The 55,281-nt window shown below is 57.5% G+C and carries 63 protein-coding genes, 4 tRNA genes and 2 rRNA genes (2 of these 69 running past the window's edge); 3 read left to right on the top strand and 66 right to left on the bottom strand.

What is annotated here, in order from left to right:
- The 5 genes in view from ACKPCU_RS04520 to ACKPCU_RS04500 are tightly spaced (at most 10 nt apart) and all read right to left on the bottom strand, a layout consistent with a single transcriptional unit that may run on beyond the window.
- Window positions 1–224 carry the beginning of an energy transducer TonB gene (locus tag ACKPCU_RS04520; RefSeq protein WP_321351738.1) on the bottom strand. It extends 469 nt beyond the left edge of the window, so the window shows 224 of its 693 coding nt (coding positions 1–224); its start codon is at window positions 222–224; its stop codon lies off the left edge, out of view.
- Window positions 224–634 (bottom strand): ExbD/TolR family protein, encoded by a 411-nt coding sequence (locus ACKPCU_RS04515; RefSeq protein WP_321350210.1) that lies wholly within the window; start codon window positions 632–634, stop codon window positions 224–226. Before ACKPCU_RS04515 ends, ACKPCU_RS04520 begins: the two co-directional genes overlap by 1 nt.
- A gap of 10 nt (window positions 635–644) precedes the next feature.
- Window positions 645–1,160: a MotA/TolQ/ExbB proton channel family protein gene (locus tag ACKPCU_RS04510; protein WP_321350208.1), complete on the bottom strand. Its 516-nt coding sequence runs from the start codon at window positions 1,158–1,160 to the stop codon at window positions 645–647.
- A complete protein-coding gene (locus tag ACKPCU_RS04505; RefSeq protein WP_321350206.1) occupies window positions 1,153–2,493 on the bottom strand; it encodes a MotA/TolQ/ExbB proton channel family protein in 1,341 nt (446 codons plus the stop codon). The genes ACKPCU_RS04510 and ACKPCU_RS04505 overlap by 8 nt, the downstream gene beginning before the upstream one ends.
- Window positions 2,490–3,251: a DUF3450 domain-containing protein gene (locus ACKPCU_RS04500; protein ID WP_321350204.1), complete on the bottom strand. Its 762-nt coding sequence runs from the start codon at window positions 3,249–3,251 to the stop codon at window positions 2,490–2,492. The genes ACKPCU_RS04505 and ACKPCU_RS04500 overlap by 4 nt, the downstream gene beginning before the upstream one ends.
- Window positions 3,252–3,443: 192 nt before the next feature.
- Between ACKPCU_RS04500 and ACKPCU_RS04495 the strand changes: the two genes are divergently transcribed.
- Entirely contained in the window at window positions 3,444–4,136 is a 693-nt protein-coding gene (locus ACKPCU_RS04495; RefSeq protein ID WP_321351736.1) for an OmpW/AlkL family protein, read from the top strand.
- Between the two features lie 66 nt (window positions 4,137–4,202).
- Here the strand turns inward: ACKPCU_RS04495 and ACKPCU_RS04490 are convergent, their stop codons facing one another.
- The 4 genes from ACKPCU_RS04490 to ACKPCU_RS04475 form a co-directional block, all read right to left on the bottom strand.
- Window positions 4,203–5,072: a sugar nucleotide-binding protein gene (locus tag ACKPCU_RS04490; RefSeq protein ID WP_321350202.1), complete on the bottom strand. Its 870-nt coding sequence runs from the start codon at window positions 5,070–5,072 to the stop codon at window positions 4,203–4,205.
- 207 nt (window positions 5,073–5,279) lie between these two features.
- Complete coding sequence (locus ACKPCU_RS04485) at window positions 5,280–5,957, bottom strand: histidine phosphatase family protein (protein ID WP_321350200.1); 678 nt, start codon at window positions 5,955–5,957, stop codon at window positions 5,280–5,282.
- A 134-nt stretch (window positions 5,958–6,091) separates the two neighbouring features.
- Window positions 6,092–6,580: a single-stranded DNA-binding protein gene (gene ssb, locus ACKPCU_RS04480; protein ID WP_104739458.1), complete on the bottom strand. Its 489-nt coding sequence runs from the start codon at window positions 6,578–6,580 to the stop codon at window positions 6,092–6,094.
- A gap of 26 nt (window positions 6,581–6,606) precedes the next feature.
- Window positions 6,607–7,977, bottom strand: coding sequence for an MFS transporter (locus ACKPCU_RS04475; protein WP_321350198.1), 1,371 nt, complete (start codon window positions 7,975–7,977; stop codon window positions 6,607–6,609).
- Between the two features lie 151 nt (window positions 7,978–8,128).
- Here ACKPCU_RS04475 and uvrA point away from each other — a divergent pair, with 151 nt between their 5' ends.
- Window positions 8,129–10,960 carry an excinuclease ABC subunit UvrA gene (gene uvrA, locus ACKPCU_RS04470; protein ID WP_104739457.1) on the top strand — a complete coding sequence of 944 codons (2,832 nt, stop codon included), beginning with the start codon at window positions 8,129–8,131 and terminating at the stop codon, window positions 10,958–10,960.
- A 2-nt stretch (window positions 10,961–10,962) separates the two neighbouring features.
- Here uvrA and ACKPCU_RS04465 read toward each other — a convergent pair whose 3' ends face one another.
- The 51 genes from ACKPCU_RS04465 to ACKPCU_RS04215 all read right to left on the bottom strand — a co-directional run bounded on the left by ACKPCU_RS04465 (window position 10,963) and on the right by ACKPCU_RS04215 (window position 47,721).
- A complete protein-coding gene (locus tag ACKPCU_RS04465) occupies window positions 10,963–11,460 on the bottom strand; it encodes a methyl-accepting chemotaxis protein (protein ID WP_321350195.1) in 498 nt (165 codons plus the stop codon).
- Window positions 11,405–12,922 (bottom strand): methyl-accepting chemotaxis protein, encoded by a 1,518-nt coding sequence (locus tag ACKPCU_RS04460; protein WP_321350193.1) that lies wholly within the window; start codon window positions 12,920–12,922, stop codon window positions 11,405–11,407. Before ACKPCU_RS04460 ends, ACKPCU_RS04465 begins: the two co-directional genes overlap by 56 nt.
- A 230-nt stretch (window positions 12,923–13,152) precedes the next feature.
- Window positions 13,153–13,533: a 50S ribosomal protein L17 gene (gene rplQ / locus ACKPCU_RS04455; protein WP_321350191.1), complete on the bottom strand. Its 381-nt coding sequence runs from the start codon at window positions 13,531–13,533 to the stop codon at window positions 13,153–13,155.
- 26 nt (window positions 13,534–13,559) lie between these two features.
- Window positions 13,560–14,561 (bottom strand): DNA-directed RNA polymerase subunit alpha, encoded by a 1,002-nt coding sequence (locus tag ACKPCU_RS04450; RefSeq protein WP_104739454.1) that lies wholly within the window; start codon window positions 14,559–14,561, stop codon window positions 13,560–13,562.
- Between the two features lie 27 nt (window positions 14,562–14,588).
- Window positions 14,589–15,209 carry a 30S ribosomal protein S4 gene (gene rpsD, locus ACKPCU_RS04445; protein ID WP_104739453.1) on the bottom strand — a complete coding sequence of 207 codons (621 nt, stop codon included), beginning with the start codon at window positions 15,207–15,209 and terminating at the stop codon, window positions 14,589–14,591.
- A 15-nt stretch (window positions 15,210–15,224) separates the two neighbouring features.
- The gene (rpsK, locus tag ACKPCU_RS04440) at window positions 15,225–15,614 is read right to left on the bottom strand and encodes a 30S ribosomal protein S11 (RefSeq protein ID WP_083728622.1); all 390 of its coding nucleotides are present in this window, start codon (window positions 15,612–15,614) and stop codon (window positions 15,225–15,227) included.
- Between the two features lie 20 nt (window positions 15,615–15,634).
- Window positions 15,635–15,991, bottom strand: coding sequence for a 30S ribosomal protein S13 (gene rpsM / locus ACKPCU_RS04435; RefSeq protein ID WP_104739452.1), 357 nt, complete (start codon window positions 15,989–15,991; stop codon window positions 15,635–15,637).
- Between the two features lie 160 nt (window positions 15,992–16,151).
- On the bottom strand, window positions 16,152–16,268 hold the full coding sequence (gene rpmJ, locus ACKPCU_RS04430; RefSeq protein WP_088277373.1) for a 50S ribosomal protein L36: 117 nt from the start codon (window positions 16,266–16,268) through the stop codon (window positions 16,152–16,154).
- Window positions 16,269–16,292: 24 nt separating this feature from the next.
- Window positions 16,293–17,621 carry a preprotein translocase subunit SecY gene (gene secY, locus ACKPCU_RS04425; RefSeq protein WP_104739451.1) on the bottom strand — a complete coding sequence of 443 codons (1,329 nt, stop codon included), beginning with the start codon at window positions 17,619–17,621 and terminating at the stop codon, window positions 16,293–16,295.
- On the bottom strand, window positions 17,622–18,056 hold the full coding sequence (rplO, locus tag ACKPCU_RS04420; RefSeq protein WP_088277369.1) for a 50S ribosomal protein L15: 435 nt from the start codon (window positions 18,054–18,056) through the stop codon (window positions 17,622–17,624).
- A gap of 3 nt (window positions 18,057–18,059) precedes the next feature.
- Window positions 18,060–18,242 (bottom strand): 50S ribosomal protein L30, encoded by a 183-nt coding sequence (gene rpmD, locus ACKPCU_RS04415; RefSeq protein WP_088277367.1) that lies wholly within the window; start codon window positions 18,240–18,242, stop codon window positions 18,060–18,062.
- A 6-nt stretch (window positions 18,243–18,248) separates the two neighbouring features.
- The gene (gene rpsE, locus ACKPCU_RS04410; protein WP_083728626.1) at window positions 18,249–18,752 is read right to left on the bottom strand and encodes a 30S ribosomal protein S5; all 504 of its coding nucleotides are present in this window, start codon (window positions 18,750–18,752) and stop codon (window positions 18,249–18,251) included.
- A gap of 10 nt (window positions 18,753–18,762) precedes the next feature.
- Window positions 18,763–19,113, bottom strand: a complete 351-nt coding sequence (gene rplR / locus ACKPCU_RS04405) for a 50S ribosomal protein L18 (protein WP_104739450.1) — start codon at window positions 19,111–19,113, stop codon at window positions 18,763–18,765.
- Between the two features lie 10 nt (window positions 19,114–19,123).
- Window positions 19,124–19,654: a 50S ribosomal protein L6 gene (gene rplF / locus ACKPCU_RS04400; protein WP_104739449.1), complete on the bottom strand. Its 531-nt coding sequence runs from the start codon at window positions 19,652–19,654 to the stop codon at window positions 19,124–19,126.
- A gap of 12 nt (window positions 19,655–19,666) precedes the next feature.
- A complete protein-coding gene (rpsH, locus tag ACKPCU_RS04395) occupies window positions 19,667–20,059 on the bottom strand; it encodes a 30S ribosomal protein S8 (RefSeq protein ID WP_104739448.1) in 393 nt (130 codons plus the stop codon).
- A 39-nt stretch (window positions 20,060–20,098) separates the two neighbouring features.
- Window positions 20,099–20,404, bottom strand: a complete 306-nt coding sequence (gene rpsN, locus ACKPCU_RS04390) for a 30S ribosomal protein S14 (RefSeq protein ID WP_088277359.1) — start codon at window positions 20,402–20,404, stop codon at window positions 20,099–20,101.
- Window positions 20,405–20,415: 11 nt separating this feature from the next.
- Window positions 20,416–20,952 carry a 50S ribosomal protein L5 gene (gene rplE, locus ACKPCU_RS04385; protein WP_088277357.1) on the bottom strand — a complete coding sequence of 179 codons (537 nt, stop codon included), beginning with the start codon at window positions 20,950–20,952 and terminating at the stop codon, window positions 20,416–20,418.
- A 17-nt stretch (window positions 20,953–20,969) separates the two neighbouring features.
- On the bottom strand, window positions 20,970–21,284 hold the full coding sequence (gene rplX, locus ACKPCU_RS04380) for a 50S ribosomal protein L24 (RefSeq protein ID WP_088277355.1): 315 nt from the start codon (window positions 21,282–21,284) through the stop codon (window positions 20,970–20,972).
- An 11-nt stretch (window positions 21,285–21,295) separates the two neighbouring features.
- Window positions 21,296–21,664, bottom strand: coding sequence for a 50S ribosomal protein L14 (gene rplN, locus ACKPCU_RS04375; RefSeq protein ID WP_321350180.1), 369 nt, complete (start codon window positions 21,662–21,664; stop codon window positions 21,296–21,298).
- A gap of 42 nt (window positions 21,665–21,706) precedes the next feature.
- A complete protein-coding gene (rpsQ, locus tag ACKPCU_RS04370) occupies window positions 21,707–21,970 on the bottom strand; it encodes a 30S ribosomal protein S17 (protein ID WP_321350178.1) in 264 nt (87 codons plus the stop codon).
- A gap of 2 nt (window positions 21,971–21,972) precedes the next feature.
- Complete coding sequence (gene rpmC / locus ACKPCU_RS04365) at window positions 21,973–22,164, bottom strand: 50S ribosomal protein L29 (RefSeq protein WP_321350177.1); 192 nt, start codon at window positions 22,162–22,164, stop codon at window positions 21,973–21,975.
- Window positions 22,164–22,577, bottom strand: coding sequence for a 50S ribosomal protein L16 (gene rplP, locus ACKPCU_RS04360; protein ID WP_088277349.1), 414 nt, complete (start codon window positions 22,575–22,577; stop codon window positions 22,164–22,166). The genes rpmC and rplP overlap by 1 nt, the downstream gene beginning before the upstream one ends.
- 11 nt (window positions 22,578–22,588) lie before the next feature.
- Window positions 22,589–23,269, bottom strand: coding sequence for a 30S ribosomal protein S3 (gene rpsC, locus ACKPCU_RS04355; protein ID WP_104739445.1), 681 nt, complete (start codon window positions 23,267–23,269; stop codon window positions 22,589–22,591).
- An 11-nt stretch (window positions 23,270–23,280) separates the two neighbouring features.
- The gene (rplV, locus tag ACKPCU_RS04350) at window positions 23,281–23,613 is read right to left on the bottom strand and encodes a 50S ribosomal protein L22 (RefSeq protein WP_065335991.1); all 333 of its coding nucleotides are present in this window, start codon (window positions 23,611–23,613) and stop codon (window positions 23,281–23,283) included.
- A gap of 11 nt (window positions 23,614–23,624) precedes the next feature.
- The gene (rpsS, locus tag ACKPCU_RS04345) at window positions 23,625–23,900 is read right to left on the bottom strand and encodes a 30S ribosomal protein S19 (protein WP_104739444.1); all 276 of its coding nucleotides are present in this window, start codon (window positions 23,898–23,900) and stop codon (window positions 23,625–23,627) included.
- 17 nt (window positions 23,901–23,917) lie between these two features.
- The gene (gene rplB / locus ACKPCU_RS04340; protein ID WP_088277341.1) at window positions 23,918–24,742 is read right to left on the bottom strand and encodes a 50S ribosomal protein L2; all 825 of its coding nucleotides are present in this window, start codon (window positions 24,740–24,742) and stop codon (window positions 23,918–23,920) included.
- Window positions 24,743–24,756: 14 nt separating this feature from the next.
- Entirely contained in the window at window positions 24,757–25,053 is a 297-nt protein-coding gene (gene rplW / locus ACKPCU_RS04335; RefSeq protein WP_104739443.1) for a 50S ribosomal protein L23, read from the bottom strand.
- Window positions 25,050–25,652, bottom strand: coding sequence for a 50S ribosomal protein L4 (gene rplD / locus ACKPCU_RS04330; RefSeq protein ID WP_104739442.1), 603 nt, complete (start codon window positions 25,650–25,652; stop codon window positions 25,050–25,052). The genes rplW and rplD overlap by 4 nt, the downstream gene beginning before the upstream one ends.
- Before the next feature lie 12 nt (window positions 25,653–25,664).
- Window positions 25,665–26,303, bottom strand: a complete 639-nt coding sequence (rplC, locus tag ACKPCU_RS04325; RefSeq protein WP_104739441.1) for a 50S ribosomal protein L3 — start codon at window positions 26,301–26,303, stop codon at window positions 25,665–25,667.
- Window positions 26,304–26,394: 91 nt separating this feature from the next.
- Window positions 26,395–26,706: a 30S ribosomal protein S10 gene (gene rpsJ / locus ACKPCU_RS04320; protein WP_044501102.1), complete on the bottom strand. Its 312-nt coding sequence runs from the start codon at window positions 26,704–26,706 to the stop codon at window positions 26,395–26,397.
- A gap of 153 nt (window positions 26,707–26,859) precedes the next feature.
- Window positions 26,860–28,053 carry an elongation factor Tu gene (gene tuf / locus ACKPCU_RS04315; RefSeq protein ID WP_321350145.1) on the bottom strand — a complete coding sequence of 398 codons (1,194 nt, stop codon included), beginning with the start codon at window positions 28,051–28,053 and terminating at the stop codon, window positions 26,860–26,862.
- Between the two features lie 34 nt (window positions 28,054–28,087).
- On the bottom strand, window positions 28,088–30,190 hold the full coding sequence (gene fusA / locus ACKPCU_RS04310) for an elongation factor G (RefSeq protein WP_321350164.1): 2,103 nt from the start codon (window positions 30,188–30,190) through the stop codon (window positions 28,088–28,090).
- Window positions 30,191–30,208: 18 nt separating this feature from the next.
- Window positions 30,209–30,682 carry a 30S ribosomal protein S7 gene (gene rpsG, locus ACKPCU_RS04305; RefSeq protein ID WP_104739873.1) on the bottom strand — a complete coding sequence of 158 codons (474 nt, stop codon included), beginning with the start codon at window positions 30,680–30,682 and terminating at the stop codon, window positions 30,209–30,211.
- Window positions 30,683–30,777: 95 nt separating this feature from the next.
- Complete coding sequence (gene rpsL, locus ACKPCU_RS04300) at window positions 30,778–31,149, bottom strand: 30S ribosomal protein S12 (RefSeq protein WP_080048726.1); 372 nt, start codon at window positions 31,147–31,149, stop codon at window positions 30,778–30,780.
- 143 nt (window positions 31,150–31,292) lie between these two features.
- Entirely contained in the window at window positions 31,293–35,492 is a 4,200-nt protein-coding gene (gene rpoC / locus ACKPCU_RS04295) for a DNA-directed RNA polymerase subunit beta' (protein WP_104739872.1), read from the bottom strand.
- A 64-nt stretch (window positions 35,493–35,556) separates the two neighbouring features.
- Window positions 35,557–39,627 (bottom strand): DNA-directed RNA polymerase subunit beta, encoded by a 4,071-nt coding sequence (gene rpoB, locus ACKPCU_RS04290; RefSeq protein WP_321350152.1) that lies wholly within the window; start codon window positions 39,625–39,627, stop codon window positions 35,557–35,559.
- 215 nt (window positions 39,628–39,842) lie between these two features.
- On the bottom strand, window positions 39,843–40,214 hold the full coding sequence (rplL, locus tag ACKPCU_RS04285) for a 50S ribosomal protein L7/L12 (RefSeq protein ID WP_104739870.1): 372 nt from the start codon (window positions 40,212–40,214) through the stop codon (window positions 39,843–39,845).
- A gap of 72 nt (window positions 40,215–40,286) precedes the next feature.
- Window positions 40,287–40,787 (bottom strand): 50S ribosomal protein L10, encoded by a 501-nt coding sequence (rplJ, locus tag ACKPCU_RS04280; RefSeq protein ID WP_104739869.1) that lies wholly within the window; start codon window positions 40,785–40,787, stop codon window positions 40,287–40,289.
- Window positions 40,788–41,000: 213 nt separating this feature from the next.
- Entirely contained in the window at window positions 41,001–41,696 is a 696-nt protein-coding gene (rplA, locus tag ACKPCU_RS04275; protein ID WP_104739868.1) for a 50S ribosomal protein L1, read from the bottom strand.
- The gene (gene rplK, locus ACKPCU_RS04270; RefSeq protein WP_104739867.1) at window positions 41,696–42,127 is read right to left on the bottom strand and encodes a 50S ribosomal protein L11; all 432 of its coding nucleotides are present in this window, start codon (window positions 42,125–42,127) and stop codon (window positions 41,696–41,698) included. The genes rplA and rplK overlap by 1 nt, the downstream gene beginning before the upstream one ends.
- A 118-nt stretch (window positions 42,128–42,245) precedes the next feature.
- Window positions 42,246–42,779 (bottom strand): transcription termination/antitermination protein NusG, encoded by a 534-nt coding sequence (nusG, locus tag ACKPCU_RS04265; RefSeq protein ID WP_088278020.1) that lies wholly within the window; start codon window positions 42,777–42,779, stop codon window positions 42,246–42,248.
- A gap of 9 nt (window positions 42,780–42,788) precedes the next feature.
- Window positions 42,789–43,157, bottom strand: a complete 369-nt coding sequence (secE, locus tag ACKPCU_RS04260; RefSeq protein ID WP_104739866.1) for a preprotein translocase subunit SecE — start codon at window positions 43,155–43,157, stop codon at window positions 42,789–42,791.
- Between the two features lie 38 nt (window positions 43,158–43,195).
- Window positions 43,196–43,271 (bottom strand) — tRNA-Trp (locus tag ACKPCU_RS04255).
- A gap of 56 nt (window positions 43,272–43,327) precedes the next feature.
- Complete coding sequence (tuf, locus tag ACKPCU_RS04250; RefSeq protein WP_321350145.1) at window positions 43,328–44,521, bottom strand: elongation factor Tu; 1,194 nt, start codon at window positions 44,519–44,521, stop codon at window positions 43,328–43,330.
- A gap of 85 nt (window positions 44,522–44,606) precedes the next feature.
- Window positions 44,607–44,682 (bottom strand) — tRNA-Thr (locus ACKPCU_RS04245).
- Between the two features lie 24 nt (window positions 44,683–44,706).
- Window positions 44,707–44,780, bottom strand: a tRNA-Gly gene (locus ACKPCU_RS04240).
- Between the two features lie 24 nt (window positions 44,781–44,804).
- Window positions 44,805–44,889 (bottom strand) — tRNA-Tyr (locus ACKPCU_RS04235).
- A gap of 135 nt (window positions 44,890–45,024) precedes the next feature.
- Window positions 45,025–45,732 (bottom strand): SPOR domain-containing protein, encoded by a 708-nt coding sequence (locus ACKPCU_RS04230; protein ID WP_321350143.1) that lies wholly within the window; start codon window positions 45,730–45,732, stop codon window positions 45,025–45,027.
- A complete protein-coding gene (locus ACKPCU_RS04225; RefSeq protein ID WP_104739922.1) occupies window positions 45,732–46,481 on the bottom strand; it encodes a type III pantothenate kinase in 750 nt (249 codons plus the stop codon). Before ACKPCU_RS04225 ends, ACKPCU_RS04230 begins: the two co-directional genes overlap by 1 nt.
- Window positions 46,471–47,457 (bottom strand): biotin--[acetyl-CoA-carboxylase] ligase, encoded by a 987-nt coding sequence (locus tag ACKPCU_RS04220; RefSeq protein WP_321350140.1) that lies wholly within the window; start codon window positions 47,455–47,457, stop codon window positions 46,471–46,473. Before ACKPCU_RS04220 ends, ACKPCU_RS04225 begins: the two co-directional genes overlap by 11 nt.
- A 63-nt stretch (window positions 47,458–47,520) precedes the next feature.
- Window positions 47,521–47,721 carry a DUF1127 domain-containing protein gene (locus ACKPCU_RS04215; RefSeq protein WP_407651809.1) on the bottom strand — a complete coding sequence of 67 codons (201 nt, stop codon included), beginning with the start codon at window positions 47,719–47,721 and terminating at the stop codon, window positions 47,521–47,523.
- 96 nt (window positions 47,722–47,817) lie between these two features.
- Between ACKPCU_RS04215 and ACKPCU_RS04210 the strand changes: the two genes are divergently transcribed.
- A complete protein-coding gene (locus tag ACKPCU_RS04210) occupies window positions 47,818–48,675 on the top strand; it encodes a LysR substrate-binding domain-containing protein (RefSeq protein WP_321350139.1) in 858 nt (285 codons plus the stop codon).
- Here ACKPCU_RS04210 and ACKPCU_RS04205 read toward each other — a convergent pair.
- The 6 genes from ACKPCU_RS04205 to ACKPCU_RS04180 all read right to left on the bottom strand — a co-directional run.
- Complete coding sequence (locus ACKPCU_RS04205) at window positions 48,672–49,763, bottom strand: sulfate/molybdate ABC transporter ATP-binding protein (protein WP_104739918.1); 1,092 nt, start codon at window positions 49,761–49,763, stop codon at window positions 48,672–48,674. The two genes, ACKPCU_RS04210 and ACKPCU_RS04205, sit on opposite strands and share 4 nt — an antisense overlap.
- A complete protein-coding gene (cysW, locus tag ACKPCU_RS04200; protein ID WP_321350138.1) occupies window positions 49,763–50,626 on the bottom strand; it encodes a sulfate ABC transporter permease subunit CysW in 864 nt (287 codons plus the stop codon). Before cysW ends, ACKPCU_RS04205 begins: the two co-directional genes overlap by 1 nt.
- A 9-nt stretch (window positions 50,627–50,635) precedes the next feature.
- Window positions 50,636–51,499 carry a sulfate/thiosulfate ABC transporter permease CysT gene (gene cysT, locus ACKPCU_RS04195; RefSeq protein ID WP_104739925.1) on the bottom strand — a complete coding sequence of 288 codons (864 nt, stop codon included), beginning with the start codon at window positions 51,497–51,499 and terminating at the stop codon, window positions 50,636–50,638.
- A gap of 9 nt (window positions 51,500–51,508) precedes the next feature.
- Window positions 51,509–52,531, bottom strand: a complete 1,023-nt coding sequence (gene cysP / locus ACKPCU_RS04190; RefSeq protein WP_321350136.1) for a thiosulfate ABC transporter substrate-binding protein CysP — start codon at window positions 52,529–52,531, stop codon at window positions 51,509–51,511.
- A gap of 241 nt (window positions 52,532–52,772) precedes the next feature.
- Window positions 52,773–52,888, bottom strand: a 5S ribosomal RNA gene (gene rrf, locus ACKPCU_RS04185).
- Window positions 52,889–53,025: 137 nt separating this feature from the next.
- A 23S ribosomal RNA gene (locus ACKPCU_RS04180) occupies window positions 53,026–55,281 on the bottom strand (it continues 633 nt past the right edge of the window).

Raw genomic sequence — 55,281 nt, 5'->3', positions numbered from 1 at the left:
GGTGGCTGCACTCGCGGCCGTTGTGGCGGAGTCGGACGCTCCGGCGCCTGCTGTGGCTGGTTACGCTCGCTGGGGGTGTCGGCCACGCTACGGGTAACCCCGATACGCAGCACCTCGCGCTCGGGCTGCTCGACCCGCTCTGGCGGCATAACCAGCGCCAGCATCAGACCGAACAGCGCCAACGCCACCAGCAGGGCCAGAAAAAAACTGCCCAGCAGCCGCATCACGGCCCCGCCGTCGCCGCCAGCGCCACATCCTCGACGCCAGCCAGCTTGGCCTGATCCATCACGCGCACCACCAATCCGGTGCGTGCATCACGATCGGCCTGCACTACAACGGTACTGTCCGGCTGATCGACACGCATACGCTCGACGGCCGCACGTACAGCACGGATATCAACAGCCTTACCATCCATCCAGATCTCACCATCCGCGCTGACAGCAATAAGAATGCTCGCTCGCGGCTTGCTCACCGCGCTGTCAGCACTCGGGCGCAACACGTCGATACCGGCTTCGCGCACAAAGGAACTGGTCACAATAAAGAAGATAAGCATGATAAAGACGATGTCGAGCATCGGCGTCAGATCGATACCCGCTTCCTCGTCGCTACCAGCGTGATGTCTGCGCATGCGCATCGGTGCTCTCCTAATCCTGCTGCAGACGATCGGACAGGCGCTGCAGCGCCCTTCGTGCCTGCTGATCCAGCCGCGCCAGACAAAACAGACCGCTGATCGCGATCACCATACCGGCCATGGTCGGGACTGTCGCGCGCGACACGCCGGCGGCCATCGCCCGCGGGTTGCCATTCCCGCTGAGCGACATCACATCAAACACCTGAATCATGCCGCTGACCGTGCCCAGCAACCCGAGCAGTGGACACAGCGCAATCAGCACCCGTACCAGCGGCATGAAACGCGCCAGCTGCGCCTGCGCCTGCGCCAGCCAGGCAGTACGAATATGGCGTGCAGCACTGCTGCGCCGTTCACCGCGCGCCAGCCAACGCTGCTGCAACGCCTGCGCCTGCTGCGGGAACACCAGCGCGAGATACCACAGTCGCTCCAGCATCAACGTCCACAGCAGCACAGTGGCCCCCAGAATGGTCCACAGCACCCAGCCGCCGCTGTCGAGAAACGCTAGCAGGCGCCAAAGCAGATCAGTCACGCGACTCTCCGCCACCCAGATGCAGCGCGATCAACCCTGCACTCTGCTGCTCCAACAACTGAATCAGCGCCTTACTGCGCGCCGCGACCAGGCTGTGCAGAAACAGCAGCGGAATCGCCGCCAGCAGCCCCAGAACGGTGGTTACCAGCGCCTGCGAAATACCGTCTGCCATCAGCTTCGGGTCGCCACTGCCGTACTGAGTAATCGCCTGAAAGGTCGCAATCATACCGGTCACGGTACCTAACAGCCCGAGCAGCGGCGCAACTGCGGCGAGCAGTTTGATCAACCCCTGCCAGCGCTCCAGCGCCGGCGTTTCGCGCAGAATGGCCTCATCCAGCTTGAGTTCGAGGGTGTCCAGCTCCTCCAGCCGCGGCTTGCTGCCGATCACGCTCAGCACCCGCCCCAGCGGGTTGTCGCTGCGCAGCGCGTTGAGGTCGTCGATCTGACGATCCACACCGCGCTGCACCCGCTGCAGCCAAACCAGTCGTGCCAGCGCCAGCAGTACACCCAACACACCCAGCGCGACAATCACATAGCCAACGATGCCGCCCTGCGACAGCCGGGTCAGCAGATCCGGCGTGCGCTGCAGTTGCGCGATGACCTGTCCACCGGCGGGGTCGACCAAAAGATCGGCAGGTGCCTCACGCGGCGCGAGAAAGTCGCCGACCAGCCCGCTACTGCCCGGCTGGCGAGCGGCCAACTCCAGGCTGTTGCTGTCAGGCTGATAAAGCAGATACCCCGGCTCGGCAAGGGCAACGAAGGGGCCGACCAGCACCACCGGCATCGCGGTGCTGAGGCCCTTGCGATCAACCACAGGCGCACTGATCTGCGCCACCTCGCCACTGGCGGTTATGTCCTGCTGCAACCGATACCAGAACTGCTCCAGCGTCTCAACGCTGGGGATTCTGCTGCTTTGCGCCAGCGCTTCCAGTTCGTCTCGCCGCTCGGGAAAACGACGGTTGAGCTGCGAGTCCTGCCACTGCCCAAGGGTATCACCAGCTCCCTGACGGACGACCCCAAACAGCTCCCCAAGATTGCCGCTGCGCTGCGTCAGCTCTTCTCTCAATGCGGCCAACTGGTCACCCTGAGCTTTGAACTGCGCGTCCAGCTGGTCTGCTCTGGCCTGCGCCCGCGCCAGTCGTGTACGGGCCTGCGCCAGCCGCTGTTGCTGCTGATCACGCTCGCGCAGGAATTGTTGCTCACGCGCCTGCATCGCCGCCTGCTCGGCATTGCGGGTATCACGAATGCTCTGCAGCAGCGCTTCCTTGTTCAGCGTCTGTGCCTGTGCCAGCGGCGCGATCGCACAGATCAGCAGTGGAATAATCCACTTCATGGCGTCACCTCCGCACTGACCACGGGCATCGGCAAGCGCAACAACTGCGGCGTCTGCTCATTGCGGGCAATCGCCATGCCCTGATCCAGCGCCCGCCGGTAGCTGGAGGGCAGCACCTGCCACTGCCCCTGGGCGGTGTCCCAATAACCCTGCTGCTGCCCGTCCAGGCTTTGGTAGAACAGCATCAGCCGACCAACACGCAGGAACTCGACGACCCGTTGTTGCTCGCCTTCGCCCAACGGGCCGCGCCAGGCCTCCAGCGTGCGGCCGTAATCACTCTCGATCTGGTAGGCCTCCAGGACCCGGCGATACAACTCGGCAACGCTGACCTCCGGCTCAACCAGCAACGCTTGCAAACGGGCGATCCGCTCCTCGCGCTCTTCCAGCAGGAAAGGCAGATCCAGTGCAACAAAGGCATCCAACGACTCGATCATGCGCCGAATCAGCGGCACCATCTCGCGCTGGGTGTCGGCAACGCTGTCAATCTGTTGTTGCAGACTGGCGATCTCGGCCGCCTGGGTCTGGACCAACTGCTGCATCCGCTCGCTGTATTCGGTCAGCGCCTCTGCCTGCGTGCTGGCCTGCCGGTATTCGGTGAGCGCCGCGCGGGTAGCATCGTCGAGCAGGTCAATGCGCTGCTGTGCTGCCACCGCTTCGCTGGTCAGCGCCTCGCTCTGCTGCTGCGCCTGCTCCAGCAATTGCTCGGCCTGCAGACTCAATGGCAGCAGCAACAGTACCGTCAGCCATACTGATTTCATCCCTCTCCCCTCAACACGCGCTGGCAGCGCCAGCCAGACATAGGAGCGACATTGTCTTTGCTGCGCCGTCCGCGAGCAACCATGACGACTATGCAATGCTGCGTCAGCCTGCCGCACCCGTTCAGACCGGCAACTTGCTCCAGATCAATAGACCGCTGCAGCCTTGCTCGTAAAGTGACACCTGTCCAACACATTAGGAGACTGAACATGTCCGCTTTTGCATCCCGCCTCGGCCTCGCAGCGCTCTTTGCCCCCGTCCTGCTGGCCGCCTCGGTAACCGCTCAGGCCCACCAGGCAGGCGACATCATCGTCCGTGCCGGTGCCGTTACTGTTGACCCGAAAGAGGATAGCAGCCGCGTCAAGGTTGGCGGTGTAGCCCAGGCCGGCACTGCCGCCACCCTCAATAGCGACACCCAACTGGGTCTGAACCTAGCGTACATGCTATCCGACAACTGGGCTGTTGAAGTGCTGGCTGCCACTCCGTTCGAGCATGACATCGGCACCAAAGGTCTGGGCGGTCTGGAGCTGGGCTCCACCAAACACCTGCCGCCGACTGTCAGCGTGCTGTACTACCCGATGGCCAGCAGCTCCGCCTTCCAACCGTACGCGGGCCTGGGCATCAACTACACTTGGATGTTCGATGACAAGCTGAGCAGCGAAGCAGAAGCCGCAGGTTTCAGCGGCCTGGACCTGGATGACTCCTGGGGCCTGGCAGCACAGCTGGGTATGGATTACATGCTGAGCGACAAGGTAATGCTGAACGCCCAAATCCGCTACATCGACATCGAAACCACTGGCACAACCTACTCAGGCCCGACCAAGGTCTCCGTTGATGTCGACATCGACCCGCTGGTTTACATGGTCGGCCTGGGCTACAAGTTCTAAGCCCTGATCTCGATCTCACTCACGGCTGCACTTCGCCCTGGGATCCTCCGTGATCTCAGGGCTTTTTTAATTAAGCAATTCGGGTAGGCCGATACGCCAGGTGCGTGGTTTGATACCAAAGGTGTAGAGCAGCCGGCGTCCGCTGAGTACCGCATTGCGCGGCTCCAGTGCAGCCGCAGGCTGCGTTTCAAAGGCGACCGGCTCGATGCCGGGCTCACGCTCGATCTGTCCGCAGGAAACTAGCTCCTGCGCCAGCGTCCGGGCAAAGCTGATCCAGCTGGCCATTTCACCGCTGGCGTAATGGTAACAACCGTAGAGTTCAGCGGTGCAATCCAGCTGTTTCAGCGCACTCAACACCACTCGCGCGGCATCCGCCACCGTGGTCGGATTGCCCCGCCACTCCTCTGCCAGCACCACTGTCTGCTCACTGCATAACTGGCTGACCAGGCGCTGCAGCATCCCGCCTTCCGAGGCATCCAGAACCCAGCTGAAACGCAGCAGCAGATGACGGCGACAACGCTGCTCAAGCAGGGTGTCAAGCGCAGCCTGCTGCTCACCATGCAGACCAATCGGCTGCAACGGGTCCTTCTCGGTATAAGGCTGTCCCTTGCTGCCATCAAAGACGCGGGTGTTGGACAGCATGCACAGCAACAGGTCACGCTGACTGCACTCGGCAATCAGTTGTTCCGCGAACCGGGTATGCTGCGCCAGCGCCTCGGCGGCAGGCGCCAGCACTTGAAACTGCTGATGGTAAAAAGACAGATCGACAACCGCATCCGGGCTCAAGTATTCAAGCCAACCAGCGATCTCTTCGGGCTGCCACTGCGCGGGCTCATCATCCAGTGTCAGGAATTCGATATCTTCCACTGCCGCCTGCACGTTCAGTGCGCGTCCAAGGAGTGACGACTTGCCCAGCAGCAACACCCGCATCCGCATGCTTTGATGACCCTTACACCTGATTACCCGAGACAGCCTGTATTGTGCAGGCTCGGGTCGATTACGTCACCTGTCGAGTTAGGGGAAGCACTGACTAATTCCACCCATCCTCTGCGAATTGCACCAGTAAAACCGCCGTTCGCCGTCACGCCTTCATTTGCAGCTGTACTGGCAGCCACAGACCGGCGAACGAAGCGGCAACAAACTTCAGGTATAGGTAATCAGATCACGGTGCTGCAGCCCATCCAGGTGCGGGATGCTGTTGAAGCTGCTCAGCCGCATGTTGTGCTGATTGAAAACACACTGAATGATCCCGGTATTGCGCGTCTGCAGATTCAGCTCAACCATGGTGCGGCTGGGCGCCTCAAGCAGCTGACGCACCAGCATGGCAATCGCTCCGCCGGAACTGACTGCCAGAACCTTGCTGCCCTTGAAGTTTTGCACTATGTGCTCTCGCACGGTGAGGATACGGTCTTCGAAGCTGGCCCAGGTTTCTGGCAGATCGCCCTGCAGCGCCCCTTCCGACCAGAGCACGATGCCCTGCTTCAAGCGCTTGAAGAAATCGGCCACGGAGGGTTTTTCCGGCAATGCCTGCTCCGGGTGCTGGGCGAGAAAGGCGTGCAGAATAGAATGAAAGTCGAACTCGTTCAGCTCGGGAAATACCTGAAAATTGGTGGCCTCGATCCCCATCCCCGCGCAAATCCCCTCCGCGGTTTCACGGTGGCGCACCATATCTCCAGTCAGAATATGGTCAAACTGCAGCTGCTGGGTAGCAAAGTACTCGCCCAGCATACGCGCCTGCTGGTGCCCCTTTCCGGAAAGCTGATCGTAGTTGTCGCTGCCAAATGAAGCCTGACCGTGACGAACGAAGTACACCTCTGACATCTTGATACCCTTGTGCTGTAACCCGCAGCCCGGCATCAACAGCGACACAGGAGCTTTCACGAGCCATAAAAAAACCCGGCAGACCGGGGATACCAGGATCCTAGGTCATGCCGGGTCGCGGCGACAGCTACATTCTAGAAAGGAATGTCATCATCAAAGCTGTCGTAATCCGGCGCCGACTGCTGCGGCGCTGCCTGCTGCGGTTGCGCGGCAGCCTGCGGCTGAGCAGCGGGGCGTTGCGGACGGGACTGTCCCATGCCTTGCTCACCACCACCAGCCTGACGGCTGTCCAGCAGCTGCATCTGGCCCCCCATATCAACAACAACCTCGGTGGTGTAACGCTTGACGCCATCCTTTTCCCACTCACGGGTCTGCAGGCGACCTTCGACGTAGAGCTTGGAGCCCTTACGCGCGTACTCGCCAACCACCTCGGCGATACGACCAAAGAACACCACGCGGTGCCATTCGGTACGCTCCTGCATCTGGCCGGTCTGTTTGTCTTTCCAGCTGTCTGAGGTCGCCAGAGTGACGTTGGCGACTGCATTGCCGTTGGGCAGGTAGCGCACTTCCGGATCACCACCGACATTACCGATCAAAATTACCTTGTTGACGCCTCTGGCCATTCCACTCTCCTGATATGCCTGGGTGATCAAACGGGTGCTGCGACCCGGTCCAACGCCTCACGATCCAGCAATTTGCTGTCAACTTTCAAGTAGGCGGCCGCTTCGTCGGCAACAATCACGACGTCGGTCACACCTGCAACAGCAAGCAGGCTGGCGGCCAGGCCGGCGTCCTGCACCCGATCGGGGGACACGGCCAGCCGATAGCTGGTTACGTAAGGCGGTTCGCGCATGGTAACACCAATAGCCAGCCACGACAGCGCCAGCAGCCCGCATCCGACGAATACCCCGCCAAGCCCGAAATGGGCAAACAGCCAGCCGCCAAACATGCCGCCCAGCGCGGCACCGGCAAACTGGCTGGTGGAGTACACCCCCATGGCCGTGCCCTTGCCGCCGGCCGGTGCAATCTTGCTCAACAGCGAGGGCAGCGTCGCCTCCAGCAGATTGAAGCCGACAAAAAAGAGAATGATGCAGGTTACCAGCCAGGGCAGCGAATGCTCAGTCAACCAGAACAGCGGCTGCACCAGGGCCAACAGCGCAACGGCACCGAGCAACACCCGTTTCATCTGACGTTGGCGCTCAGCATAGATGATGAACGGCACCATACCGAAAAACGACAGCAGCAGTGCCGCCAGGTAGACCCACCAGTGCTCTTCCTTGGGCAAACCGGCCTCTCGTGCCAACGCCAGAGGAATAGCCAGAAAGGTTGCCATCAGGATCGCGTGCAAACAGGCAATGCCGTAGTTCAGACGCAACAGTTCGGGGTTACTGATTGCCGGCCAGAGCGCACCGCCAACGATGCCTGCATCCCGGTGACGCTGGGTTTGTTGCGGTGTAGGCACCACCAGCAATACGAGCGCAATGCCAACCAGTGCCAGCACCGATGTGGACATGAACACACCACCCAGCCCGGCCAGCCGCGCCACGACAGGGCCCGCTACCATCGCCACGGCGAACGCGAGGCCAATACTCATGCCGATCATCGCCATGGCCTTGGTCCGATGCTGCTCGCGAGTGGAGTCGGCTACCAGCGCCATGACCGCCGCGGCAATGGCGCCCGCCCCCTGCAAAATACGGCCGGCAATGACCTGCTGAATGCTATCGGCGCCGGCTGCGAGCAAGCCACCGGCAGCAAACAGAAGCAGACCGACAACAATAACCGGCTTGCGTCCGACCCGATCCGACAACATGCCAAAAGGGATTTGCAGAAACGCCTGGGTCAGACCGTAGGCACCAATTGCCATGCCGATCAGCAGCGGGGTGGCACCCTCCAGTTGCTGACCATAGGTGGCCAGCACCGGCAGCACCATGAACAACCCCAGCATGCGGAAGGCAAAGACCAACGCCAGCGATACCGAGGCACGGCGTTCCTGCGGACTCATTGAGTCGACCTGATGCATGACAGCTCCGGGTAAAAGCGCGGATTTTATCACGCCTTTCTAATAACCGGGACGACCATCCGGACAGAGCGTATCGCCCCCCACAACTTTGCCGCCGGGCCTGCGCAGCACGTATACTTGTCTGCTTTGTCGGCTGCGAGGTGAGAGTACTGTGGATACCATCCAGATACGTGGTGCGCGCACGCACAACCTGAAGAACGTCGACCTTGATCTGCCGCGCGACAAGCTAATCGTGATCACTGGCCTGTCCGGCTCCGGCAAATCGTCACTGGCTTTCGATACGCTCTACGCGGAGGGTCAACGCCGCTATGTCGAGTCGCTGTCGGCCTACGCGCGGCAATTTCTGTCGATGATGGAAAAGCCCGATGTAGACCACATCGAAGGCCTCTCCCCGGCAATCTCGATCGAACAGAAGTCCACCTCGCACAACCCGCGCTCCACTGTTGGCACCATCACCGAAATATACGACTACCTGCGCCTGCTGTTCGCCCGCGTCGGCACCCCCATGTGTCCGGACCACAATTTGCCGCTGGCCGCCCAGACCATCAGCCAGATGGTTGACCAGGTTCTGGCTCTACCCGAAGGCAGCAAGCTGATGCTGCTGGCACCGGTCATGCGTGAGCGCAAGGGTGAGCACCTGGCGCTGATCGAGGAACTGCGTGCCCAGGGTTTCGTCCGCGCCCGCATCGACGGCCGCATCCATGAGCTGGACGAAGCGCCGGCACTGGACAAGAAGCGCAAGCACACAATCGAAGTGGTGGTTGACCGCTTCAAGGTCCGCGCGGACCTGCAACAACGGCTGGCCGAGTCATTCGAGACCGCCATCGGGTTGGCGGACGGCATTGCCATTGTCGCCCCCATGGACGGTGAGGATGGTGAAGAAATCACCTTCAGCGCCCGGTTTGCCTGCCCGGAATGCGGCCACTCGATCAGCGAGCTCGAGCCGCGCCTGTTTTCCTTCAACAATCCGGCCGGGGCCTGTCCCGGCTGCGACGGCCTCGGCGTAAAACAGTTCTTTGACGCCCGTCGCCTGGTTAACGGCGAGCTGACCCTTGCCGAAGGCGCTATCCGCGGCTGGGACCGCCGCAACGTCTACTATTTTCAGATGCTCAGCTCACTGGCCGAGCACTACGGTATCGACCTCGACCAACCGTTTGAGAAGCTGCAGGAGCCACACCGCAAGCTGATCCTGAGCGGTACAGGTAAGGACAACGTGCCCTTCCGCTACCTCAACGATCGTGGTGACGTGGTCCGTCGCGAGCACCCCTTCGAAGGCATTCTGCCAAATCTGGAGCGCCGCTACCGCGAAACCGAATCACAGAGCGTACGCGAGGAGCTGGCCAAGTACCTGAGCACCCAGCCGTGCCCGGACTGCCACGGTACCCGTCTGCGCCGCGAGGCCCGCCACGTGATGATTGATGGGCGCAACCTGCCCGGCGTCACCACGCTGCCCGTTGGCAGTGCCGCCGAGTACTTCGAACAGCTCACGCTCGACGGCAGTCGCGGCGAGATTGCGGAGAAAATCCTCAAGGAAATCCGTGCTCGTCTGATGTTTCTGGTCAACGTTGGCCTCGACTATCTGACCCTGGATCGTAGCGCCGACACCCTCTCCGGCGGCGAAGCCCAGCGGATCCGTCTGGCCAGCCAGATCGGCGCGGGCCTGGTGGGCGTGATGTACATCCTCGACGAACCTTCCATCGGCTTGCACCAGCGTGACAACGAGCGGCTACTCGCCACCCTGGTACACCTGCGCGATCTGGGCAACACCGTTATCGTTGTCGAGCATGACGAAGACGCTATTCGCCTTGCCGACTACGTCGTCGATATCGGCCCTGGCGCCGGCGTTCACGGCGGCCAGGTGGTTTCCCATGGCACGCCACAGGAGGTGATGGATGATCCGGCCTCGCTGACCGGCAAGTATCTGTCCGGCAAGGTAAAAATTGCCGTTCCGGCGGAACGCACACCACTGCGCAAGGATTGGCTGCGCCTCAAGGGTGCCTGTGGCAACAACCTGCAGAAGGTCAACCTGGACATACCGGTCGGACTACTGACCTGTGTGACCGGCGTGTCCGGCTCGGGAAAATCGACACTGATAAACAACACCCTGTTCCCGATCACCGCCACAGCCCTGAACGGAGCGACCACACTGGAGACCGCGCCCTATGGCAGCTTCGACGGGCTCCAGCATCTCGACAAGGTTGTCGACATTGACCAAAGCCCGATCGGCCGCACCCCGCGCTCGAACCCGGCAACCTACACCGGCCTGTTCACCCCGATCCGCGAACTGTTCGCCGGCACCCAGGAAGCCCGTTCGCGCGGGTACAAGGCCGGGCGCTTTTCGTTCAACGTCAAGGGCGGGCGCTGCGAGGCCTGTCAGGGCGACGGCCTGATCAAGGTAGAAATGCACTTCCTGCCGGATATCTACGTGCCTTGCGACGTCTGCAAAAGCAAGCGTTACAACCGCGAAACCCTGGAGATCAAATACAAGGGCAAGAACATCCACGAAGTGCTGGAGATGACCATCGAGGAAGCGCGCGAATTCTTCGATCCGGTTCCCGCTCTTGCCCGCAAACTGCAGACCCTGATCGACGTCGGACTTTCCTATATCCGCCTTGGGCAATCCGCCACCACGCTGTCCGGTGGTGAAGCCCAGCGGGTCAAACTAGCCCGCGAACTGTCCAAGCGCGACACCGGCAAGACCCTGTACATTCTGGACGAACCAACCACGGGTCTGCACTTCGCTGATATCCAGCAACTGCTGGACGTGCTGCACCGTCTACGCGATCACGGCAACACCGTGGTGGTTATCGAGCACAACCTCGATGTAATCAAGACCGCCGACTGGATTGTCGACCTGGGCCCGGAGGGCGGCTCGCGCGGTGGCCAGATCATTGCCGCCGGCACACCTGAGCAGATCGCCGCCGAACCGGCGTCACATACCGGCCGCTTCCTAGGACCGCTGCTGGAGCGGGACCGCGCCTGAACCTATAGCTGGAAGTGTGCGACCAGCTCCAGCTGACTGCCCGCCATCAGCTGCAGCCGCTGGCCGCAGTCGCGGGTGTGAGCAGCTGTATCACGGTTTTCACCCATCATATCCTGCAGTTGATGCATATGCTGGTTCACTTCCGCCGTAGTCGTTGCCTGCTGTTCCGCCGCAGTTGCTATCTGAAACGCCAGGCTTTGAACTGAATGCAGTGCCCCATCCAGATCGCCAAGACGGTCAAGCACGCGCTGGGTTTCCTGCTCGAGAGACTGCGCCTGCGATGACGCCTGTTGCATGCGGCCCAATGCCTGCAGCGATGACTGGTCCAGCGCCCCAACGATGGCAACCACCTCTTCAGTCGCAGTCCGGGTGCGCAACGCGAGCTGGCGTACCTCGTCGGCAACCACTGCGAATCCGCGTCCCTGCTCGCCTGCTCGGGCAGCCTCAATCGCTGCGTTGAGCGCAAGCAGATTGGTCTGCTCCGCAATCCCGTTGATCACCTGCAAAACCGCACTGATCTGCCGGCTGTCGTCCGCCAGGGTATGCACCACGGCGTCTGCGCCTCGCAGCCCCCCCGAGCAATTGATCCTGGCGCCCGATCATGTCCTTCAACGTGTTCTGCATCGCGCCGAATACCTCGCGGGCACCGGCAGTGCTTTCGGCGCTAGCGGCTGCGGAGCTGGCAATCTCCTGCACCGTCGCCGACATTTCGTCCACTGCGGTAACCACCATTTCTACCGCCTGCTGCTGTTGCCACAGTCGGGCACTCGTGCGCCCAGCAGCATCAAGAATGTCATCACTGGCGCCCCCTACAGCCTCGCTGGAAGCACGCAGTTGCTGAACCACTTCGCGCCAGGCTGTCGCCATATCATGCAGGGCCTGCAACAGACCGCCCGACCGCACTGGACCACCAGCCGAATGAAGCTCCCCCTGTGCAAGGCTCTTGGCAAGGCCGACCATCTCCACCGGCTCGCCACCCAGCGGGCGCATAACGCTACGGCTGACCAGCAAGGTTGCCAGGATCACCGCAACAACAGTCGCGATCCCCAGCAGCAAAACCTGCCACATCAGGGCACGAACCGGTGCGTATGCCTGGCTGGCATCAACTTCCGCGATCAGCGCCCAACGCTGGCCATCAAACTCAAGCGGTGCGTATGCCTTCAACGCCAGCGCACCATCCAGCCCCGGCTCGCTTACACGTCCCGCCTCTCCCGCCATGGCTCTCGAGACGGCCGCGCCGGCAACAAGCTCGCCGCCGTCTCCGGCGCGAGCAACGCGCATACCTGAAAAGCGAACCGAATCGGACCGCAGCCGCCCATCGCCGCCGACTAGATAGGTCTCCCCCTTTTCGCCCAATCCCTGGCGGGAGTGCATCAACGCGTTCAACGAATCGAGCGGCAGCTCGAGCACCAACAGCGCCTGCAACTGATCCCCCGTCCCGACCGGTGCAATCAGATACTGAGTAGGTTCACCGCTGACCGGGTCGGTAACGAGGTCACTGATATGTATTTGCCGGTCGGACAGCCCCGACGTAACGGCCCGACCCAGGGGCGTAGTCGCCCACTCGGAGCCGGTCAGCAGCGCTTGATAGTCTGCGCCACGCGCGACACTGAAGAACACCAAGCCATCCGGGCTGACAAGCTTCAGATCACGGTACCCATAGGTATCGATAAAATACTCGAATGTCGGCTTGTCATAACTGCTGGCACTGACCAGAGAAACCGCGTCCAGCCCCAGATAGCTGTTACTCAGCGTCCGACTCAAGGTGTCGAGCTGATTGCGGCGCTCATCCCAGCCGGCTTGCAGTTGATGCTGCTTGATACTGGCAACCGCCTGCAACGTATTAAGCGTCTGGTCGCGTAACGCGGCGCTGGCCTGCGAGTACACCGTCGCCGCCATTACCATTACAGGTACCAGCCCGATGATCAGGTAGGTCATTGCCAACTTGAAACGCAGGGACATGATATGCCGCTCCACAAGGATGAACTCTGGGGAACAACAAGCAAAAATCGTGCAACTTTATTTACAGGGCGTAAAACATACTAAACTTCCGACTTTTGCCTGCGCCCTTGCATGAACCTGCTCAGCCGAAGCACCAATAGCGCGCATTCGGAGCTCTCGTGGTGCAATGAGCGACGAACTGCAGGCACAAAAAAACCGGCCTGAGCCGGTTTTTTTGTAGAGTCTGATACTTACTCTTCAGCTGCTGCCGCTTCAGGGCGGTCAACCAGCTCAACGTAAGCCATCGGGGCTGCATCGCCAGCGCGGAAACCGCACTTGAGGATGCGAACGTAGCCGCCCGGGCGGGTTGCATAACGCTTGCCCAGATCGTTGAACAGTTTGCCGACCGCAGACTTGCTGCGAGTACGGTCAAATGCCAGACGACGGTTGGCAACGGTGTCTTCCTTGGCCAGGGTGATCAGCGGCTCGGCAACGCGACGCAGCTCCTTGGCTTTCGGCAGAGTAGTTTTGATCAGTTCGTTCTCGAACAGCGACACTGCCATGTTCTGGAACATGGCCTTACGGTGTGCGCTGGTCCGACTCAGGTGACGACCACTTTTACGATGACGCATCTCTCAATTCCTCGGTGTCGAGACGATCAGGCCGAAACCTTATCGTCCTTCTTCAAGCTTGCAGGCGGCCAGTTGTCCAGACGCATACCCAGAGACAGACCACGAGAGGCCAGAACGTCTTTGATCTCGGTCAGAGACTTCTTGCCCAGGTTCGGGGTCTTCAGCAGCTCTACTTCGGTACGCTGGATCAGATCGCCAATGTAATAGATATTTTCAGCCTTCAGGCAGTTGGCCGAACGGACAGTCAGCTCAAGATCATCCACCGGGCGCAGCAGGATGGGGTCGATCTCATCTTCCTGCTGCTCTACCACCGGCTCCTGGTCGCCCTTCAGATCAACGAAGGCAGCCAGTTGCTGCTGGAGAATGGTTGCAGCGCGACGAATCGCCTCTTCCGGATCCAGGGTGCCGTTGGTCTCGAGATCGATGACCAGCTTATCCAGGTTGGTACGCTGCTCGACACGCGCACTCTCTACCACGTACGCAACGCGGCGTACGGGAGTGTAAGTGGCGTCCAGCTGCAACCGACCGATAGAGCGCGTCTCGTCCTCATCGGACTGGCGCGCGTCGGCCGGCTCATAACCACGACCACGAGCTACGGTGAGCTTCATGTTCAGTTCGCCATTGTCGGACAGCGTGGCGATCACGTGTTCCGGGTTGACGATTTCGACTTCGTGGTCCAGCTGAATGTCGGCGGCAGTAACAACACCCGGGCCTTTCTTGGAAAGGTTCAGGGTTACCTGATCGCGACCGTGCATATTGATCGCCAACCCTTTCAGGTTGAGCAGGATCTCGATGACGTCTTCCTGAACGCCTTCGATGGCGCTGTATTCGTGCAACACGCCGTCGATTTCGGCCTCTACCACGGCACAGCCGGGCATGGACGAGAGCAAAATGCGACGTAGCGCATTGCCCAGGGTGTGACCGAAACCACGCTCCAACGGCTCAAGAGTGATCTTGGCGCGCGTGGGTGAAGTTTCCTGAACGTCAATGTGACGCGGTGTTAGAAACTCGGTAACCGAACTCTGCATGTGGGGCACCTTTATGCTGTCTGTCGCTTACTTGGAGTACAGCTCGACGATCAGGTTTTCGTTGATGTCGGCGTACAGGTCGCTGCGTGCAGGCAGGGCTTTGAAGACACCTTCTTTCTTGCCGGCGTCTACATCTACCCACTCCGCACCACCGCGTTGAGCAGCCTGCTCCAGTGCGCTGTTGATGCGCAGCTGGTTCTTGGCTTTTTCACGGACAGCAACTACGTCACCCGGGGAAACCAGGTAGGACGCGATATTGACAGTCTTGCCATTAACACTGATGGACTTGTGGGATACCAGCTGACGTGCTTCAGCGCGAGTAGCACCGAAACCCATGCGGTAAACAACGTTGTCCAGACGACGCTCGAGCAGTTGCAGCAGGTTCTCACCGGTAGCGCCTTTCAGACGGGCAGCTTCCTTGTAATAGTTGCGGAACTGACGCTCAAGAACGCCATACATACGACGGACTTTCTGCTTCTCGCGCAGCTGAGTACCGTATTCTGAAAGACGACCGCGGCGCTGACCGTGAACACCCGGAGGGGTTTCCAGTTTGCACTTGGAGTCGAGAGCGCGCACGCCGCTTTTCAGGAACAGGTCAGTACCTTCGCGACGAGACAGCTTGCACTTGGGACCAATATAACGAGCCATTTTACCGTCTCCTGATTAAACGCGACGCTTCTTGGGCGGGCGGCAGCCGTTGTGGGGAATAGGGGTGACATCGGTGATGCTGCTGATCTTGTAACCACAAGAATTCAGTGCACGAACTGCCGACTCACGACCTGGGCCGGGGCCTTTAACGCAAACGTCGAGGTTCTTCAGGCCATACTCAAGAGCAGCCTGACCGGCGCGCTCAGCAGCTACCTGGGCAGCGAACGGAGTGCTCTTACGGGAACCACGGAAGCCGGAGCCGCCAGAAGTTGCCCAGCTCAGGGCGTTACCCTGACGGTCAGTGATGGTGATGATGGTGTTATTGAAAGACGCGTGGATGTGGGCGACCCCATCAACGACCGTCTTTTTTACTTTTTTACGTACACGAGCAGCTGGCTTAGCCATATCTGTAGATTCCCTCGCAATTACTTACGGATCGGCTTGCGCGGACCCTTACGGGTGCGGGCATTGGTCTTGGTGCGCTGACCGCGGACCGGCAGGCCACGACGGTGACGCAGGCCACGATAGCAGCCGAGATCCATGAGGCGCTTGACGTTCATATTGATCGCGCGGCGCAGATCGCCTTCAGTGGTGCTCTTGGCGACTTCATTACGCAGGGTATCAATCTGCTCTTCGTTCAGATCCTTGATCTTGACACTGGGCTCAATGCCAGTGGCGGCACAGATCTGTTGTGCCTTGGTCTGACCAATACCAAAGATATAGGTCAGAGAGATAACAGTGTGCTTGTTATCCGGGATGTTGACGCCTGCAATACGGGCCATCCAATTTACTCCGTCTGACAGCTACCTGACTCAACCCAAAGAGGTTGCTCGAAAAAGGGTGCAGTAGGGTAGCGCTAACAAAAACAAAATTCAACCACCTGACCAAAATTTGGCCAGGTGGCGGTTATCCTGAGACGTAGTCTTAATTCAGAACCGGGAATTAACCCTGGCGCTGCTTATGACGGGGCTCAGCACTGCAAATTACACGTACGCAACCGTTGCGACGGATAACCTTGCAGTTACGGCAAAGCTTCTTAACTGATGCTGCAACTTTCATAGCCGACTCCTATAACCCGAATACTCAGCGGAGCATGCCGCTGCCGTAACCCTTCAGGTTAGATTTCTTCAAAAGAGACTCGTACTGCTGAGAAACGAGGTGCGATTGTACTTGGGACATGAAGTCCATAACAACCACTACGACGATCAGCAGCGAAGTCCCACCCAGATAGAAGGGCACATTCGCCGATACCACCAGAAACTGCGGCAGCAAGCAGACCGCGGTCATGTACAGAGCACCGAACAAAGTGAGACGAGTCAGCACGCTATCAATGTAACGAGCCGATTGCTCACCGGGGCGGATACCCGGAATGAACGCACCGGACTTCTTGAGATTTTCCGCAACATCCTTCGGGTTGAACATCAACGCTGTATAGAAGAAGCAGAAGAAGATGATCCCTGCACTAAACAGAATGATATTCAGCGGCTTACCCGGCCCAATAGCCTGAGCCAGAGTCTGCAGCCATTCCATGTTGTCACCCTGGGCAAACCAGGTACCCAGCGACGCCGGGAACAACAGAATACTGCTGGCAAAGATCGCCGGAATCACACCTGCCATGTTGACCTTGAGGGGCAAATGACTGGTCTGAGCGGCAAATACCTTGCGACCTTGCTGACGCTTGGCATAGTTGACCGTAATTCTGCGCTGGCCACGCTCGACGAAAACGACGAACGCGATCATGGCAATGGCCACCAGACCAACACCAATTAGCGCAAAAATGTTGATGGTACCCAAACGGGCACCTTCGAAGGACTGACCAATGGCTGCTGGTAGACCGGCGACAATACCGGCAAAAATCAGCATCGAGATGCCGTTGCCGACACCCCGCTCGGTGATCTGCTCACCAAGCCACATCATGAACATCGCGCCAGCGACAAACGTGGTAACAGCAACAAAATAGAAGCTGAAACCGGTGTCAAACGCAACGCCCTGACTGGCCAGGCCAACGGACATACCGATGGCTTGTACGCATGCCAGCACCAGCGTTAGATAACGCGTGTACTGACTAATCTTCCGGCGTCCGGACTCCCCTTCCTTCTTCAACTGCTCAAGCGACGGCGTTACCGCGGTCATCAGCTGCATGATGATGGATGCAGAGATGTACGGCATGATGCCCAGAGCGAAGATACTCATCCGCTCCAAGGCACCGCCGGAGAACATGTTGAACAGGCTAAGGATCGTCTCTGAATTCTGATTGAACAGATCGGCCAGACGATCAGGGTTTATCCCGGGAACCGGAATATGCGCCCCGATACGGTAAACGATGATCGCGAGGAACAGAAAGCGCAGGCGCCCCCAGAGTTCACTCAAGCCACCTTGATTCATTCCAGAAAGAGCGCCTTGCTTAGCCATTTAGTCCTCGATCTTGCCACCAGCTGCTTCGATCGCTGCACGAGCACCTTTGGTGACGGCCAGACCCTTGACGGTAACCGCTTTGGTTACGTCGCCGGACAGCACGATCTTGGCTCGTACAAACTTGTTGCCAATTACGTTGGCATCTTTCAGCGCCTGCAGGTCGATGACCTCAGCGTCAACTGCGTTCAGTTCGCTAGTGCGAATCTCAGCAGTGACCATAGCCAGTTTGGAAGTGAAGCCAAACTTCGGCAGACGACGGTGCAGCGGCTGCTGACCACCCTCGAAACCGGGGGCAACAGTGCCACCGGAACGCGAGGTCAGACCCTTGTGACCGCGGCCAGCGGTCTTACCCAGACCGCTACCGATACCACGACCGACGCGCAGCTTTTCACGGCGTGCACCCGGTGCGGAACGCAGATCATTCAGTTTCATGTCTTATTCCTCTACCCGAACCATGTAGGAGACCTTGTTGATCATCCCACGAACCGACGGAGTGTCTTCGACTTCGACGGTGTGGCCGATGCGGCGCAGACCCAGACCCTTAACGCAGGCCTGGTGCTTCGGCAGACGACCAGCGACGCTCTTGAACAGAGTCACCTTGATTTTTGCGTTTGCCATGTCCGCTTACCCCGTGATGTCTTCGACGGTCTTGCCGCGCTTGGCCGCTACAGACTCAGGAGACTGCATCGACTTCAGACCCTTGTAGGTAGCCTGAACGACGTTAACCGGGTTGGTGGAACCGTAACACTTGGCCAGTACGTTGTGCACGCCAGCCGCTTCCAGGACGGCGCGCATTGCACCACCGGCGATAACACCAGTACCTTCAGAAGCCGGCTGCATGAACACCTTGGAGGCGCCATGAGCTGCACGAACCGGGTACTGCAGAGTGGTACCGTCCAGATCTACCTGGATCATGTTACGACGAGCCGCTTCCATAGCTTTCTGGATGGCGGCAGGCACTTCACGTGCCTTGCCGCGACCGAAGCCCACGCGACCTTTGCCGTCACCGACAACGGTCAACGCAGTGAAAGCGAAGATACGGCCGCCTTTTACTACTTTGGCAACGCGGTTCACCTGGACCAGCTTCTCGATGTAACCTTCGTCGCGCTTTTGATCGAAATTAGCCATAACTCTACCCTTAGAATTCCAGCCCGCCTTCACGAGCGGCATCGGCCAGCGCTTTTACGCGACCATGGTACTTGAAGCCGGAACGGTCGAAGGCGACCTGAGTTACACCGGCGGCCTTGGCACGCTCAGCAACCAGCTGACCTACCTTCTTGGCTGCTTCCATGTTGCCGGTACTACCAGCACGCAGTTCAGCATCCAGAGTGGAGGCGCTGGCCAGCACTTGGCTGCCATCTGCCGAGATAACCTGCGCGTACATGTGCTGCGAAGAGCGGTGCACGCAGAGACGAACGGCTTCCAGTTCACGCAGCTTCAGGCGCGTACGGCGAGCGCGACGGAGACGAATAACTTTTTTATCGCTCATTTGCTATGCCCTACTTCTTCTTGGCTTCTTTACGACGCACTACCTCATCGGCGTAGCGTACACCCTTGCCCTTATAGGGCTCCGGACGACGGAAATCACGGATTTCCGCTGCTACTTGGCCGACCAGTTGCTTGTCGATGCCTTTGATAATGATGTCAGTCTGGCTGGGGGTTTCAGCAGAAACGCCCTCGGGCAGCTGGTAGTCGATCGGGTGCGAGTAACCCAGAGCCAGGTTCAGAACCTGACCTTTGGCCTGGGCCTTATAACCAACACCGACCAGCTGGAGCTTACGCTCAAAGCCTTGGCTGACGCCGATAACCATGTTGTTGACCAGGGCGCGGGTAGTACCGGCCATAGCCATGTTCGGGCTGCCGGCACGGGCTGCAAAGCGCAGCTCGCCGTCTTCCTGAACAACTTCAACAGTTGGGTGCAGGTTCAGATTCAAGGTGCCTTTAGCGCCCTTGATCGACAGTTCCTGACCGTCCAGTTTTACTTCAACACCCTGCGGCAGCTTGACAGGGTTCTTAGCGACGCGAGACATCGTGACCCCCTATCAGAATACGGTGCAGAGAACTTCGCCGCCGATACCGGCAGCGCGAGCAGCGCGATCAGTCATCACACCTTTATTGGTGGAGACGATGGAAACGCCCAGACCGCCCTTGACCTTCGGAAGTTGGTCAGCGGACTTGTACTGACGCAGGCCGGGACGGCTTACGCGCTTGAGCTCTTCAATTACCGGCTTGCCTTCGAAGTACTTGAGTTCGATAGACAGAGTGGGCTTGACGTCGCCAACTACTTCGTAGCTCGCAACGTAGCCTTCTTCCTTAAGTACCTTGGCGACAGCCACCTTCAGCTTTGCCGAAGGCATGCTGACGCTGGACTTCTCAGCCATCTGGGCATTACGGATACGGGTCAGCATATCTGCCAACGGGTCCTGCATACTCATGGGCTATGTGCTCCTGAAACTGAGTAATAAAAGTCTGGTTTACCAGCTGGCCTTGACCAGGCCGGGCACATCGCCGCGCATTGCTGCTTCACGCAGCTTGATGCGGCTCAGTCCAAACTTGCGGTATACGCCGTGCGGACGACCGGTGACGCGGCAGCGGTTACGCTGACGGACCGGGCTGGAATCGCGCGGCAGTTTCTGCAGGGCAACTTGAGCTGCCCAGCGATCTTCAACGGAAGCGTTAACGTTACCGATGGTGTCCTTGAGAGCTGCACGCTTTGCAGCAAACTTGGCAACCAGGCGGGCGCGCTTGGCTTCGCGGTTCTTCATACTGACTTTTGCCATTGTCCTGACTCCTAGTTACGGAACGGGAAGTTGAACGCGCGCAGCAGCGCACGACCTTCGTCGTCGGTTCGCGCAGTAGTAGTCAAGGTGATGTCCAGACCACGCAGGGCATCGATCTTGTCGTAATCGATTTCCGGGAAAATGATCTGTTCCTTGACGCCCATGCTGTAGTTGCCACGACCGTCAAAGGACTTGGCATTCAGGCCACGGAAGTCACGAACGCGCGGCAGGGAAATCGACAGCAAACGATCCAGGAATTCGTACATCTGCTCGCGGCGCAGGGTCACCTTAACGCCAATCGGCCAGCCGTCACGAATCTTGAAGCCTGCAATGGACTTGCGAGCATAGGTCACGATGCCTTTACGGCCAGTGATCTTCTCGAGGTCAGCCAGTGCGTTTTCGATGACTTTTTTGTCACCAACAGCTTCGCCAAGGCCCATGTTCAGGGTGATCTTGGTGATTTTCGGCACTTCCATCGCGTTCAGACCCAGTTCAGCCTGGAGCTTCGGAGCGATAGTAGTGCGGTAGGTTTCTTTCAATCTCGCCATGGTAAGCACCTAGATTCTCAAGCGTCGACGGCTTTTTGGGTCGACTTGAAAATACGAACCTTCTTACCGTCTTCGACCTTGAAGCCGACGCGATCGGCTTTGTTGGTCTCGGGGTTGAAGATTGCCACGTTGGAGACGTGGATCGGCGCCTCCTTCTCAACAATACCGCCCTGTGCACCAGCCATCGGGTTCGGCTTGGTGTGGCGCTTGATAATGTTGACACCGGAAACCAGCAGGCGGGCATCGTCACCAACTTTCAGGACTTTGCCGCGCTTGCCCTTGTCTTTACCGGCAATGACGATAACGTCGTCGTCGCGTTTGATCTTTTGCATGACCGGGCTCCTTACAGCACTTCGGGCGCGAGGGAAACGATCTTCATGAACTGCTCATTACGCAGTTCACGAGTCACCGGCCCAAAGATGCGGGTACCGATCGGCTCATTCTTGCTGTTGAGCAGAACGGCAGCGTTGCCATCGAAACGGATCAGCGAACCGTCAGTACGGCGTACGCCGTGACGGGTACGCACGATGACCGCGTTGAGCACCTGGCCTTTCTTTACTTTGCCGCGCGGAATCGCTTCCTTCACGGTCACTTTGATGATATCGCCAATGCCGGCGTAGCGACGGTGAGAACCGCCCAGAACCTTGATACACATAACGCGACGTGCACCACTGTTGTCAGCCACATCCAGCATGGATTGAGTCTGAATCATAACTTTCTCCGACCCTTAAATAATCCGCTAAGTTGCGCGGGCTTAAACTTGCGCCGCGCGCTCGTCGATCTGAACCAGGGCCCAGCTCTTGGTTTTGGCCAAGGGGCGGGTCTCACGAATGGTCACCAGATCGCCGATGCGGCATTCGTTGTTCTCATCGTGCGCCTTGAGCTTGGTAGAGCGCTTCACGTACTTACCGTACAGAGGGTGCTTTTCCTGACGCTCGATGAGCACAGTGATGGTTTTATCCATCTTGTTACTGACAACACGGCCAGTAACGGTACGAACTGTTTTGTTCTCGGCCATGATCAGTTACCACCTTTCTGATTGAGCACGGTCTTGACGCGAGCGATGTCGCGCTTTACCTGGTTCAGCAGATGCGATTGACCGAGCTGACCGGTTGCCTTCTGCATGCGCAGGTTGAACTGATCGCGCAGCAGGGTGAGCAGCTGCTCATTCAGCTGCTCAGCAGATTTTTCATGAAGTTCTGTCGCTTTCATTACATCACCGTCCGCTTAACAAAGGTGGTAGCGAGAGGCAGCTTGGCTGCGGCCAGTGCGAATGCTTCGCGGGCCAGCTCTTCGGAAACACCTTCAATCTCGTAAAGGACCTTACCCGGACGAATCTGGGCTACCCAGTACTCGACGTTACCCTTACCTTTACCCATCCGCACCTCGAGAGGCTTCTTGGAGATAGGCTTGTCCGGGAAGACCCGAATCCAGATTTTACCGCCACGCTTAACGTGACGAGTCAGGGCGCGACGAGCCGCTTCGATCTGACGAGCAGTCAGACGACCACGACTTACGGCTTTGAGAGCGAACTCACCGAAGCTCACCTTGCTACCACGATGCGCCAGACCACGGTTGTGGCCGGTCATCTGCTTGCGGAACTTCGTACGCTTAGGTTGTAACATGTGCGTACCCCTTACTTAGCAGCTTTTTTCTTGGCCGCGACGGCTTTGGTTTCTTCCGGGAGACCACCAATGATCTCACCCTTGAAGATCCAAACCTTCACACCGATCACACCGTAGGTGGTGTGGGCTTCAGCTGTCGCGTAGTCAATGTCGGCACGGAGGGTGTGCAGCGGCACACGACCTTCGCGATACCACTCGGTACGGGCGATCTCGGCGCCGCCCAGACGGCCGCTAACCTGGATCTTGATACCCTTGGCACCAATACGCATGGCGTTCTGTACAGCGCGCTTCATGGCACGACGGAACATCACACGACGCTCGAGCTGCTGAGCAACGCTTTGTGCAACCAGGGCACCGTCGAGCTCCGGCTTGCGGATCTCTTCGATGTTGATGTGCACCGGCACGCCCATCTGGCTGGTCAGTTCCTGACGCAGCTTCTCAACGTCCTCACCCTTCTTGCCAATCACGATGCCCGGACGAGCGGTGTGAATGGTAATGCGGGCTGTCTGCGCCGGACGCTGAATATCAACGCGGCTGACAGAGGCACTTTTCAGTTTTTCCTGAATGTACGCACGTACCTTCAGGTCAGTGTTCAGATAGTCCGCATAGTTGCGGCCGTCTGCATACCACACCGAAGTGTGTTGTTTAACGATACCGAGGCGAATGCCTACCGGATGTACTTTCTGACCCATTTGATCGACTCCTACTTGTCAGCAACCTTGACCGTGATGTGGCAAGACCGCTTGATGATGCGATCAGCACGGCCTTTGGCACGTGGCATGATGCGCTTCAGAGAGCGACCTTCGTTGACAAACACGGTGGAGACCTTCAGGTCATCCACGTCTGCGCCATCATTGTGCTCAGCGTTGGCAATAGCCGACTCCAGCACTTTCTTGATGACGGCAGCGGCCTTCTTGTTGCTGAATGCCAGCAGGTTCAGGGCCTCATCCACCTTCTTACCGCGGATCTGGTCGGCGACCAAACGCGCTTTCTGGGCAGAGAGTCGGGCGCCCTTATGAGTAGCGGCTACTTCCATCTTCTAACCCCTTAGCGCTTGGCTTTCTTGTCTGCTACGTGACCACGATAGGTACGCGTAGCAGAGAATTCGCCCAACTTGTGACCGACCATGTCTTCGGTAACGATAACCGGCACATGCTGACGACCGTTGTGTACAGCGATGGTCAGACCGACCATCTGCGGCAGAATCATGGAACGGCGCGACCAGGTCTTGATCGGCTTACGGTCGTTCTTTTCTACTGCCACTTCGACCTTCTTCAACAGGTGAAGATCGATAAAAGGACCTTTCTTCAGAGAACGCGGCACTGTCGTATCCCCTCTAATTACTTGCTGCGGCGACGGACAATCATCTTGTCAGTGCGCTTGTTGGACCGAGTCTTGGCACCCTTAGTCGGGAAGCCCCACGGGGAAACCGGATGACGACCACCGGAGGTACGACCTTCACCACCACCATGCGGGTGATCTACCGGGTTCATGGCAACACCACGAACGGTCGGACGAACACCGCGCCAGCGCTTGGCACCAGCCTTACCCAGCGAGCGCAAACTGTGCTCACCGTTGGACACTTCACCCAGAGTCGCGCGGCATTCGCCAAGGACTTTGCGCATTTCGCCGGAGCGCAGACGAACGGTGACATAGGCACCTTCGCGAGCAACCAGCTGGACAGCGGCACCAGCACTGCGAGCTACCTGAGCGCCTTTACCAGGCTTCAGCTCGATCGCGTGGATAGTGCTACCTACCGGAATGTTGCGCAGCGGCAGAGTGTTACCGGCCTTGATCGGCGCATCGGCACCGGAGACCAGTTGATCGCCAGCAACAACGCCCTTCGGGGCGATGATGTAGCGACGCTCACCGTCGGCATACTTCAGCAGAGCAATATGAGCGGTACGATTCGGATCGTACTCGACGCGCTCTACAACAGCGGGGATACCGTCCTTGTTGCGACGAAAATCCACGATGCGGTAGTGCTGCTTGTGACCGCCCCCACGATGACGCGTGGTGATGCGGCCGTTGTTGTTACGACCACCAGACTTGCCTTGCTTCTCCACCAGAGGCGCGTAAGGAGCACCTTTGTGCAGGTCAGCGTTAACGACCTTAACGACGAAGCGGCGGCCAGCGGAAGTAGGTTTACATTTAACAATAGCCATGATGTACCCCTGTCTTATTCAGCGCTGGCGAAGTCGATGTCTTGACCGGGCTGCAGGCTAACGTACGCCTTCTTCCAGTCATTACGCTTGCCCAGGCCGCGAACGGTTCGCTTGGTCTTGCCTTTTACATTCAAGGTCGAAACAGCCTTGACCTTGACGTTGAACAGCTGCTCAACGGCTTTCTTGATTTCCAGCTTGGTCGCAGTAGTGTCTACTTTGAACACGAACTGGTTCTGGCTGTCAGCCAGCACAGTTGCCTTTTCGGAAACATGCGGGCCAAGCAGTACTTTGAAAATGCGCTCTTGGTTCATCCCAGCATCTCCTCGAACTTCTTAACAGCAGGTACGGTAATCAGCACCTTGTCGTAAGCGATCAGGCTAACCGGGTCGGAACCTTGAACGTCGCGAACGTCGACGTGCGGCAGGTTACGTGCTGCCAGGTACAGGTTCTCATCAACGCCTTCGGTAACGATCAGCACGTTCTGCAGATCGAGATCCTTCAGCTTGCCAGCCAGAGCCTTGGTTTTCGGTGCATCAACAGAGAAGCTCTCGACAACCACCAGGCGATCCAGGCGAACCAGTTCGGACAGGATGGAGCGCATAGCACCGCGATACATCTTGCGGTTCAGCTTCTGCTCGTGATTTTGCGGACGGGCAGCAAAAGTAGTACCACCGGAGCGCCAGATGGGGCTGCGGATAGTACCGGCACGGGCACGGCCGGTGCCTTTCTGACGCCAGGGCTTCTTGCCGCCACCGGAGACGTCGGAACGATTTTTCTGCTGCTTGGTACCCTGACGAGCACCAGCCATGTATGCAACAACGGCCTGGTGAACGAGGGTCTCGTTAAACTCGGTAGCAAAGGTCAGATCGGAAACTTCGATCGCGCTTGCACCAGCTACATTCAGATTCATGGTAACTCCCCCTTAACCCTTGGCCTTGACCGCCGGGCGAACAACGACGTCGCTGCCGGTAGCGCCAGGCACGGAGCCCTTGATGAGCAGCAGATTGCGCTCAGCGTCTACGCGAACGACCTCGAGAGTCTGGACGGTCACCTGTTCGGCACCCATGTGACCAGACATCTTTTTGCCCTTGAATACACGGCCCGGGGTCTGACATTGACCGATGGAACCGGGTACACGGTGGGATACAGAGTTACCGTGAGTTGCGTCCTGGCCGCGGAAATTCCAGCGCTTGATGGTACCGGCAAAGCCTTTACCCTTGGATTGACCAGTTACATCCACCTTCTGACCGGCTTCGAACAGGGCTACAGTGAGCTCTGCCCCAGCTTCATACTGGGAACCGTCTTCGATGCGGAATTCGCAGACCTGGCGACCAGCCGCAGTACTGGCTTTGGCAAAATGCCCAGCCATTGGCTTGGTAACGCGGTTGGCGCGACGCTCACCCACAGTGATCTGAATGGCTTGATAGCCATCAGTCTCCAGGGTCTTAACCTGAGTGACGCGGTTCGGTTCAACTTCTACAACCGTAACCGGAATGGAAACACCATCTTCAGTGAAAATGCGGGTCATACCGCATTTCCGGCCGACTAAACCAATAGTCATTTTGTAAACCTCATGAGTGCACGGGGCTATTACCCGCTATGGCCGCCCAACACAGGGCGTTACACGACCTTTAGCCCCCGTTTTGGGGCTATCAGCCGAGGCTGATCTGAACCTCAACGCCAGCGGCAAGGTCCAGCTTCATCAGCGCATCGACAGTCTTGTCGGTGGGCTGAACGATATCCAGCACCCGCTTATGGGTACGGATTTCGTACTGATCGCGCGCGTCTTTGTTGACGTGCGGAGAAATCAGTACAGTAAAACGCTCTTTGCGCGTCGGCAAAGGGATCGGACCACGCACCTGAGCCCCAGTACGTTTCGCGGTATCCACGATTTCCTGGGTAGACTGATCGATCAGGCGATGGTCAAAAGCCTTCAACCGAATACGAATCTGTTGGTTCTGCATTTGACCAGAAACTCCAAGTAACTGTTTTCAGGCACACCCAACTTCAGGTACGCCTGTCCAAGGGAGGCGCAATTCTACTGATGCGCTTCCCCACTGTCAACCAAAAGACAAAAGCCCCCGCTGAGCGGGGGCTTTTGCTTTTACTTCAGACCATCACTCGATGATCTTGGCTACCACACCGGCACCAACGGTACGACCGCCTTCACGGATCGCAAAGCGCAGACCGTCCTCCATCGCAATCGGCGCGATCAGAGTGACGTCCAGCTTGACGTTGTCGCCAGGCATTACCATTTCAACACCTTCCGGCAGCTCGCAAGAACCAGTCACGTCAGTAGTACGGAAGTAGAACTGCGGACGATAGCCCTTGAAGAACGGAGTGTGACGACCGCCTTCATCTTTACCCAGCACGTACACTTCAGCCTCGAAGCGAGTGTGCGGAGTGATGGTACCCGGCTTGGCCAGAACCTGACCACGCTCAACGTCTTCACGCTTGGTACCACGCAGCAGAACACCAACGTTCTCACCAGCACGACCTTCGTCCAGCAACTTGCGGAACATCTCAACGCCAGTACAGGTGGTCTTGGTGGTTGCCTTGATACCAACGATCTCGACTTCCTCACCAACCTTGATGATGCCACGCTCAACACGACCGGTTACTACAGTACCGCGACCGGAAATGGAGAATACGTCTTCGATCGGCATCAGGAACGGCTTGTCGATCGCACGCTCCGGCTCAGGAATGTAGGCATCCAGAGTCTCAACCAGCTTGCGAACGGCAGTAGTACCGATCTCGTTGTCGTCTTTGCCTTCCAGCGCCATCAGAGCAGAACCGATGATGATCGGAGTGTCGTCGCCCGGGAAGTCGTAGGTGCTCAGCAGGTCGCGAACTTCCATCTCGACCAGCTCCAGCAGCTCTTCATCGTCAACCATGTCGGCCTTGTTCAGGAACACGACAATGTAGGGAACGCCTACCTGACGGGACAGCAGGATGTGCTCGCGAGTTTGCGGCATCGGGCCATCAGCAGCGGAACATACCAGGATCGCACCATCCATCTGGGCAGCACCGGTGATCATGTTCTTCACATAGTCAGCGTGACCAGGGCAGTCAACGTGCGCGTAGTGACGAGTCGGAGAATCGTACTCTACGTGCGAGGTGTTGATGGTGATACCGCGAGCCTTTTCTTCCGGCGCATTGTCGATCTGATCGAAAGCGCGGGCAGAACCGCCATACACTTCTGCACACACGCGGGTCAGCGCAGCAGTCAGAGTGGTTTTACCATGGTCAACGTGACCGATGGTGCCTACGTTCAGGTGCGGTTTACTACGTTCAAACTTTTCTTTTGCCACGGTTGATAACCTCTTTAATTAGCCTAGGTTCAAGTTAGCCTTGCTTCTTGATGATCGCTTCGGCGATGTTCATGGGTGCCTCGGCGTACTTCGAGAACTCCATGGAATAGCTCGCACGCCCCTGGGACATGGAGCGGACATCCGTGGCGTAACCGAACATCTCACCAAGCGGAACCTCAGCGCGGATCACCTTACCGGAAGGAGTATCTTCCATACCCTGTACCAGACCGCGACGACGGTTCAAGTCGCCCATTACGTCACCCATGTAATCCTCAGGGGTGACTACTTCGACTTTCATCATCGGCTCCAACAAAACAGCACCACCCTTCTGAGCCAACTGCTTGGTGGCCATGGAAGCAGCGATCTTGAACGCCATTTCATTAGAGTCGACATCATGGTAGGAACCGTCAAACACGGTTGCCTTCAGGCCAAGCAGCGGATAGCCGGCGAGAACGCCGTTCTGCATCTGCTCCTCGATACCCTTCTGGATGGCCGGGATGTATTCACGAGGAACCACACCACCGACAATTTCGTTGACGAACTCCAGCTTCTCGTCATTACCCTCGGCCGGCTCGAAGCGGACCCAGACGTGACCGTATTGACCCCGACCACCGGACTGACGGACAAACTTGCCCTCAATCTCGCACTTGTTGCGAATCGCTTCGCGGTAGGCGACTTGAGGTTTGCCGATATTCGCCTCAACGCTAAACTCGCGCTTCATGCGATCTACCAAAATATCCAGGTGAAGCTCACCCATACCGGAGATGATGGTTTGCCCGGACTCCTCATCGGTGCGCACACGGAAAGACGGATCTTCCTGAGCCAATTTACCCAGCGCAATCCCCATCTTCTCTTGGTCAGCCTTGGTCTTGGGCTCGACGGCAACAGAGATCACCGGCTCAGGAAACTCCATGCGCTCAAGAATGATAGGCTTGTCCTGCGAGCATAACGTGTCACCCGTAGTGACATCCTTCATGCCAATCAGAGCCGCAATATCGCCAGCACGAACTTCCTTGATCTCTTCACGCGCATTGGCGTGCATTTGCACCATGCGTCCGACGCGCTCCTTTTTACCCTTGACCGAGTTCAGCACCGCATCACCGGAGGTCAACACCCCCGAGTAAACGCGCGCAAAGGTTAAGGTTCCAACGAAAGGATCGGTAGCAATCTTGAAAGCCAATGCCGCAAAGGGTTCATTATCATCCGCATGCCGCTCATCAACCTTTTCTTCGTCATCAGGGTGAACACCCTTGATGGCGACAACCTGATCAGGTGCAGGGAGATAGTCGATGACCGCATCAAGCACAAGGGGCACACCCTTATTCTTGAACGATGAACCACAAACCGCAGGAACAATTTCGCAGGCCAGCGTACGCTGACGCAGACCCGCCTTGATTTCCTCGACGGAAAGCTCACCTTCCTCGAGATACTTATTCATCAGGTCTTCGTTGGCCTCAGCAGCCGCCTCGACCATTTTTTCGCGATACTCGCTGGCGAGATCAAGCAGCTCTTCGGGAATTTCTTCCTCGACAAAGCTCATCCCCTGATCCGCATCATCCCAGCGAATCGCCTTCATCCGCATTAGGTCAATCTGACCGGCGAAGTTTTCTTCCGCACCAATTGCGAGCTGAATCGGCACAGGCGTATGCCCGAGACGCTTCTTGATCTGCTCAACAACACGCAGGAAGTCGGCGCCCTGACGATCCATCTTGTTCACATAGACGATTCGCGGGACGCCGTACTTATTGGCCTGACGCCATACGGTCTCGGACTGCGGCTCGACACCCGACGTACCACAGAACACCACGACAGCTCCATCAAGCACCCGCAGCGAACGCTCGACTTCAATCGTGAAGTCAACGTGGCCGGGGGTATCAATGATGTTGACGCGATGCTTGTCGTACTGCTTCTCGGACCCCTGCCAGAAGGCAGTGGTCGCAGCAGAAGTAATGGTGATACCCCGCTCCTGCTCCTGCGCCATCCAATCCATGGTCGCGGCACCATCATGGACCTCGCCCATTTTATGGTTCACGCCGGTGTAGAAAAGAATCCGCTCCGTGGTTGTGGTTTTGCCCGCATCGACGTGCGCGCAGATACCAATATTACGGTACAGATTGATCGGGGTTGTACGAGCCACATCAGTCTCCTGAGCCGTTTAGAAGCGGTAGTGAGAGAACGCCTTGTTGGCCTCAGCCATACGGTGGACGTCTTCACGCTTCTTGACAGCGGCACCTTTGCCATCAGCAGCATCAGCCAGCTCACCGGCCAGACGCAGAGCCATGGACTTCTCGCCACGCTTACGGGCAGCATCAACCAACCAGCGCATCGCCAGGGCGTTGCGACGGGAGGGACGCACTTCAACCGGAACCTGATAGGTGGCACCACCTACACGGCGAGATTTAACTTCCACGAGCGGAGCGATGGCGTCGAGAGCCTTCTCGAACAGCTCGACCGGATCTTCGGTCTTGGTACGCTCTTTCAGCTTGTCCAGTGCACCGTATACGATACGCTCGGCAGTGGACTTCTTGCCGCTTTCCATTACGTGGTTCATGAATTTCGCGAGAATCTGGCTGCCGTACTTAGGTTCTGGCAGGATCTCACGTTTTGCCGCTACACGACGTCTTGGCATGATAAGCCCTCAAACGGTCTTCAGGTTAGCCCGGGACTGTAACGATCTGGTTACGCCCGACCTTACTCTTATCGACTCGGATAAATGAATTAGGATTACTTCGGACGCTTGGCGCCGTACTTGGAACGACCCTGCTTACGGTCTTTGACACCGGAGGTATCCAGAGAACCGCGAACAGTGTGATAACGCACACCCGGCAAGTCTTTTACACGGCCGCCGCGAATCAGAACGACGCTGTGCTCTTGCAGGTTGTGGCCTTCACCACCGATGTAAGAAGAAACTTCGTAGCCGTTGGTCAGACGAACACGGCAGACTTTACGCAGAGCCGAGTTCGGCTTCTTCGGCGTAGTGGTATACACGCGAGTGCACACACCACGACGCTGCGGGCAGTTCTGCAGCGCGGGTACGTCGCTCTTTTCAGCAACGCGCTTACGCGGCTTGCGAACCAGCTGGTTGATTGTTGCCATCTAGCAAACTCCACTGATGTCGGTAAGACATAGTTAATAAAAAATGGCAGGACGAAGCGCCCCGCCAATTTTAGGGGTACGGAATTCTATAGACCCCGCCCCCTGTCGTCAAGGCGCCCAACCCACGGGGGCTGGGCCTTCCTTTAACCTTCGCTCGAGTTCAGCGCGTCGGACAGAGCCTGCTCGACTTCGCTTGCGCTGACCTTGACCGGCTTGTCTGCCATACGCTGACGCTTGCGCTCGGCGTGATAGGCCAGACCGGTACCGGCCGGAATCAGGCGACCGACGACGACGTTTTCTTTCAGGCCGCGCAGGTGATCGCGCTTGCCGGTGACGGCAGCCTCGGTCAGTACCCGCGTGGTTTCCTGGAAGGAAGCCGCAGAGATAAACGACTCGGTCGACAGCGACGCCTTGGTGATACCCAGCAGAACACGGTCGTACTTGGCCGGGAACTTGTCCTGCGCTACCAGCTCTGCATTCTCTTCCAGCACCTGAGTCAGCTCGACCTGGTCACCTTTGATAAAGCTGGAGTCGCCGGACTCGGTGATCTCGACCTTGCGCAGCATCTGACGAATGGTGACTTCGATGTGCTTGTCGTTGATCTTCACGCCCTGCAGACGGTAAACGTCCTGGATCTCGTTGACGATGTACTTGGCCAGAGCGCTGACACCCAGCAGGCGCAGGATGTCATGCGGGTTGCTCGGACCGTCGGAGATAACTTCACCCTTGGTAACCTGTTCACCCTCGAACACGTTCAGGTGACGCCACTTCGGAATCAGCTCCTCGTACGGATCGCTACCATCGGTCGGGGTAATAACCAGACGACGCTTACCTTTGGTTTCCTTGCCGAAGGAAATCGTACCGCTGATCTCCGCCAGAATGGACGGTTCTTTCGGGCGACGCGCTTCGAACAGGTCAGCAACGCGCGGCAGACCACCGGTGATGTCGCGGGTCTTCGAGGTTTCCTGCGGGATACGAGCAACAACGTCACCCACGTTCACCTTGGCACCGTCGGACAGGTTGACCAGTGCGTTAGCCGGCAGGAAGTACTGCGCCGGCACGTCAGTGCCCGGCAGCAACAGCTCCTTACCATTCTCGTCAACCAACTTCACGGCAGGACGGATGTCTTTACCGGCAGCCGGACGATCTTTTGGATCCATGACCTCAATGTTGGTCAGACCGGTCAGCTCGTCAGCGGTACGCTTGATGGTGATACCTTCGTCCATACCGAAGAAAGCAACGGTACCGGAAATCTCGGTCACGATCGGGTGAGTGTGCGGATCCCACTTGGCGACGATGGCGCCAGCGTCAACCTTGTCACCTTCCTTGACCGAAATAACGGCACCGTAGGGCAGCTTGTAACGCTCACGCTCGCGACCAAACTCGTCGGCAATCGCCAGCTCGCCAGAACGGGAAACCGCAACCAGCGCACCGTCAGCACGCTCAACGTGTTTCAGGTTATGCAGACGGATGGTACCGCCGTTCTTAACCTGAACGCTGTCGGCAGCGGAAGTACGGCTCGCCGCACCACCGATGTGGAACGTACGCATGGTCAGCTGGGTACCCGGCTCACCAATCGACTGAGCAGCGATAACACCAACCGCCTCACCGATGTTGATCAGGTGGCCACGTGCTAGGTCACGGCCGTAGCAAGTAGCACACACACCGTAGTGAGTGTCACAGGTGATCGGCGAACGAACGATTACCTCGTCGACGCTGTTCTTCTCGAGGAACTCAACCCACTGTTCGTCGATCAGGGTGCCTGCTGCAACGATGGTCTCATCGCTGCCCGGCTTGAGAACGTCACGGGCAACCACACGACCCAGTACGCGCTCACCCAGCGGCTCAACAATGTCACCGCCCTCAATGTGCGGAGACATCAGCAGACCCTTGTCGGTGCCGCAGTCAGGCTCGGTGATAACCAGATCCTGAGCAACGTCAACCAGACGGCGGGTCAGGTAACCGGAGTTCGCGGTCTTCAGTGCGGTATCAGCCAGACCCTTACGAGCACCGTGGGTCGAAATGAAGTACTGGAGTACGTTCAGACCTTCACGGAAGTTCGCGGTAATCGGCGTTTCGATGATAGAGCCGTCCGGCTTGGCCATCAGACCACGCATACCTGCCAGCTGACGAATCTGGGCAGCGGAACCCCGCGCACCAGAGTCAGCCATCATGTACATGGAGTTGAACGACTCCTGATCAACCTCTTTGCCTTCGCGATCAAGCACGCGAGTGGTCTTGAGGTTGTCCATCATAGCCTTGGAAATTTCGTCGTTGGCCTTGGACCACAAGTCGATGACCTTGTTGTACTTCTCGCCCTGAGTTACCAGACCGGAAGCGTACTGGTCTTCAATTTCCTTAACTTCTTCGGTGGCCTCATCAATGATGCGTGCCTTTTCGTCAGGAATGACGAAGTCGTTCACGCCAATCGACGCACCAGAGATGGTGGAATAGGCGAAACCGGTATACATCAGCTGGTCAGCGAAGATCACGGTTTCCTTCAAACCCACCACGCGATAGCACTGGTTGATCAGCTTGGAAATCGCTTTTTTCTTCAGCGGCTGATCGACCATTTCGTACGGCAGACCTTTGGGCAGAACCTGGAACAGCAGCGCGCGGCCGACGGTGGTGTCGACGATGCGAGTCTCGGTGGTCCAGCTCTCATCCTTGTGCTTGACGGTTTCGGTGATGCGCACCTTGACCATCGCGTGCAGTTCTACCTGACCACTGCGGTACGCCATCTCAACTTCGTTGACGTTGGAGAAGGCCATGCCTTCGCCCTTGGCGTTGATGCGGGTACGGGTCATGTAGTACAGACCCAGAACCACGTCCTGGGACGGCACGATGATCGGCTCGCCCGACGCCGGCGACAGGATGTTGTTGGTCGACATCATCAGCGCACGCGCTTCCAGCTGAGCCTCAAGGGTCAGCGGAACGTGAACAGCCATCTGGTCACCGTCGAAGTCGGCGTTGTAGGCCGCACAGACCAGCGGATGCAGCTGGATTGCCTTACCTTCGATCAGAACCGGCTCGAACGCCTGGATACCCAGACGGTGCAGAGTCGGCGCACGGTTCAGCAGAACCGGGTGTTCGCGAATGACCTCAGCCAGGATATCCCAGACTTCCGGCAGTTCGCGCTCGACCATCTTCTTGGCAGCCTTGATGGTGGTCGCCAGACCACGGTGCTCCAGCTTGCCGAAGATGAACGGCTTGAACAGTTCCAGCGCCATCTTCTTGGGCAGACCACACTGGTGCAGGCGCAGGGTCGGGCCTACCACGATCACCGAACGACCGGAGTAGTCAACACGCTTGCCGAGCAGGTTCTGACGGAAGCGACCCTGCTTACCCTTGATCATGTCAGCCAGCGACTTCAGCGGACGCTTGTTGGTGCCGGTAATGGCACGACCGCGACGGCCGTTGTCCAGCAGAGCATCAACCGACTCCTGCAGCATGCGCTTTTCGTTGCGCACGATAATGTCAGGAGCAGACAGGTCAAGCAGACGCTTCAGACGGTTGTTACGGTTGATCACGCGGCGGTACAGATCGTTCAGATCGGAGGTCGCAAAGCGGCCACCGTCCAGCGGAACCAGCGGACGCAGGTCCGGCGGCAGCACCGGCAGAACGGTCATGACCATCCACTCCGGCTTGTTACCGGAGCCATCGAATGCTTCCATCAGCTTCAGCCGCTTGGACAGCTTCTTGATCTTGGTCTCTGAAGTGGTTTGCGGAATTTCTTCGCGCAGCTTGCCAATTTCGTGAGCCAGATCCATGGAGCTCAGCAGCTCGTAGACAGCTTCGGCACCCATGCGCGCGTCGAAGTCGTCACCGAACTCTTCCAGTGCTTCGAAATACTGCTCATCGTTCAGCAGCTGCCCCTTATCCAGGGTCGTCATGCCCGGTTCGATCACGACGTAGCTCTCGAAATAGAGCACGCGCTCGATATCACGCAGGGTCATATCCAGCAGCAGGCCGATACGGGACGGCAGCGACTTCAGGAACCAGATGTGAGCAACCGGAGAGGCCAGTTCAATGTGGCCCATGCGCTCGCGACGCACTTTGGCCAATGCGACTTCAACGCCACACTTTTCGCAGATGACGCCGCGATGCTTGAGGCGCTTGTACTTGCCGCACAGGCACTCGTAGTCCTTCACCGGGCCAAAGATCTTGGCGCAGAACAGGCCGTCACGCTCCGGCTTGAAGGTACGGTAGTTAATGGTTTCCGGCTTCTTAACTTCGCCGTAGGACCAGGACCGGATCATCTCCGGGGATGCCAAGCCGATTCGAATGGAATCGAACTCTTCAATCTGTCCCTGGGACTTGAGCAGGTTCAATAAGTCTTTCAAGGCCTATACTCCTCGCAGTGTCTCAAGGGCGGCGCTCGCCGCCCGAGACGTGGGCAGTTGGTGGTTATTCGGATTCCAGTTCGATATCGATACCGAGCGAACGGATTTCCTTGACCAGTACGTTGAAGGACTCGGGCATACCGGCCTCCATGCGGTGGTCTCCGTCCACGATGTTCTTGTACATCTTGGTTCGGCCGTTCACGTCGTCCGACTTCACTGTCAGCATTTCTTGCAGCGTGTAGGCGGCGCCGTATGCTTCCAGAGCCCAGACCTCCATCTCCCCGAAACGCTGACCACCAAACTGCGCCTTACCACCCAGCGGCTGCTGGGTAACCAGACTGTAGGAACCGGTGGAACGTGCGTGCATCTTGTCATCAACCAAGTGGTTGAGCTTGAGCATGTACATATAACCAACGGTCACCGGGCGGTCGAATGCATTACCGGTACGGCCGTCCCACAGGCGCATCTGACCGCTGTCCGGCAGATCGGCAAGACGAAGCATATGCTTGATCTCGCTTTCCGCCGCGCCGTCGAATACCGCGGTAGCCATCGGCACGCCGCCGCGCAGGTTTTTAGCCAACTCGATAATTTCCTGATCGCTCAGGTCATCCAGGCTTTCCTGACGACCGCCCACCTTGTTGTAGACCTCGTCGAGGAACTTGCGCAGATCAGCGATCTTGCGCTGCTCTTCCATCATCCGGTTGATCTTCTCGCCCAACCCCTTGGCCGCGAGGCCGAGGTGAGTTTCGAGGATCTGACCGACGTTCATACGCGACGGAACACCCAGCGGGTTAAGTACGATGTCGACCGGCGTGCCGTTCTCGTCGTGCGGCATATCTTCGATCGGCATGATGACCGAGATAACACCCTTGTTACCGTGACGACCCGCCATCTTGTCACCCGGCTGGATGCGACGCTTGATTGCCAGGTACACCTTGACGATCTTGAGTACGCCCGGCGCCAGGTCATCGCCCTGCTGCAGCTTGCGCTTCTTGTCTTCAAACTTCTCGTCGAGCAGCTTGCGACGATCAACCAGGTAGGCCTGAGCCAGCTCCAGCTGTTCGTTCAGCGCGTCTTCGCTCATACGCAGCTTGAACCACTGACCACGCTCGATACCAGCCAGAATGTCGGCGTTCAGCGCAGTGCCCTTCTTCAGGCCAGCACCACCTTCAACGATCTGACCGTCCAGCGCAGAGGCCAGACGCTCAAAGGTCGCGGTTTCAACGATGCGGAACTCTTCCTGCAGATCCTTGCGGATCTCGTCAAGCTGCTCCTTCTCGATGGCCAGCGCACGCGTGTCGCGCTCCACGCCATCACGGGTGAAGACCTGCACGTCAATGACGGTACCCTTGGTGCCAGTCGGCACGCGCAGGGACGTGTCCTTCACGTCAGACGCTTTCTCACCGAAGATTGCGCGCAGCAGCTTCTCTTCAGGCGTCAGCTGGGTTTCACCTTTAGGTGTTACCTTGCCGACCAGAATGTCGCCCGGGCCTACTTCAGCGCCCACGTAGACAATACCCGCCTCATCCAGCTTGCCGAGTGCTGCTTCACCGACGTTCGGGATGTCAGAGGTAATCTCCTCCGGCCCAAGCTTGGTGTCACGGGACACACAGGTCAGTTCCTGAATGTGGATAGTGGTAAAGCGGTCTTCCTGTACAACGCGCTCGGACACCAGGATGGAGTCCTCGAAGTTGTAACCGTTCCAAGGCATGAACGCGACGCGCATGTTCTGCCCCAGGGCCAGCTCACCCATGTCGACGGAGGAACCGTCAGCCAGGATGTCCTTGCGGGCAACCTTGTCACCTTTCTTCACCAGTGGACGCTGGTTGATGCAGGTGTTCTGGTTGGAACGGGTGTACTTGGTCATCACGTAGATGTCGACGCCCGCTTCACCGGCTTCGACTTCGTCGTCGTTGACGCGGACAACGATACGGCTGGCGTCGACCGAGTCGATCACACCGCCGCGACGTGCGGTCACACAGACACCGGAGTCACGAGCAACGTTGCGCTCCATACCAGTACCGACCAGCGGCTTCTCGGCGCGCAGAGTCGGAACGGCCTGACGCTGCATGTTCGAACCCATGAGTGCGCGGTTGGCGTCGTCGTGCTCGAGGAACGGAATCAGCGAGGCAGCAACGGACACAACCTGACGCGGAGAAACGTCCATCAGGGTGACGTCTTCCGGCGCCTTGACGGTGAATTCGTTCATGTGACGAACTGCAACCAGATCATCTACCAACTTGCCATCAACAACTTTCGCGCTCGCCTGAGCGATGACGTGATCAGCTTCTTCAATAGCAGACAGGAACACGATCTCATCGGTGACCATCGCGTCTTTCACCCGGCGGTACGGGCTTTCCAGGAAGCCGTACTGATTGGTGCGCGCGTAAGTTGCCAGCGAGTTGATCAAACCAATGTTCGGACCTTCAGGGGTCTCGATCGGACATACGCGACCGTAGTGAGTCGGGTGTACGTCGCGGACTTCGAAGCCTGCGCGCTCGCGGGTCAGACCGCCCGGGCCAAGAGCCGATACACGACGCTTGTGGGTAATCTCGGACAGCGGATTGTTCTGATCCATGAACTGGGACAGCTGGCTGGAACCGAAGAATTCCTTAACCGCTGCAGCGACCGGCTTGGCATTGATCAGGTCCTGCGGCATCAGGCCTTCGCTTTCGGCCATGGACAGACGCTCTTTGACCGCGCGCTCAACACGGACCAGACCGACGCGGAACTGGTTTTCGGCCATTTCGCCAACCGAGCGAATGCGGCGGTTACCCAGATGGTCGATATCGTCCACCACGCCCTTGCCGTTACGGATGTCGACCAGGGTCCTGAGCACCTCGACGATGTCTTCCTTGCTCAGGACGCCGGCGCCCTCAATCTCTTCGCGACCGATGCGGCGGTTGAACTTCATGCGACCGACCGCAGAAAGGTCGTAACGATCGCTGCTGAAGAACAGGTTCGCGAACAGGGTCTCGGCAGCATCCTTGGTCGGCGGCTCGCCAGGGCGCATCATGCGGTAGATTTCTACCAGCGCCTCGAGCTGGGTGGTAGTGTTGTCAATACGCAGGGTATCGGACACGAACGGACCGCAGTCGATCTCGTTGGTGTACAGGGTTTCCAGGCGAGCAACCTGCGCCTTGGCCAGCTTGACGACCAGGTCGGCTGTGACCTCGGTGTTGCACTCAACCAGAATCTCGCCAGTCGCCGGGTGAACAACCGGCTTGGCGATGGTGCGGCCAATCAGGTAGTCGAACGGCACTTCCAGGCTGGTGATACCGGCCTTCTCGAGCTGATTGATGTGGCGCGCTGTGATACGGCGACCCTTCTCGACGAGAACCTTGCCCTTGGCATCCTTGATGTCAAAGGTGGCAATCTCACCACGCAGACGCTGCGGCACCAGCTCAAGCATCAGGTTCTCGCCCTGAACCTCGAATACGTTGGTGTCGTAGAACATGTCCAGAATTTCTTCTGTCTGGTAGCCCAGAGCGCGCAACAGAACGCTGGCCGGCAGTTTGCGGCGGCGGTCGATACGAACGAACACACAGTCTTTGGGATCAAACTCAAAGTCCAGCCACGACCCGCGGTAAGGAATCACGCGAGCTGAGTACAGCAGCTTGCCGGAGCTGTGGGTCTTGCCACGGTCGTGGTCGAAGAACACACCCGGACTACGGTGCAGCTGGGAGACGATAACGCGCTCGGTACCATTGATTACGAAGGTACCGTTCTCGGTCATCAGGGGGATCTCCCCCATATAAACTTCCTGCTCCTTGATATCTTTGATGGCCTTGTTTGAGGACTCACGATCAAAGATGATCAGGCGCACTTTAACGCGCAGCGGCACCGCAAAGGTAACCCCGCGCAAAACACATTCCTTGACGTCGAAAGCCGGCTCGCCAAGGCGGTAACCGACATATTCGAGAGCCGCATTACCCGAATAGCTGATAATGGGGAAAACAGATTTGAAGGCCGCGTGCAGACCGATATCACGGACCTGCCCCTGGCCGGCGTCAGTCTGGAGAAACTCCCGATAGGAGTCCAGCTGAATGGCCAACAGGTAGGGCACATCCATCACATGCGGCAGTTTGCCAAAGTCCTTGCGGATACGTTTTTTCTCAGTATATGAGTAAGCCATCAGCGTTCCCCAGCTTGGTCACCTGCTTGATTGGCCTCCCCGCTACGCGGGAAAACCTGAAAATGCGTGCAAGCCCTGAGTCTTGCTCACCCCTTTGGGGGTGCGGGCGTTGTACGCCAGTTCGGCGCGATACAACGGAAAAAGGCCGGTGGCACACAGGCCACCAGCCATCAATCTGATCAGATAGAACCAGATTGTCGACGCAAGGCGCGAGCTTACTTGAGCTCGACCTTGGCGCCTGCTTCTTCCAGAGCTTTCTTGGCAGCTTCGGCTTCTTCCTTGGAAGCAGCTTCCTTGATGGTGCCCGGAGCGCCGTCAACCAGTGCCTTGGCTTCTTTCAGACCCAGGCCGGTCAGTTCACGAACTGCCTTGATGACGTTTACTTTCTTCTCGCCAGCTTCGGTCAGAACAACGTCAAACTCAGTTTGTTCTTCAGCAGCGGCAGCGCCACCAGCAGCCGGACCTGCAGCAACAGCGGCAGCAGCAGATACACCGAACTTCTCTTCCATAGCGGAGATCAGTTCGACAACCTGCATTACGGACATTTCGGATACGGCGTTGATGATATCTTCGTTGGTCAGAGCCATGACTCTAAATTCCTGTATTGGGGACGGCTGAGCCGTCGAAAAAAAGCGTTAAAGAGAAGCTGTAGGCACCTATCAGGCAGCCTCGGCTTCCTTCTGATCGCGGACTGCAGCCAGAGTACGAACGAACTTGCTGGTAGCGCCTTGAATAACGCTCATCAGCTGTGCGATTGCTTCGTCGTAAGTCGGCAGAGAAGCCAGCTTGTCGATTTCACCTGCTGCAAGGAAGTTGCCTTCGAACGCAGCTGCTTTGATCTCGAACTTATCCTGATTCTTCGCGAACTCCTTGAACAGACGAGCAGCAGCGCCCGGATGTTCGTTGGAGAAGGCAATCAGAGTCGGGCCTACGAAAGTCTCGTTCAGGCACTCATAATCAGTGCCTTCGATCGCACGGCGCAGCAGAGTGTTACGTACAACACGTACGTAAACACCAGCTTCGCGTGCTTCCTTGCGCAGACCAGTCATAGCAGCAACGGTCACACCGCGGGCATCAGCCACAACGGCAGACAGCGCACCTTTGGCAGCTTCGTTGACTTCAGCGACGATGGCTTTTTTGTCTTCGAGCTTAATTGCCACGGGTTTTACTCCTGGATTTACCATTGACCACTCTTGCGAGCGGCGTGTTTTGGTGTCTGATCCAGCCTGCACTGAACCGGGAGCACCATCTGCGTAGGTCTAGGGGATCACTCCCGGAATTTAAGGCTCGCGCCACCTACGGTCTTGGACAGCCCCCACAATGCAGGGACCCCAATAAGAAAGGCGCACCGCGCAAGCGGTGCGCCTGATACATCAGATGTTCAGGGAAGCCTGATCGATCTGTACGCCCGGACCCATGGTGGTGCTCAGGGTCACGCGCTTGAGGTAAACACCCTTGGAGGTCGAAGGCTTGGCCTTTTTCAGGTCGGCCAGCAGCGCCTCAACGTTCTCTTTCAGCGCGACGGCGTCAAAGCCGACCTTGCCAACGGAACAATGGATGATGCCGTTCTTGTCGGTACGGTAGCGAACCTGACCAGCCTTGGCATTTTTGACGGCAGTAGCAACGTCGGCAGCAACGGTACCAACCTTCGGGTTCGGCATCAGGCCACGCGGACCGAGAACCTGACCCAACTGGCCGACGACACGCATGGCGTCTGGGGAAGCGATGACAACGTCGTAGTTCAGATCGCCAGCCTTCATTTCGGCCGCCAGATCATCCATACCAACCTTGTCAGCACCCGCTGCAAGCGCAGCTTCAGCATTGGCACCCTGAGTGAACACAGCAACACGGACAGTCTTGCCAGTACCATTAGGCAGCAGAGTAGCGCCACGAACGACCTGGTCAGACTTACGCGGATCAACACCCAGATTGACAGCGACGTCAAAGGATTCAACGAACTTGACGTTGGACACTTCAGCCAGAACAGCTGCTGCTTCTTCAAAGGTGTAAGCCTTGTTGGCCTGTACCTTTTCGGCGATTGCCTTTTGACGCTTGGTCAGCTTAGCCATTACACACCCTCCACGTTAAGGCCCATGCTGCGCGCAGAACCAGCGATGGTGCGCAGTGCAGCTTCCAGATCAGCAGCGGTCAGATCAGCCTCTTTGGCCTTAACGATCTCTTCCAGCTGAGCGCGGGTAACAGTACCCACTTTCTGGCTGTTCGGACGCGGAGAACCGCTCTTCAGGCCAGCGGCCTTCTTCAGCAGAACGGCAGCGGGCGTGCTCTTGGTTTCAAAAGTGAAGCTACGGTCACTGTATACAGTAATAATCACAGGCGTCGGCAGACCCGGCTCAACGCCTTGGGTCTTGGCGTTGAACGCCTTGCAGAATTCCATGATATTTACGCCGTGCTGACCCAGTGCCGGACCTACCGGCGGACTCGGGTTAGCCTGACCGGCTTTGACTTGCAGCTTGATATAAGCCTGAATCTTCTTTGCCATTGTCTTTCTCCGAAGGGTAATAGCGCCTCGCGGCTTCCCGGTTAAAAACAGCCCCTGACATCGACAACAAAGCCCCGCAACACGCCAGGCGCTGCAGGGCTCAGGAAATCAGGAGAGATCAGCCTTTTTCGACCTGACCGAACTCTAGCTCCACTGGTGTGGGGCGGCCAAAAATAAGAACAGCCACCTGAACACGGCTCTTCTCATAGTTAACTTCTTCGACAACTCCATTGAAGTCGGCGAAAGGACCATCAGTAACACGAACAACCTCACCCGGCTCGAACAGAGTCTTGGGTTTCGGCTTGTCAGTGCCATCCGCAACACGACGCAGAATTGCCTCAGCTTCTTTATCGGTAATAGGTGCCGGCTTGTCGGCAGTCCCACCAATAAAACCGAGAACACGCGCAGTATCCTTGACCAAGTGCCAAGTACCTTCATTCATTTCCATTTGAACGAGGACATAGCCCGGAAAGAACTTACGCTCACTCTTGCGCTTCTGACCGTTGCGCATCTCCACCACTTCTTCGGTGGGGACCAGAATCTCGCCGAATTGGTCTTCCATTCCGGCCAGCTTGACGCGCTCTTGCAGAGAGCGCATTACATGCTTTTCGAAGCCCGAATAGGCATGCACTACGTACCAACGCTTAGACACGGAGCACCCTTAACCAATGAACTGAGAGACGATCCAACCCAGCAAGCTGTCCAGCCCCCAGAGAATCAGGGCCATAACCAGAACCACCGCAACCACAATCATGGTTGTCTGCGTAGTTTCCTGCCGAGTAGGCCAAACGACCTTGCGTATTTCGATACGCGCTTCTTTCAGCAGCGACCAGAACGCTTTGCCCTTACTTGTCTGCAGAGCAACAAAGCCCGCAACCAGACCAAGAACAACGAGCGCGATCGCGCGATACAAAACAGGCTCGGCAGAGAAATAGGAATCCCCGAAAACGCCGACGGAGACAATTAAAGCCACAACAACCCACTTGATCACGTCGAAGCGGTTATCGTTAAGCTCTGCCTTAGCACTCATGAATCATCAAGTCCTGTTTTGGAAGCCAGATTAAAATCTGGCAGGCCAGGAGGGAATCGAACCCCCAACCTGCGGTTTTGGAGACCGCCGCTCTGCCAATTGAGCTACTGGCCTGTAATCGCAGTCGAGCCGGCAATACTACCGGCCCGACAGTTCAAGATCAATCGATATTATTCGATGATCTTGGCTACTACACCGGCACCAACGGTACGACCGCCTTCACGGATCGCAAAGCGCAGACCGTCTTCCATCGCAATCGGCGCGATCAGAGTGACGTCCAGCTTGACGTTGTCGCCAGGCATTACCATTTCAACACCTTCCGGCAGCTCGCAAGAACCAGTCACGTCAGTAGTACGGAAGTAGAACTGCGGACGATAGCCCTTGAAGAACGGAGTGTGACGACCACCTTCATCTTTACCCAGCACGTACACTTCAGCTTCGAAGCGAGTGTGCGGAGTGATGGTGCCCGGCTTGGCCAGAACCTGACCACGCTCAACGTCTTCACGCTTGGTACCACGCAGCAGAACACCAACGTTCTCACCAGCACGACCTTCGTCCAGCAACTTGCGGAACATCTCAACGCCAGTACAGGTGGTCTTGGTGGTTGCCTTGATACCAACGATCTCGACTTCCTCACCAACCTTGATGATGCCACGCTCAACACGACCGGTTACTACAGTACCGCGACCGGAAATGGAGAATACGTCTTCGATCGGCATCAGGAACGGCTTGTCGATCGCACGCTCCGGCTCAGGAATGTAGGCATCCAGAGTCTCAACCAGCTTGCGAACGGCAGTAGTACCGATCTCGTTGTCGTCTTTGCCTTCCAGCGCCATCAGAGCAGAACCGATGATGATCGGAGTGTCGTCGCCCGGGAAGTCGTAGGTGCTCAGCAGGTCGCGAACTTCCATCTCGACCAGCTCCAGCAGCTCTTCATCGTCAACCATGTCGGCCTTGTTCAGGAACACGACAATGTAGGGAACGCCTACCTGACGGGACAGCAGGATGTGCTCGCGAGTTTGCGGCATCGGGCCATCAGCAGCGGAACATACCAGGATCGCACCATCCATCTGGGCAGCACCGGTGATCATGTTCTTCACATAGTCAGCGTGACCAGGGCAGTCAACGTGCGCGTAGTGACGAGTCGGAGAATCGTACTCTACGTGCGAGGTGTTGATGGTGATACCGCGAGCCTTTTCTTCCGGCGCATTGTCGATCTGATCGAAAGCGCGGGCAGAACCGCCATACACTTCTGCACACACGCGGGTCAGCGCAGCAGTCAGAGTGGTTTTACCATGGTCAACGTGACCGATGGTGCCTACGTTCAGGTGCGGTTTGCTACGTTCGAACTTCTCTTTAGCCATCGAGAGATCCCCTATTCGTGAGAGCAATGCGCGTGTCACGCGACCATTAAATAAAAGGCAGATATTCGCATATCTGCCTTGATATTGGAGCTCATGAGCGGATTTGAACCGCTGACCTCACCCTTACCAAGGGTGTGCTCTACCAACTGAGCTACATGAGCTTACAAACCATTACATCGTCAGACTGGAGCGGGTAGCGGGAATCGAACCCGCACCATCAGCTTGGAAGGCTGAGGTTCTACCATTGAACTATACCCGCCAAGTAGCCTGACTACGCGAAATCTGGTGGAGGGGGAAGGATTCGAACCTTCGAAGGCTAAGCCGTCAGATTTACAGTCTGATCCCTTTGACCGCTCGGGAACCCCTCCGTAAAAGAGGCGCCATTTTCATCACTTGGCGACCCTCTGTCAACACTTTTTATCAGCAAAAACACTTACTTGAAGATTCTTTTTTGCGGATAGACCAAAAGCCAAAGGCTGTCAGGCCGTGAAGCGGGCGCAATTCTATGGGATGTTGCCCGCGTTGGCAACCGCTGAGCACGCCTGATATTGATGCTGCATATCAGGGAAGTCTTCGCGCAGGCGCAGCAATAGTGCCTGCCCAACCAGCCTGCGTGCCGACGGCGGGACTTCAACGCTAAATTGGCTGCGCAACTTCTCAACCGGCTTGATCTCGACATCGTGGCCATCCGCCTGCAGCTGAGCCTGACGCGCAGCAGCGTAGTCTTCACGACTAAACACTCCGAGGGAGATATTACCGGCGAGCGGCCCTTTAGTTATGACGAAGCTGTCTATGCCCTGCTCCTGCAGCAGCGACAGCTTGGCCAGCGCCCCAGCCGTTCCGCCCGCCACCGGCATCACCAACCAATAGTCACTACTACTGACCAGTTCGTCTTCTATTAAGGAGGCACTGACATCCAGGGCCAGCAGCCGCTGGCGCAACTGCTCCGCCTCGCTACGATCGGCAAACACGCCAAGGCGAATACACAGTGCCGCTGGCGCATCGCCAGGCGCATCAGCACTCGACTCCCGCTCGCCTTCCGTTGATGGCGATGATGAAGCGCCTTCCGACACCTGTGACACCGGTTCCAACTGGGCCGCCTGCGCAGGCATAGCCTCCAGCTCTCGGTCTGGCGCAACCCCTCCAGACTGCAACTGCCAGAGCGCATACAGAATGTTAAGCAGCAGCAGAAAGAGGAATAGCGAGCGCATCAATCGATCTCCATTGGACACGCCAAGGCAAGACCATCAAACACCAGATCATTGATGATATGGCAACTTTGCGGCAGGGCCTCTGCCATTCGCTCAGCATCTCCGCCGGTGAGGATGACGACCATTTCCTCGCCCAATGTCTGTCGCGCAACACGAAGCTGCTCCCGGACGAAACCGACGAGCATCAGATCGCAACCGAACTCCACCGCCTCAGCGGTACTTGCACCCGGCTGCGGCAGCGCCAGATCACCGCGTAACGACTGGTCATAGCGAATCAGGCGAGTGTGTCGCTTAAGACTGCCGCGTAGTAGCTTGCTACCCGGCGCGATATACCCACCCAGGTGCTGACCGGACGCATTGATGAAGTCGACGGTGACGGCAGTCCCCAGATCGATCACGACACAGGCTCGACGACAAAGGTTATAGCCGGCAACAAGTGCCAACCAGCGATCCATGCCCAGCCGGGTAAAGTCTTCATAGCCATTACGCACTCCAGCCAGCTCCTTGGCGCTTCGCGCAAGCACCGGATGGAGCTTCAACCAACTGGTAAGCTGATCCATAACCACCTGGTTTTCTTCGGCGGAACGCACGCTGACCAATCTGCATCCATGAATCTCTCGCTCCTGACCACCAAGCAATCGCTGTAGCTCGACCAAGTCCGGCGCCATATCACGATCACGCACCCGGCCCTGCCGATCCAGCAGGCGCCACTTGATCAGGGTATTGCCGCAGTCCAACTCAAGAAGCATGATTCAACCTCAGACTCACTTCACCACCACTGATTTCAACGTCACCGCTTTCGGTACGTAGCAATAGCGCGCCGCGTGCATTGACCCCGCCATCAATCCCAAGCAACTCGTTACTACCTGAAATAACTTTTACCGCCTTTCCTGCCCAGGCGTTGCGAGCCATCCACTGCTGCCGAAATGGCGCAAACCCCTGCTCATGAAACAACTGCAGTGACGGTGCCAGGCGCTTGAGAAAAGCGGCGATCAGCTCGTTCCGATCAAGCGTTGCGCGCTGCCCCGAGCGATACAGCGAGACCCATGACTGATCGATGGTGGCGGCAGCATCAAGCAATACATTGACACCAACGCCAATCACCACCACCGCCTCCCCTGTCAGGTCGCCGGAAATTTCGAGCAGAATGCCCGCCAGCTTTGCCCCATCCAGCAGGACATCGTTGGGCCACTTGAGCTGGCAGCCTCGGTAGCCAGCATCTTCGAGCGCCTGCACCAGACACAAGCCTACCAACAAGCTAAGCCCCTCCAGTCCCGGCCCGCCAACCGAGACCGGCTCCGCCAAAGAGAGGTAAATGTTCTGCGCGAACGGACTGGCCCATTGCCGTCCACGGCGGCCACGCCCGGCCACCTGCTGCTCAGCCAAGACAATCAACGGGCGTGCCTGACCCGGAGCCTGCACACGCTGAGCCTGCACACGCTGAGCCTGCGCGTTAGTCGAGTCGACCTGCTGATAAACCAGCCATTGCCAGCGACTGGCAAGCTCCTCCGGCAGCCGCGACCGGATCAGTTCGGCATCCAGCAGTCCGGCACCGGGCGGCAACCTGTAGCCCTTGCCGCGCACCCGCTGCAACGGATAGCCGTCGTCCTCAAGCCGCTTCAGCGACTTCCAAACCGCCGCCCGGCTGACGCCCAAGGCCTCACCTAGCGCCTCCCCGGAATGGAAGCGCCCGTCGGCTAGCAATGCAAGTATCTCGCTGAGCATGGTTGGCTGCACCTGTGGCAATGGACGGCACATGATACCGTCGGCAGCCGACCCCCGCTATCCTCAAGGCCTGCGCGACCAGAACGAACGCCGCAACTCCTCGTGCGCATCCGCCCGACTGATGCCGACATCCTTAAGCTCAGCCCCCGTCATAGCTGCCAGCAAGCTGCGCTCATATCGCCAGCGCCGCCAACGGCCAACCAGACGCCAAGCCCTTCCAGCCAACCGACCAACCCGGCTGTTTGCAACAGAATAAGTAAACATCGACACACCTCCAGCTCGCACTGGAGAAATTGTCATCAACGCAATAACATCAATCCAACAAATGATTTTTATGCAAAACATGCAGGAGGCTGATAGTTGGCCAGTTACCCGACCATCGATAGCGAACTACTTCGCACCTTCGTTGCTATCGCCGACCAAGGCGGCTACACCCGAGCGGCCGAGCAGGTCAACCGCACCCAGTCGGCAGTGAGCATGCAGATGAAGCGGCTGGAAGAGGATGTGGTACAACGCAGCCTGTTTCAGCGCAATGGTCGCCAGATGCTGCTTACCGCCGAAGGCGAGCTGCTGCTCGGCTACGCCCGCCGCATACTGAGACTACAAGGCGAGGCGCTCAACAGCCTTCGCGCGCCCCATATGGTCGGCCTTGTGCGCATCGGCACTCCCGATGATTACGTCACCCGTTTTCTACCTGGCGTACTCGCCCGCTTTGCCCAGGCTTTCCCTCTGGTACAGGTGGAGATGCACTGCGAGCCGTCATTTCAGCTACTTCAGCGCCAGGATCTCGACCTGACCATTGTGACCCGGGAGCCGGGAAAGGAAATCGGCCAACTGTTGCGCCAGGAGGAAGTGGTATGGGCTCAAGCGGAAAACGCCATGCTGCACGAGTGCGCCACACTACCCTTGGCGATGTTCAATGCCGACTGTTTCTGCCGCAACTGGGCCTGCAATGCACTCGACACCATGAGCCGTGATTACCGGGTCGCCTACAGCAGCCCAAGCCTCTCGGCCATTTTCGCCGTAGTCGGCGCAGGCTTGGCGGTCACCGCTCAGTTGCGTAGCCTTATCCCCACTGAAATGCGCATCATCGGAAAGGAAGAAGGACTTCCGGACATGCCCATGGCAAGCATCGTCCTGCTGCGCAACCCTCGCAGCAAGTCACCCGTTACCGAGTGCCTTGCTGAGCATATCGCCGACGGCTTCCGCCAGCACTAGCCCCAGTAGAAGGTACTGGGGCTGGTGACATCCGGGCGGAACAAGTGGCCGACGTCCGGTACCGCGAAGCAACGATCACCTCGCTGTGGCTGCCATCCATTGTATTCCGCATGAGTGATGCCGACCTCCCAAAGCTGAGGGGCATCCCAGCCGCAGGGACGCAATTCAAGGCGAACTTCAGCGCCCACCAGACTGATCGATTCAACCTGCAGCGGTAAATTCGCGTGCTCAACCGGATGCAGCTGCAGACGCACCTCGTGGGGCCGCAGATACAGCTGCGCCGCGCCACCAACAACCGCCTCGGGCAGATCAACCCAGGCCTGTCCCTGACTGAGACGCTGACCGGCCAGATCACCAGCGATGACATTCACGTGACCAAGAAAGTCAAACACGAACTGGCTTTCAGGTCGGGCATACAACGCCTGAGGCTGATCGACCTGCTCAATCTGCCCTGCACTCATGACGACGACCCGGTCAGACAACTCCAGCGCCTCTTCCTGATCATGGGTGACGAACACACTGGTGAAATTCAGCTCATCATGCAGATTCCGCAGCCACCGACGCAGATCCTTGCGTACCTTCGCATCCAAAGCACCGAAGGGTTCGTCCAGCAACAATATCTGTGGCTGCATGGCGAGGGCCCGGGCGAGAGCGATTCGTTGTTTTTGCCCACCCGACAGCTGAGCAGGATAACGCTCGGCCAGATGGGACAGCTGCACCATCTCCAGTAGCTCACCAACCCGCTTGCGGATTTCCGGCGCAGAAGGACGCTGACGACGCGGCAACACCTCCAGCCCGAAGGCAACATTCTGAGCAACCGTCATGTGGCGGAACAGCGCATAGTGCTGAAAGACGAACCCGACTTTGCGCTCGCGCACATGCAGACCAGTAACATCATCGCCGTGAAACAGGATACGACCCGCGTTGGCGCTTTCGAGCCCGGCGATAATCCGCAGTAACGTCGTCTTGCCTGAGCCGGACGGCCCCAACAAACCGACCAGTTCGCCGTCTGGAATATCCAGGGAGATGTCGCGTAGCGCACTAAATGCGCCAAAGGATTTATCGATGTTTTCTAGAGTAATACTCATCAGTGTGAATCCACCTGTACCGCCGGCGTCGCCTGCAGGCGAGCCTGACGCCATTCGATCATGCTTTTGACCAACAGCGTCAGCAGCGCTATGCCGGCCAGCAGCGAAGCGCTGGTGAATGCCCCCACTGCGTTGTAGTCTTGATACAGAAGCTCAACATGCAAAGGTAGCGTGTTGGTTTCGCCGCGGATGTTGCCGGAGACGACCGACACCGCGCCAAATTCACCAACTGCACGGGCATTGGTCAATACAACGCCGTATATCAGCGCCCACTGGATGTTTGGCAAGCTAACCCGCCGGAACAGTTGCCAGCCGCTAGCCCCCAACACAACACCCGCTTCTTCCTCCTCGCGCCCCTGTTGCTGCATCAAAGGGATCAGCTCACGCGCGACAAACGGGCATGTCACGAATACAGTGACCATGACAATCCCCGGCCAGGCAAACATCAACTGGATGTCGTAATCCATCAGCCAACCACCGAGCCAGCCGTTGCTGCCATAAAGCAACAGATAGAGCAGACCAGCGACAACCGGCGACACCGCAAAAGGAATGTCAATCAGAGTAATAAGAGCTTTGCGCCCGGGAAACTCGAAACGGGTAACCAGCCACGCCAGGAAGATGCCGAACACCAGATTGATCGGTACCGTCAGCGCGGCGACAAGCAACGTCAGACCAATCGCGCTCAGCGTGTACTCATCCACCAAATTGGCCCAGTAGGTTTCAACGCCGGCGGAAAACGCCTGCACAAAAATAATGGCCAGCGGCACAACCAGCACCAGGCTGACAATCATTAGCGCCAGACTAATCAGTAGCCACTTCACCCACGCCTGGTCTGCGATGCGCAGCCGCGCCTGCTTATGCATATCGACGCCTCACCGACCGTGCAGCCGACGCAGATAGCGCGCCTGCCAGATATTGATGGAAAACAGCAGCACCAATGATGCAATCAACACAACGGAGGCAATCGCACTGGCCGCAGCGTAATCGAACTCCTGCAAGCGGATGAAGATCATCAGACTGGTAATCTCGCTGACGTAGGGCATATTCCCTGCCATGAAAATCACCGCACCAAACTCACCCAAACTACGGGTAAATGACAGTGCAGCGCCGGTCATTAGCGCCGGCCACAGGGCAGGGAAAACAACACGGCGAAACACCGTGAGATCGGAAGCGCCCATGGTCACGGCAGCCTCTTCGTCTTCCGGCGCCAAATCCTCAAGCACCGGCTGAACGGTTCGAACCACAAACGGCAAACTGGTAAAGGCCATTGCAACAATGATCCCCAGTGGCGTAAACGCGACCTTGATGCCCAGCACGGCCAGCAACTGACCGTACCAGCCATTCTCGGCAAACAGCGCTGCGAGGGTAATACCGGCAACAGCGGTGGGGAGAGCAAACGGCAAGTCAATCAACGCATCGATGATGCGCTTGCCCGGAAACTCGTAGCGCACCAGCACCCACGCCAGCAACAGCCCAACAAAGCCGTTGAACAGCGAAGCAAAGAAGGCGGCCCAAAGCGTTACTTTGTAGGAAGCCACCACACGCTCATCTGTGATGACAGCCCAGTACTGTGACCAGGACATGTCCGCTGTTTGTACAATCAGGCCCGTTACCGGCAACAACAACACCAGACTGACGAACAGCAGAGAGATACCCATACTGAGCGCAAACCCAGGCAGCACGCGCTTACCAGGGCTTGCATTGAACAGCGACCAACCACCAGAACGTGGACTCATATTGCTCATTTAGCGGCGCTGCAACTGATCCAGCTTGCCGCCACTGGCAAAGTGAACAGTCATAGCGGTTTCCCAGTCGCCTGTGATCTGCTCAATCGGCAGCAGCTCCAACTCAGGGAAACGATCAGCAAACTCAGCCTTTACTGCCTCATCGTGGACACGGTAATTGAAGCCGGCGATCAGGCGTTGAGCGTCTTCGCTGTAAAGGTATTCCAGATACGCCCTGGCGACATCAGCAGTGCCGTTGCGCTCGACATTGCGATCAATCCAGGTAACCGGAAACTCGGCAAGGAAGCTGACTTTCGGCACCACAACCTGATATTCGCCCGGCGGATACTGAGCAGCAATGTTGTTGACCTCGGACTCGAATGTGAGCAGCACATCACCGATTCCGCGCTCTATAAAGGTAGTGGTCGCTCCGCGTCCGCCGGTATCAAATACCGCGACGTTGCCGAGGAAATGACGGAGAAAGTCATCAATAGCGGCCTGGTCTTCACCGTAGGTCTTCTGCGCGTATCCCAACGCAGCAAGATAAGTGTAGCGACCATTGCCCGACGTCTTAGGGTTAGGCAGGACAGAACTCACGTCATCGCGTACCAGATCATCCCAGTTCTGAATGTTCTTGGGATTCCCCTTTCGGACCAGGAAAGCCATCGTAGAGTAATACGGCGAAGAGGCGTTCGGCAGGCGATCACGCCAGTCAGCAGGAATAAGGTTGCCGCGCTGATGGAGAATATCCACATCAGTAACCTGATTGTAAGTCACGACGTCCGCACGCAAGCCCTGAATAATAGCCTGCGCCTGTTTCGACGAGCCACCGTGAGACTGCTTGATCTCGACAGTCTTGCCACTCTCTTCCTGCCAGTGTTTGGCAAAAAGCTCGTTATACGATGCAAACAGCTCACGGGCGATATCGTACGAAGAGTTGAGAATTTCCTGATCCGCAGCCTGTGCATTTCCCATTCCGAGACTGCCGGAAATAGCGAAGGCAACGGCCAACCGTCTGATCAACTTGCTGGGAGACTGGAACATCGAATCCTCCGAACGCGCCAAGCGCCTGACTGAATAGGGCGACCAGATTACAGGGCAGGAAAACTTAGAACAACAAGCGGTTTAGACGGATTTGCTTATTCCTTCTAACGCTAAGACATAAGCCTTACCGCAACCCAGGTACGCTATCCGACGCACCGCACGACCGGCCAAGGCGGGCCATTTTCCGCCCGCGCAAAGAAAAACACCCCGACCATATCTGATCGGGGTGTTCGGTATAGGCGCTTGACGATGACCTACTCTCACATGGGGAAGCCCCACACTACCATCGGCGATGCATCGTTTCACTTCTGAGTTCGGGATGGGATCAGGTGGTTCCAATGCTCTATAGTCGTCAAGCAATTTGTTGCTGCCCGCTAGGCGTGCAGCTTAAAAAGCTTGGATCTGTGACAGAAGCTAAGGTATTTGCAATCTCGCAAGTTCGCGAAGTTGTTTAAATCTGTTGGCTCGATAACACCAGATTGCTTGGGTGTTATATGGTCAAGCCACACGGGCAATTAGTATTGGTTAGCTCAACGCCTCACAGCGCTTACACACCCAACCTATCAACGTCGTAGTCTTCGACGGCCCTTTAGGGGAGTCAAGCTCCCGGTGAGATCTCATCTTGAGGCAAGTTTCCCGCTTAGATGCTTTCAGCGGTTATCTTTTCCGAACGTAGCTACCCGGCAATGCGTCTGGCGACACAACCGGAACACCAGAGGTTCGTCCAACCCGGTCCTCTCGTACTAAGGTCAGCCCCTCTCAAATCTCAAACGTCCACGGCAGATAGGGACCGAACTGTCTCACGACGTTCTAAACCCAGCTCGCGTACCACTTTAAATGGCGAACAGCCATACCCTTGGGACCGGCTTCAGCCCCAGGATGTGATGAGCCGACATCGAGGTGCCAAACACCGCCGTCGATATGAACTCTTGGGCGGTATCAGCCTGTTATCCCCGGAGTACCTTTTATCCGTTGAGCGATGGCCCTTCCATACAGAACCACCGGATCACTAAGACCTACTTTCGTACCTGCTCGACGTGTTGGTCTCGCAGTCAAGCGCGCTTTTGCCTTTATACTCTACGCACGATTTCCGACCGTGCTGAGCGCACCTTCGTACTCCTCCGTTACTCTTTGGGAGGAGACCGCCCCAGTCAAACTACCCACCATACACTGTCCTCGATCCGGATAACGGACCAGAGTTAGAACCTCAAAGTTGCCAGGGTGGTATTTCAAGGTTGGCTCCACGCAGACTAGCGTCCACGCTTCAAAGCCTCCCACCTATCCTACACAAACAAATTCAAAGTCCAGTGCAAAGCTATAGTAAAGGTTCACGGGGTCTTTCCGTCTAGCCGCGGATACACTGCATCTTCACAGCGATTTCAATTTCACTGAGTCTCGGGTGGAGACAGCGCCGCCATCATTACGCCATTCGTGCAGGTCGGAACTTACCCGACAAGGAATTTCGCTACCTTAGGACCGTTATAGTTACGGCCGCCGTTTACCGGGGCTTCGATCAAGAGCTTCGCCGAAGCTAACCCCATCAATTAACCTTCCGGCACCGGGCAGGCGTCACACCCTATACGTCCACTTTCGTGTTTGCAGAGTGCTATGTTTTTAATAAACAGTTGCAGCGGCCTGGTATCTTCGACCGACGTGGGCTTATGCAGTAAATGCTTCACCCTCATCGGCGCACCTTCTCCCGAAGTTACGGTGCCATTTTGCCTAGTTCCTTCACCCGAGTTCTCTCAAGCGCCTTGGTATTCTCTACCTGACCACCTGTGTCGGTTTGGGGTACGATTTCTAGTTACCTGAAGCTTAGAAGCTTTTCCTGGAAGCATGGCATCAACCACTTCGCGTTCTAAAGAACACTCGTCATCAGCTCTCGGCCTTAGTGACCCGGATTTACCTAAGTCACCAGCCTACAACCTTAAACACGGACAACCAACGCCGTGCTGGCCTAGCCTTCTCCGTCCCTCCATCGCAGTAACTAGAAGTACGGGAATATTAACCCGTTTCCCATCGACTACGCCTTTCGGCCTCGCCTTAGGGGTCGACTCACCCTGCGTCGATTAACGTTGCGCAGGAACCCTTGGTCTTCCGGCGAGGGAGTTTTTCACTCCCTTTGTCGTTACTCATGTCAGCATTCGCACTTCTGATACCTCCAGCCAACTTCTCAATTGACCTTCACAGGCTTACAGAACGCTCCTCTACCGCTCATCTTACGATGAACCCGTAGCTTCGGTGTATGGTTTGAGCCCCGTTACATCTTCCGCGCAGGCCGACTCGACTAGTGAGCTATTACGCTTTCTTTAAAGGATGGCTGCTTCTAAGCCAACCTCCTAGCTGTCTAAGCCTTCCCACATCGTTTCCCACTTAACCATAACTTTGGGACCTTAGCTGACGGTCTGGGTTGTTTCCCTTTTCACGACGGACGTTAGCACCCGCCGTGTGTCTCCCGTGCTGACACTCACTGGTATTCGGAGTTTGCATCGGTTTGGTAAGTCGGGATGACCCCCTAGCCGAAACAGTGCTCTACCCCCAGTGGTGATACACGAGGCGCTACCTAAATAGCTTTCGAGGAGAACCAGCTATCTCCGAGCTTGATTAGCCTTTCACTCCTATCCACAAGTCATCCGCTAACTTTTCAACGGTAGTCGGTTCGGTCCTCCAGTGCCTGTTACGGCACCTTCAACCTGCCCATGGATAGATCGCCCGGTTTCGGGTCTATACCCAGCGACTAAACGCCCTAT

This window comes from Halopseudomonas oceani, assembly GCF_963677335.1.
GTDB lineage: Bacteria > Pseudomonadota > Gammaproteobacteria > Pseudomonadales > Pseudomonadaceae > Halopseudomonas > Halopseudomonas oceani.
The sequence above is the reverse complement of the archived record's forward strand: the minus strand, read 5'-3'. Positions and strand labels throughout refer to the sequence as shown.

Excerpts from the sequence above, each read along its gene's own strand:
- ACKPCU_RS04515 (WP_321350210.1), bottom strand. The coding sequence starts at position 634 with ATGCGCATGCGCAGACATCACGCTGGTAGCGACGAGGAAGCGGGTATC.
- ACKPCU_RS04505 (WP_321350206.1), bottom strand. The coding sequence starts at position 2,493 with ATGAAGTGGATTATTCCACTGCTGATCTGTGCGATCGCGCCGCTGGCA.
- ACKPCU_RS04500 (WP_321350204.1), bottom strand. The coding sequence starts at position 3,251 with ATGAAATCAGTATGGCTGACGGTACTGTTGCTGCTGCCATTGAGTCTG.
- ACKPCU_RS04490 (WP_321350202.1), bottom strand. The coding sequence starts at position 5,072 with ATGCGGATGCGGGTGTTGCTGCTGGGCAAGTCGTCACTCCTTGGACGC.
- ACKPCU_RS04485 (WP_321350200.1), bottom strand. The coding sequence starts at position 5,957 with ATGTCAGAGGTGTACTTCGTTCGTCACGGTCAGGCTTCATTTGGCAGC.
- ssb (WP_104739458.1), bottom strand. The coding sequence starts at position 6,580 with ATGGCCAGAGGCGTCAACAAGGTAATTTTGATCGGTAATGTCGGTGGT.
- ACKPCU_RS04475 (WP_321350198.1), bottom strand. The coding sequence starts at position 7,977 with ATGCATCAGGTCGACTCAATGAGTCCGCAGGAACGCCGTGCCTCGGTA.
- ACKPCU_RS04460 (WP_321350193.1), bottom strand. The coding sequence starts at position 12,922 with ATGTCCCTGCGTTTCAAGTTGGCAATGACCTACCTGATCATCGGGCTG.
- rplQ (WP_321350191.1), bottom strand. The coding sequence starts at position 13,533 with ATGCGTCATCGTAAAAGTGGTCGTCACCTGAGTCGGACCAGCGCACAC.
- ACKPCU_RS04450 (WP_104739454.1), bottom strand. The coding sequence starts at position 14,561 with ATGCAGAGTTCGGTTACCGAGTTTCTAACACCGCGTCACATTGACGTT.
- rpsD (WP_104739453.1), bottom strand. The coding sequence starts at position 15,209 with ATGGCTCGTTATATTGGTCCCAAGTGCAAGCTGTCTCGTCGCGAAGGT.
- rpsK (WP_083728622.1), bottom strand. The coding sequence starts at position 15,614 with ATGGCTAAGCCAGCTGCTCGTGTACGTAAAAAAGTAAAAAAGACGGTC.
- rpsM (WP_104739452.1), bottom strand. The coding sequence starts at position 15,991 with ATGGCCCGTATTGCAGGCGTCAACATCCCGGATAACAAGCACACTGTT.
- rpmJ (WP_088277373.1), bottom strand. The coding sequence starts at position 16,268 with ATGAAAGTTGCAGCATCAGTTAAGAAGCTTTGCCGTAACTGCAAGGTT.
- secY (WP_104739451.1), bottom strand. The coding sequence starts at position 17,621 with ATGGCTAAGCAAGGCGCTCTTTCTGGAATGAATCAAGGTGGCTTGAGT.
- rplO (WP_088277369.1), bottom strand. The coding sequence starts at position 18,056 with ATGAAACTGAATGATCTGCGTTCCGCACCGGGTGCACGCCGTGAAAAG.
- rpmD (WP_088277367.1), bottom strand. The coding sequence starts at position 18,242 with ATGGCAAACGCAAAAATCAAGGTGACTCTGTTCAAGAGCGTCGCTGGT.
- rpsE (WP_083728626.1), bottom strand. The coding sequence starts at position 18,752 with ATGGCTAATTTCGATCAAAAGCGCGACGAAGGTTACATCGAGAAGCTG.
- rplR (WP_104739450.1), bottom strand. The coding sequence starts at position 19,113 with ATGAGCGATAAAAAAGTTATTCGTCTCCGTCGCGCTCGCCGTACGCGC.
- rplF (WP_104739449.1), bottom strand. The coding sequence starts at position 19,654 with ATGTCTCGCGTCGCTAAGAACCCTGTCAAGCTGCCGCAGGGTGTTGAA.
- rpsH (WP_104739448.1), bottom strand. The coding sequence starts at position 20,059 with ATGAGTATGCAGGACCCGTTGGCAGATATGCTGACCCGTATCCGTAAT.
- rpsN (WP_088277359.1), bottom strand. The coding sequence starts at position 20,404 with ATGGCAAAAGTCAGTATGAAGAACCGCGAAGCCAAGCGCGCCCGCCTG.
- rplE (WP_088277357.1), bottom strand. The coding sequence starts at position 20,952 with ATGGCGAGATTGAAAGAAACCTACCGCACTACTATCGCTCCGAAGCTC.
- rplX (WP_088277355.1), bottom strand. The coding sequence starts at position 21,284 with ATGCAAAAGATCAAACGCGACGACGACGTTATCGTCATTGCCGGTAAA.
- rplN (WP_321350180.1), bottom strand. The coding sequence starts at position 21,664 with ATGATTCAGACTCAATCCATGCTGGATGTGGCTGACAACAGTGGTGCA.
- rpsQ (WP_321350178.1), bottom strand. The coding sequence starts at position 21,970 with ATGGCCGAGAACAAAACAGTTCGTACCGTTACTGGCCGTGTTGTCAGT.
- rpmC (WP_321350177.1), bottom strand. The coding sequence starts at position 22,164 with ATGAAAGCGACAGAACTTCATGAAAAATCTGCTGAGCAGCTGAATGAG.
- rplP (WP_088277349.1), bottom strand. The coding sequence starts at position 22,577 with ATGTTACAACCTAAGCGTACGAAGTTCCGCAAGCAGATGACCGGCCAC.
- rpsC (WP_104739445.1), bottom strand. The coding sequence starts at position 23,269 with ATGGGTCAGAAAGTACATCCGGTAGGCATTCGCCTCGGTATCGTTAAA.
- rplV (WP_065335991.1), bottom strand. The coding sequence starts at position 23,613 with ATGGAAGTAGCCGCTACTCATAAGGGCGCCCGACTCTCTGCCCAGAAA.
- rplB (WP_088277341.1), bottom strand. The coding sequence starts at position 24,742 with ATGGCTATTGTTAAATGTAAACCTACTTCCGCTGGCCGCCGCTTCGTC.
- rplW (WP_104739443.1), bottom strand. The coding sequence starts at position 25,053 with ATGAACCAAGAGCGCATTTTCAAAGTACTGCTTGGCCCGCATGTTTCC.
- rplD (WP_104739442.1), bottom strand. The coding sequence starts at position 25,652 with ATGAATCTGAATGTAGCTGGTGCAAGCGCGATCGAAGTTTCCGATCTG.
- rplC (WP_104739441.1), bottom strand. The coding sequence starts at position 26,303 with ATGACTATTGGTTTAGTCGGCCGGAAATGCGGTATGACCCGCATTTTC.
- rpsJ (WP_044501102.1), bottom strand. The coding sequence starts at position 26,706 with ATGCAGAACCAACAGATTCGTATTCGGTTGAAGGCTTTTGACCATCGC.
- rpsG (WP_104739873.1), bottom strand. The coding sequence starts at position 30,682 with ATGCCAAGACGTCGTGTAGCGGCAAAACGTGAGATCCTGCCAGAACCT.
- rpsL (WP_080048726.1), bottom strand. The coding sequence starts at position 31,149 with ATGGCAACAATCAACCAGCTGGTTCGCAAGCCGCGTAAGCGCGTTGCT.
- rpoB (WP_321350152.1), bottom strand. The coding sequence starts at position 39,627 with ATGGCTTACTCATATACTGAGAAAAAACGTATCCGCAAGGACTTTGGC.
- rplL (WP_104739870.1), bottom strand. The coding sequence starts at position 40,214 with ATGGCTCTGACCAACGAAGATATCATCAACGCCGTATCCGAAATGTCC.
- rplA (WP_104739868.1), bottom strand. The coding sequence starts at position 41,696 with ATGGCTAAGCTGACCAAGCGTCAAAAGGCAATCGCCGAAAAGGTACAG.
- rplK (WP_104739867.1), bottom strand. The coding sequence starts at position 42,127 with ATGGCAAAGAAGATTCAGGCTTATATCAAGCTGCAAGTCAAAGCCGGT.
- secE (WP_104739866.1), bottom strand. The coding sequence starts at position 43,157 with ATGAGTGCTAAGGCAGAGCTTAACGATAACCGCTTCGACGTGATCAAG.
- tuf (WP_321350145.1), bottom strand. The coding sequence starts at position 44,521 with ATGGCTAAAGAGAAGTTCGAACGTAGCAAACCGCACCTGAACGTAGGC.
- ACKPCU_RS04230 (WP_321350143.1), bottom strand. The coding sequence starts at position 45,732 with ATGCGCTCGCTATTCCTCTTTCTGCTGCTGCTTAACATTCTGTATGCG.
- ACKPCU_RS04225 (WP_104739922.1), bottom strand. The coding sequence starts at position 46,481 with ATGCTTCTTGAGTTGGACTGCGGCAATACCCTGATCAAGTGGCGCCTG.
- ACKPCU_RS04220 (WP_321350140.1), bottom strand. The coding sequence starts at position 47,457 with ATGCTCAGCGAGATACTTGCATTGCTAGCCGACGGGCGCTTCCATTCC.
- ACKPCU_RS04215 (WP_407651809.1), bottom strand. The coding sequence starts at position 47,721 with ATGTTTACTTATTCTGTTGCAAACAGCCGGGTTGGTCGGTTGGCTGGA.
- ACKPCU_RS04205 (WP_104739918.1), bottom strand. The coding sequence starts at position 49,763 with ATGAGTATTACTCTAGAAAACATCGATAAATCCTTTGGCGCATTTAGT.
- cysW (WP_321350138.1), bottom strand. The coding sequence starts at position 50,626 with ATGCATAAGCAGGCGCGGCTGCGCATCGCAGACCAGGCGTGGGTGAAG.
- cysT (WP_104739925.1), bottom strand. The coding sequence starts at position 51,499 with ATGAGTCCACGTTCTGGTGGTTGGTCGCTGTTCAATGCAAGCCCTGGT.
- cysP (WP_321350136.1), bottom strand. The coding sequence starts at position 52,531 with ATGTTCCAGTCTCCCAGCAAGTTGATCAGACGGTTGGCCGTTGCCTTC.